The 44816-nt window shown below is 64.3% G+C and carries 37 protein-coding genes and 1 pseudogene; 24 read left to right on the plus strand and 14 right to left on the minus strand.

Translation table 11 applies throughout. From position 1 onward, the window contains the following. Positions 1–275: 275 nt before the first annotated feature. The 3 genes from IQ782_RS26535 to IQ782_RS26545 all read right to left on the minus strand — a co-directional run bounded on the left by IQ782_RS26535 (position 276) and on the right by IQ782_RS26545 (position 3326). Positions 276–833: a PEP-CTERM sorting domain-containing protein gene (locus IQ782_RS26535; RefSeq protein ID WP_194137698.1), complete on the minus strand. Its 558-nt coding sequence runs from the start codon at positions 831–833 to the stop codon at positions 276–278. A 352-nt stretch (positions 834–1185) separates the two neighbouring features. Next, a complete protein-coding gene (locus IQ782_RS26540) occupies positions 1186–1803 on the minus strand; it encodes a hypothetical protein (protein WP_194137699.1) in 618 nt (205 codons plus the stop codon). A 494-nt stretch (positions 1804–2297) separates the two neighbouring features. Continuing rightward, entirely contained in the window at positions 2298–3326 is a 1029-nt protein-coding gene (locus IQ782_RS26545) for a replication initiator protein A (protein WP_194137700.1), read from the minus strand. A gap of 1762 nt (positions 3327–5088) precedes the next feature. On the opposite strand from IQ782_RS26545, the gene IQ782_RS26550 reads away from it, so the two are divergent. From IQ782_RS26550 to IQ782_RS26560, 3 genes are all read left to right on the plus strand, one after another. Then, a complete protein-coding gene (locus tag IQ782_RS26550) occupies positions 5089–5691 on the plus strand; it encodes a sugar transferase (protein WP_240989592.1) in 603 nt (200 codons plus the stop codon). A 276-nt stretch (positions 5692–5967) separates the two neighbouring features. Then, a complete protein-coding gene (locus tag IQ782_RS26555; RefSeq protein WP_194137702.1) occupies positions 5968–6234 on the plus strand; it encodes a hypothetical protein in 267 nt (88 codons plus the stop codon). 435 nt (positions 6235–6669) lie between these two features. Then, entirely contained in the window at positions 6670–9897 is a 3228-nt protein-coding gene (locus IQ782_RS26560) for a PKD domain-containing protein (protein ID WP_194137703.1), read from the plus strand. A 111-nt stretch (positions 9898–10008) separates the two neighbouring features. On the opposite strand, the gene IQ782_RS26565 is transcribed toward IQ782_RS26560, so the two are convergent. Together IQ782_RS26565 and IQ782_RS26570 are read right to left on the minus strand one after the other, a co-directional pair. Further along, positions 10009–10476, minus strand: coding sequence for a VPLPA-CTERM sorting domain-containing protein (locus IQ782_RS26565; RefSeq protein WP_194137704.1), 468 nt, complete (start codon positions 10474–10476; stop codon positions 10009–10011). A gap of 291 nt (positions 10477–10767) precedes the next feature. Beyond that, on the minus strand, positions 10768–11028 hold the full coding sequence (locus IQ782_RS26570) for a spike base protein, RCAP_Rcc01079 family (protein WP_194137705.1): 261 nt from the start codon (positions 11026–11028) through the stop codon (positions 10768–10770). An 802-nt stretch (positions 11029–11830) separates the two neighbouring features. On the opposite strand from IQ782_RS26570, the gene IQ782_RS26575 reads away from it, so the two are divergent. The 3 genes from IQ782_RS26575 to IQ782_RS26585 all read left to right on the plus strand — a co-directional run bounded on the left by IQ782_RS26575 (position 11831) and on the right by IQ782_RS26585 (position 14335). Continuing rightward, a complete protein-coding gene (locus tag IQ782_RS26575; RefSeq protein WP_194137706.1) occupies positions 11831–12868 on the plus strand; it encodes a replication initiator protein A in 1038 nt (345 codons plus the stop codon). Between the two features lie 376 nt (positions 12869–13244). Next, the gene (locus tag IQ782_RS26580; protein ID WP_194137707.1) at positions 13245–13931 is read left to right on the plus strand and encodes a ParA family protein; all 687 of its coding nucleotides are present in this window, start codon (positions 13245–13247) and stop codon (positions 13929–13931) included. Continuing rightward, positions 13931–14335 carry a stability/partitioning determinant gene (locus IQ782_RS26585; RefSeq protein WP_194137708.1) on the plus strand — a complete coding sequence of 135 codons (405 nt, stop codon included), beginning with the start codon at positions 13931–13933 and terminating at the stop codon, positions 14333–14335. Before IQ782_RS26580 ends, IQ782_RS26585 begins: the two co-directional genes overlap by 1 nt. 29 nt (positions 14336–14364) lie before the next feature. On the opposite strand, the gene IQ782_RS26590 is transcribed toward IQ782_RS26585, so the two are convergent. Genes IQ782_RS26590 through IQ782_RS26600 form a run of 3 tightly spaced genes read right to left on the minus strand, consistent with a single transcriptional unit; the run spans position 14365 to position 17723 of the window. Then, the gene (locus IQ782_RS26590) at positions 14365–15198 is read right to left on the minus strand and encodes a CpsD/CapB family tyrosine-protein kinase (RefSeq protein WP_194137709.1); all 834 of its coding nucleotides are present in this window, start codon (positions 15196–15198) and stop codon (positions 14365–14367) included. A gap of 14 nt (positions 15199–15212) precedes the next feature. Next, complete coding sequence (locus IQ782_RS26595; RefSeq protein WP_194137710.1) at positions 15213–16802, minus strand: GumC family protein; 1590 nt, start codon at positions 16800–16802, stop codon at positions 15213–15215. Between the two features lie 12 nt (positions 16803–16814). Continuing rightward, positions 16815–17723, minus strand: a complete 909-nt coding sequence (locus IQ782_RS26600) for an ExeA family protein (RefSeq protein ID WP_194137711.1) — start codon at positions 17721–17723, stop codon at positions 16815–16817. 536 nt (positions 17724–18259) lie between these two features. On the opposite strand from IQ782_RS26600, the pseudogene IQ782_RS30455 reads away from it, so the two are divergent. The 6 genes and pseudogenes from IQ782_RS30455 to IQ782_RS26625 form a co-directional block, all read left to right on the plus strand. Beyond that, positions 18260–18475, plus strand: a pseudogene (locus IQ782_RS30455) (tetratricopeptide repeat protein); the annotation flags it as partial. A 45-nt stretch (positions 18476–18520) separates the two neighbouring features. Continuing rightward, the gene (locus tag IQ782_RS26605) at positions 18521–20563 is read left to right on the plus strand and encodes a tetratricopeptide repeat protein (protein ID WP_240989594.1); all 2043 of its coding nucleotides are present in this window, start codon (positions 18521–18523) and stop codon (positions 20561–20563) included. A 67-nt stretch (positions 20564–20630) separates the two neighbouring features. Continuing rightward, positions 20631–21227 carry a polysaccharide biosynthesis/export family protein gene (locus tag IQ782_RS26610; RefSeq protein WP_194137713.1) on the plus strand — a complete coding sequence of 199 codons (597 nt, stop codon included), beginning with the start codon at positions 20631–20633 and terminating at the stop codon, positions 21225–21227. Positions 21228–21247: 20 nt separating this feature from the next. Then, positions 21248–22510 carry a hypothetical protein gene (locus tag IQ782_RS26615; RefSeq protein ID WP_194137714.1) on the plus strand — a complete coding sequence of 421 codons (1263 nt, stop codon included), beginning with the start codon at positions 21248–21250 and terminating at the stop codon, positions 22508–22510. A 50-nt stretch (positions 22511–22560) separates the two neighbouring features. Beyond that, complete coding sequence (gene xrtD / locus IQ782_RS26620) at positions 22561–24159, plus strand: VPLPA-CTERM-specific exosortase XrtD (RefSeq protein WP_194137715.1); 1599 nt, start codon at positions 22561–22563, stop codon at positions 24157–24159. 160 nt (positions 24160–24319) lie between these two features. Beyond that, positions 24320–26311: a hypothetical protein gene (locus tag IQ782_RS26625; RefSeq protein ID WP_194137716.1), complete on the plus strand. Its 1992-nt coding sequence runs from the start codon at positions 24320–24322 to the stop codon at positions 26309–26311. A gap of 11 nt (positions 26312–26322) precedes the next feature. Here IQ782_RS26625 and IQ782_RS26630 read toward each other — a convergent pair whose 3' ends face one another. Both IQ782_RS26630 and IQ782_RS26635 read right to left on the minus strand, forming a co-directional pair. Continuing rightward, positions 26323–27738: an oligosaccharide flippase family protein gene (locus tag IQ782_RS26630; protein ID WP_194137717.1), complete on the minus strand. Its 1416-nt coding sequence runs from the start codon at positions 27736–27738 to the stop codon at positions 26323–26325. A gap of 31 nt (positions 27739–27769) precedes the next feature. Next, entirely contained in the window at positions 27770–29014 is a 1245-nt protein-coding gene (locus IQ782_RS26635; RefSeq protein ID WP_194137718.1) for a Coenzyme F420 hydrogenase/dehydrogenase, beta subunit C-terminal domain, read from the minus strand. Between the two features lie 137 nt (positions 29015–29151). Between IQ782_RS26635 and IQ782_RS26640 the strand changes: the two genes are divergently transcribed. The 6 genes from IQ782_RS26640 to IQ782_RS26665 all read left to right on the plus strand — a co-directional run bounded on the left by IQ782_RS26640 (position 29152) and on the right by IQ782_RS26665 (position 34805). Beyond that, positions 29152–30354 carry a polysaccharide pyruvyl transferase family protein gene (locus IQ782_RS26640; protein WP_194137719.1) on the plus strand — a complete coding sequence of 401 codons (1203 nt, stop codon included), beginning with the start codon at positions 29152–29154 and terminating at the stop codon, positions 30352–30354. Positions 30355–30361: 7 nt separating this feature from the next. Next, positions 30362–31234, plus strand: a complete 873-nt coding sequence (locus IQ782_RS26645; RefSeq protein WP_194137720.1) for a glycosyltransferase family 2 protein — start codon at positions 30362–30364, stop codon at positions 31232–31234. Positions 31235–31318: 84 nt separating this feature from the next. Next, positions 31319–32422, plus strand: coding sequence for an acyltransferase family protein (locus IQ782_RS26650; protein WP_194137721.1), 1104 nt, complete (start codon positions 31319–31321; stop codon positions 32420–32422). A 109-nt stretch (positions 32423–32531) separates the two neighbouring features. Further along, a complete protein-coding gene (locus tag IQ782_RS26655; protein ID WP_194137722.1) occupies positions 32532–33524 on the plus strand; it encodes an acyltransferase family protein in 993 nt (330 codons plus the stop codon). Positions 33525–33888: 364 nt separating this feature from the next. Continuing rightward, positions 33889–34326: a UDP-N-acetylglucosamine--LPS N-acetylglucosamine transferase gene (locus IQ782_RS26660; protein ID WP_338092654.1), complete on the plus strand. Its 438-nt coding sequence runs from the start codon at positions 33889–33891 to the stop codon at positions 34324–34326. After that, complete coding sequence (locus IQ782_RS26665) at positions 34323–34805, plus strand: glycosyltransferase (RefSeq protein WP_194137724.1); 483 nt, start codon at positions 34323–34325, stop codon at positions 34803–34805. The genes IQ782_RS26660 and IQ782_RS26665 overlap by 4 nt, the downstream gene beginning before the upstream one ends. A 19-nt stretch (positions 34806–34824) precedes the next feature. On the opposite strand, the gene IQ782_RS30245 is transcribed toward IQ782_RS26665, so the two are convergent. Further along, positions 34825–35331 (minus strand): acyltransferase, encoded by a 507-nt coding sequence (locus IQ782_RS30245; RefSeq protein ID WP_277347907.1) that lies wholly within the window; start codon positions 35329–35331, stop codon positions 34825–34827. 327 nt (positions 35332–35658) lie between these two features. Here IQ782_RS30245 and IQ782_RS26675 point away from each other — a divergent pair, with 327 nt between their 5' ends. From IQ782_RS26675 to IQ782_RS26695, 5 genes are all read left to right on the plus strand, one after another. Continuing rightward, positions 35659–36360, plus strand: a complete 702-nt coding sequence (locus IQ782_RS26675) for a VPLPA-CTERM sorting domain-containing protein (RefSeq protein WP_194137726.1) — start codon at positions 35659–35661, stop codon at positions 36358–36360. A 561-nt stretch (positions 36361–36921) separates the two neighbouring features. Next, positions 36922–38073 carry a right-handed parallel beta-helix repeat-containing protein gene (locus IQ782_RS26680; protein ID WP_194137727.1) on the plus strand — a complete coding sequence of 384 codons (1152 nt, stop codon included), beginning with the start codon at positions 36922–36924 and terminating at the stop codon, positions 38071–38073. 9 nt (positions 38074–38082) lie between these two features. Then, entirely contained in the window at positions 38083–39555 is a 1473-nt protein-coding gene (locus IQ782_RS26685; protein ID WP_194137728.1) for an O-antigen ligase family protein, read from the plus strand. Beyond that, entirely contained in the window at positions 39552–40526 is a 975-nt protein-coding gene (locus tag IQ782_RS26690) for a glycosyltransferase family 2 protein (protein ID WP_194137729.1), read from the plus strand. Before IQ782_RS26685 ends, IQ782_RS26690 begins: the two co-directional genes overlap by 4 nt. Position 40527: 1 nt before the next feature. Further along, complete coding sequence (locus tag IQ782_RS26695; protein ID WP_240989595.1) at positions 40528–41151, plus strand: acyltransferase; 624 nt, start codon at positions 40528–40530, stop codon at positions 41149–41151. 155 nt (positions 41152–41306) lie between these two features. Here IQ782_RS26695 and IQ782_RS26700 read toward each other — a convergent pair whose 3' ends face one another. Together IQ782_RS26700 and IQ782_RS26705 are read right to left on the minus strand one after the other, a co-directional pair. Further along, positions 41307–42209, minus strand: a complete 903-nt coding sequence (locus IQ782_RS26700; RefSeq protein ID WP_338092655.1) for a sialate O-acetylesterase — start codon at positions 42207–42209, stop codon at positions 41307–41309. A gap of 70 nt (positions 42210–42279) precedes the next feature. Continuing rightward, positions 42280–43164, minus strand: coding sequence for an acyltransferase family protein (locus IQ782_RS26705; RefSeq protein ID WP_277347908.1), 885 nt, complete (start codon positions 43162–43164; stop codon positions 42280–42282). A 962-nt stretch (positions 43165–44126) separates the two neighbouring features. On the opposite strand from IQ782_RS26705, the gene IQ782_RS26710 reads away from it, so the two are divergent. Beyond that, positions 44127–44318 (plus strand): hypothetical protein, encoded by a 192-nt coding sequence (locus IQ782_RS26710; RefSeq protein ID WP_194137732.1) that lies wholly within the window; start codon positions 44127–44129, stop codon positions 44316–44318. A 250-nt stretch (positions 44319–44568) separates the two neighbouring features. Here IQ782_RS26710 and IQ782_RS30020 read toward each other — a convergent pair. Beyond that, positions 44569–44816 (minus strand): hypothetical protein (locus tag IQ782_RS30020; protein WP_240989596.1); only part of this gene is annotated, 248 nt, incomplete at its 5' end.

Genomic DNA, 44816 nt, shown 5'->3' on the forward strand with positions numbered 1-44816 from the left:
GGCGCAACCCTCGAACGGAGAATGCCGCGGGAGAGGCCGCCAGCCCAGTCAGGCTCACACCGCGATCATGGGGTCTAGAAGGAAGGTCGCGCCGAGCAGTTCTACCGGCACCTAGCCGAGCGTCGCAGACGCCGTAGCGTCCCGCCACCGTCCATCGACTTCGAGCAGCAGTTGCACGAAGGTCTCTGAAACGTGGGGTTATCTACACGATATCGTTCCAAAGAAGGGACCGCCGATAGCGGTCCCCTTTCGTTTACCCATCAACTCCAGTTGCTTCAGCCCGCGCTGCGGCGGCGCGCCCAACCAGCCCCCATGAGAGCCATACCGAGCAACAGCCCCGTCGCCGGCAGCGGGACGGGTGCCGGACCTTCTTCGAAGCTGATGGATCCATACAGGGTCTTGACGGCGGGGATGCCAAATATTCCGTCATCGACGAAGTGCGAGAAATCAAAGACGACATCAAGAAGACCGTCAGAGATCAAAGGCGCGAAATCTGCCATGCCAATCGTGGCGGTGCCTGTCAACGTGTAGAAATCGGCGCCGATATCCCAGAAGAAATCAAACACGTCGTCGAAAATATTGTTGTTGAGGGCAGTCCCGAGAGAGAAGTTGTCTACCGTGACATCAACGTTCTCGTACCACGCACCAAGATCGCCCATTACCGTAAAGGTGAAGGTTGCGTCGCTCAAGGTGGTCGTCGGGGTGACGAGGTCGTTAAACTCGATCAGCGGACCATGTCCGTAGGCACTTGCAGGACCAAAGTCGATTGTTGTTGAGGCGTGGGCTGCAGGTGCCGAAAGCAGCACTGCACCAAGTAGGAGGGTACGAAGCATTGAACATTCCTTACTAAGATGATCACAGATGAAAGTCGAAGTCTTCTCATGTGAAGACTTCGAGTGTGCTTCTTAATTTCAAGTAAATCACGCAGATCAAGAAACACTTCGCCGGCCACATAATTTCTAATGAAAGCTCCAAGTTAACCAGCTGACGTAATTAATACACAAATTATCACGGAAAAGAAATCACAAAATCAAAACGCTTCCTGAATTAATATCACCATTCATCAAAATTTACAACATACTCAATGAATTATTCATAGAAGGCTCTATGACATTGCGTAGAAAGAAATAAATCCATGCTGGATCTTCTTTCGATGATGGTTTCAGATTTAGTGAATCCCTTACTCTAGTCCCTAGGGATCCTGCGTCGAGTCCCATAGACAGCACAAAGGCTGATCAGCATCAATAATCCCGCGGCTGGAAGCGGAACGGCAGAAACTGATCCGAAACCATCAATCCCGCTAAGACCAGACCCCTTGTCATCCGTATTCCAACTAAATACGTTGTTCGCTGAGTTGTTCTTGATCAGCACAAAGCGAGGGTCGAAACCTCCCCACGCGAGGTAGTATTGAGCAGATCCTGTCCATCCACCAACTTTCCCTCCTTGATAACCCAGAAGGCTGCTGACTCCGTCGATCACATCCGATGAGGCGGATTGCAATTCAAAGGTGGTACCCAGAACATTCTCGACGAACGTGCGTCTCTCGAAGTTACTGTTGCTCCCATTACCATTTTCATTGCCCGTGAGACCACCGTAGCTGCGGTAAAGCCAATCTCCGCTGAGGTCGCTGAAACCATGAGGCTCAAGCCCTAGGTCCCAGAACTCGCAAGAGCCCGTGCAGGTAATTTCGACACTTTTTGTTGTTTTCTCATTTACGACGGTGCTGATGGTTGCCGCAAACGAAGCTTCCGTCTGGTAGGCCACGGCGAGCAAGATAATAGAAAAAACAGTTTTTGCCTTCATCGTCCGCTCCATCAGGGAGACAAGATAAAATACACTGAATCTTCAGTACTCCCTCGACGTGTGGAATCAAGATATTTTCGAACGCATATGTGATATTCAACTTGAAGTTGATAAATTTCGAAGCGCTTGGAAAATTTCACGCATTAGTTGCGCGAATCTTGTCATACAACACAAAAATACGGGCGTGTGTGTTTCCCGAAATATCTTTCACTGTACTGAGGAATTCTCGGAAAATATGAAGTTCGCCGCATCTTCAGCTTAGTATCTCTCCGGATATCGACGCTCATCCCTATCCCCGGCATCAATCAACGAATCTGATGTTTCAATTCCATACGACTTGTGTATGATTTTGCGGCCGGTTTGGCTAATTCCGGCGAGCTCTGCAGGGCATTTCCGTCACGGAGGGGGCTTCGGTTTTGACATAGGGCCGAAGCCTCTTTCGGTCCGAGCTCCATATGTGCCGAAATTGTTTGGCTCACCGCCCCCACGCGTTTCTAGGGTCGGCCGCGACGCTCAAACCATTTGCGGCAGAAACCGAGGAAGGCCATCTCGGGATTGCGCGGCGTCTCGCTCGCCCAGCCGCGCCATTCCTGCTCGATCATCCGCACGTCCCAGCCCGGAGCCGCCGCGCGCGCCAGGTCGTAGACCTCCGGATCGAGAGCCGGAATCGAGGGCTCTGGCGCTGCGAACTCGAGCACGGTACCGCGGCTGCGCACCAGCAGCTGGTCCTTTTCCGGGTCGAGACGGACTTCGTAGTCGGGCATGTGGCCGTATTTTTCGTCTTCCTGGGCAATCGCCGAGACCAGGCGGCGGAACTCGCGCAGACTTGAACCGGAGCCGCATTTCTTCTGCAGCGTGGTCAACCCGATGCGCCATTCTGATTGCCGGCCGCAGTGCTTGCGTGCCAATTCGTAGATGCGCCGCTCGAGAGGCTTGCGCAGGCGAAAATACTCGCGGCTCAGCGTCAGAACCTCCTGGGCGCGGATGGCATTGAAGACCCAGTCGCTGAGCTTGATCTCCACCTCCTGCATGCGCCCGTCGCGGCTCTCGCGCACGATCCGCGCGCGTTCGATCAGCCCGAAGGTCTCGAAGACCTCTTGCCCGCCGGTGGAGATATTGGTCGAGATCCGTGTGCCCGCAAGCCGCTCCATCGCCGCCTTCAGCAGGTCGTAGCCGCGACCCGTCGTCATGCGGTTGGTCGCCTTGAGAAGGTCGGAGGCGTGGAAGCGCACCACTTGCTGCGGCTCTTTTCCTTCGTTCATCCCCTTGATAAGGTTGGAGATACAGTAAATCAGGATGTCGCGGTCATGTACCGTGGCGAGTCCGTCGATCGAGGGCTTGATCTCGACGGTGATGCCATTGTGCTCATATTTGCGCGGACGCGTGTCCGGCTTGGTCGACAGCGAGAAGATCGGGTGTTCCATCGAGGCAATGTCGCCCTTCGGCGCGGCATCGAAAATGTCGCAGACGAAGAAGTCCCCCTGGGGATGTCGATCTGGAAGGAGCGGATAGTCGCTGGCCATGGGGTTCTTTCGACACTTCACACACGGACAGCCTTACAACGACACTTCACACACACCAAGCGAAAAACGACACTTCACACACACCTGTCGCCAATCTCTAAGCCTCGGCCTCCTCTCGACCGCCATCAGGTGTCTCCGACACGGCAAAGTGCCTCGCCCAGCCCGGTCCGGAAGAATCACCACTTTGCACACGCAGAATCACCACTCTGCACACAGAGAAACGACACTTTACACACAGAGCGATTCCATAAGACTCTGATATTCCTTTAGAAATGGCCGTTCTTAGAGGCCGTAACACTATATTTAACACCTAAATAACACCCACCGGCCCAGGATCTCCCCTCACCGCCGCGCCTAAACGCGGCTCATGTGGAACCGCCGAGGGCAGCAACCCCCATTCCCTCAAATGCACTTCATCGGCCACCCGTGCGCAGAGGCCTCACTTGCCCCTGAAGACCGTCTCCCTTCACGGCCATGTAGATGATGGTGACACCTCGGTCAGTCCCGCCCTCTTCCCGACACGTCCAGCATCGCCGAATGACTGTTTCGCACGCAGATACTCCCGGTAACGAATCAATAACCACGGATATGTAGATTTATAATTGTTGCCGAATACGAAAAATGTCATTTACAGGTTGTATCCAGATCTTGATCGCCATGGGACAACCGTGAAGCCCGGGAGAGAAACGTGAGCTTTCAGATGATCTTCCTCATCATCTATGCCGTTACGACGGTTCTGGCCATTGTCATGACCTACCGAGAGCAGAAGAGGAAGCAACTGAAGTCTCCGCTTTTCATTCTGATCGGATACGTGCTTTGCTCGATCTGGCCCATCGTGATTGCGTTCATCCTGATCTTTTACAGGACGCGGTCCGCGGCACCGTCGAGATAGATGCGCAGCACCCAGGATTGCCTTCACCTGTTTTCATAGAATGCCCGAGAAAGACCTCGGCGCATGACCTCAAACGGTGCTCCAAGGAGGTTCCTGCGTCGGGTCGGATTGTCTCCAGTATTTCCAACTCTCCATCCCATGCAGCCGCCGTATTCTGAGGCTGCTTCTTTCCGCTGCGACCCCGCGCAGAGGGCTTGCAGAGAAAATGTTCGGCAGGTGGTGGCGAAACTCCCATTAGGCGCTTTCCGCGCGCAGCAGTTAACCAATTCTTAACCATTTCGCGCGAAGCCTTATTTCCGTCATATTCGAAAGATTGCTCGGCCTGGCGCCGAGATCCGGACATCGCTTTCCACAGAGAATTGCGATCCCCGTGAAACCGTCCGTGACCGGGGCTGGGCGACGTACGGATTGATTGATCGACGCGACGGAAAAATAGGCTGGCGTCCATGCCAACCTCTTGGCCAGGAAGTGACGCCAAGTATAACGCCGATATTCAGGCGACAAATCCTGATGTCTTCTCGAAATTTTATTGACCGGAAGCGTTCATTGAATTTACGGAAACAGTCCTGAAATGCTGAAATTTTTATACGCATTATCCAAGATAATCAGTGTTTGATGTGCGGAATGATTTGCGTCCTCGAATATAGATGTTACGCCTGAGGAGAAAAATGTGTCTTTAATTGGGCGCCTTGTTTGAAGTGTCGGGGAGGACCTGAATGTCCGTCCCGACCGCTGTGAAGTCCGATACGAGTAACTGGTATGACATTTCTGGAGTTCGACGATAAGTCGACTGTAACGAGATCCCCGCGATATGCCGGCGAGCGATTTGGCGAGGTTCTGTTCGATCCTGGTCCCGCCCAAGCGCAGGGCATGTACAAGCGGATCGGAAAGCGGATCTTCGACATCACGCTTGTTCTTGTCGCGGCACCGATGGTGCTCGTATTCCTGCTGCCGCTGGTTGCGCTTGTCGCCGCAGACGGCGGTCGGCCCTTCTATTGCCAGATGCGGGTCGGCATGAATGGCCGCTCTTACCGGATGTGGAAACTGCGCTCGATGGTGCCCGGAGCCGAAGCGCTGCTCCAGACGCATCTCGACAGTTGCAAGGACGCTCGTGACGAATGGCTCCGCGACCAGAAGCTGAAATGCGATCCACGGGTCACCGGCGTTGGTAAGTTCCTGCGCAAGGTCTCGCTCGACGAATTGCCACAGCTCTGGAACGTGCTGCGTGGCGACATGAGCTTGGTCGGCCCCCGGCCGATGATGGTCGAGCAGCGCGCGCTCTATCCCGGACACGACTATTACACGCTCCGCCCAGGCATCACCGGCCCCTGGCAGGTGTCAGCGCGCAACGAGAGCAGTTTTGCTGACCGGGCTGCCTACGACAGTAGGTACTGCCGCGATCTCTCGCTGAAGACCGACCTGCGACTGCTCGTCGCGACGGTGCGGGTGGTCCTGGGGGGCACCGGGCACTAGCCCGGTACGCATCTTGCGGTGAGGCATAGCTGCGGCGGCGCTGGACGGGACAGGTGCCTTAGACAATGATTTGAGAACCCCTCATCCCTTTCTCATTGCCCAAAAAAATGCCATTGCAAAGCTTGTCAAAAACAATTCCCGCATGGGGCGCCTAAATTCTCTTTGGGATATCGTTTCGGGGCAGCGTATACTGATCCGGCCGATCCGCGATGGAGGTTGTATTTGAGCCGAGATGATAGATATCAATCCCCCGAACCACGGCGCGGGTCAACGGGATTGGGTTTCGCCATCGTCACGGTTTTTGGCATATTCACCTATGCCTCGGCATTCGTGCTCTGGAAGCTCAACCTTAGCGGGATAATAATCCTAATATTTCTCCTCGTTGCTCCTGCCCTCATGGTGATCGGTCTCTTCGTTGCATTCCTTCTGCCCACGAGGTTTCCCCACCCCCATAGCCTGGACTTGGAGCAGAGCGAAGACACACGGGCGGTCGCGGGTATGACGGGAGACAAGGCGCAGGCGCCTGAAAAGAACGGGAACTGAGCGGAAATCCGCGCCGCATGACGACAAGCCGCGACGCAGATGGAACTTGCCCGATGGACATCGGGGGGGCTGGGAAGCCGACACCCTTGATGATTGGTGGAGGAGCAGCGCTAGAAAATCCCGAATCTCCCTTTGTTGCGTTGATAAATCATGAGTTGTTTAATTTTACGATATTCCACCTGGGGTTTATTTCGTGATAGCTGGTATGCGAAGTGTCTTCTTTCGAATGTTGTATTTCACCCTGCCTTCCGGGAGCGCGTCGCTCTTGTAAGGTTATATTAACTATGGGTAATTTCCGTAAATTTGCGAATTTATTTTTGGAGAAATTGTCAAAAGCGAGATTGGTTTTGCCTCTTAAACTTCAAATTCCGGCCATCAGAAGGTACTGATCCGCCCCGAAGGTCTCACTGGGATTTCGAACCGTGAGGACTGGCAATGGCGACCACCGAGGGTGTTTCCGGGACGATGATCGTCTCGTCGCAGGCAGAATTCGAAGCAGCCTATCGGGCTTTGTCCACCGGCGTCGGCGGGCAGATCCTGCTCAGATCAGGAGAAGAGTATTCCCTGAGTATCCGTGACGTCGGAGATGTCGTGGAGAGTGCCGCGGTGACCATTGGCTCACTCGATCCATCCGACCCGGCGCTGATCAAGAGCGTCCAGATGTCCGGTGCCGAGAACATCACTTTCGAGAACCTCCGGTTCAATGTGAGCGGGCAGGAGGTTTCGGGAAGCGGATATCTAGTCAACATCAGCAACTCTCAGAACATCACGTTTCGGAATTCGGTTCTGAGTTCAGATGCGGAAGGGCCGCTCGGCACCACAGACGACTTCGCCGAAGGTGCCATGCTTGCGCTCGTCAGAAATTGCGATGGGATCGCCTTTGAAGATAATGAGGTCTACGGGTTCGACCACGGGTTTGCCTTCCTAGACAGCTACAATGTATCGCTCGTGGGAAACGACATCCATTCGCTTCAGGGTGACGGGATCCGGATCGGCGGCGTTTCTGGAATGCTGATCGAGGGCAACCACCTGCATGATTTCCTTGGCGCGACACAGAGTGCGAACCACTCCGACATGATTCAGCTCTGGGGTACCCGGATCAATGTCAACAACGAGGACATCGTCATAAGGGAGAACTTCCTGGATACCGGAAACGGTGCCAACTACCAGATGATTTTCGGCCGGAATGAAGCCTTCGACGACAACGGGTTTCTCTACAAGGGCATCGTTGTCGAACACAATCTGCTCTACGGGGCAAATTTCCACAGCATCTCGATTGTGGATACCTCGGGCATGATCGTGCGCAACAATACGGTGCTCTACAATCCCGACGCCTACAACATCTTCGCCGATGGCTCCGAAACCCAGTCGCTCGCAACCGGGATGATACGGGTCGGCGGGGAGGGCGCGATCATAGAGGACAACGTTGCCCATGCGATCACCGGCGGCGGTGTCAATTATGTGCTTGGCGCGGCCTCAACGCTACAAGACAACGACTACCGCGCTCACTTCGTCAATGTCGAGGCAGGCGGAGACGGCGACCTGCGCGACCTCATGCTGCGTCCGGACAGCCCGCTGAACGGGGTGGCGGGCAGCCGGCTGACCTGGGCGACCGACACCGCCGAGGAGCTGACCGCGGTCGCCGACGTGACAGTGTCGCAGGCGGACAAGTCATTGGTCACGCTCGATGCGGGCTGGTCGCGCGGTCCGGACGGCTACGTGGCACCGCTCGGCGCCAGCTTCTCGTGGAGCTTTGACGATGGCAGCAAGGCCGAGGGGGTGAGCGTCACCCATGATTTCGGAGGCTCCGGTCGGCATGGCTATACCCTCACCGTCACCGCAGCGGACGGCAGCCAGGACGTGATTGCCAGGTCGATTGAGATCGAGGAGGTGGCGGTTTTCGACCTCAGCTTCGCCGAGGGGGCCGTCCAGGACGATGCGGGTACGGGGGCGCTGATCCAGCTCAAGGATGCCGTCGTTCTGGACGATGGTTGGTTGGAGGTGGGAGGCCGCGAGAGGCTCGAAGTCACGCGCAGCACCGAGGGGCTGTTCAACCTTTCCAGCTTCAATTTCGGGCTTACCGTGGATCGTGCCGAGGGCGCGAGCGGTGTGCTGGTGGATTTCCCGGGGACGTTCGAGGCGCGGATCGACGCGATGGGCCGCGTAGAGTTCTGTCTCGAGACCGATGAAGGCAGCTTCCTCATCACCAGCGCCGCAGAGATCTTTGCCGACAATGCACCCCACCGCCTGAACTTCGTCTTCGACGGCGCGGCAGGCACGCTCTCGATCGAGGTCGATGGTGAGCTCGACTCTCAGATCGAGGCGCATGGGATCACCGCGCCCAAGCAGTCCTGGGGCCTGACCATCGGCAATACGTGGCACGATGGCGTTGATGCGCGGGTTCAGACTATCGCGCTCTATACCGAGGCGGAACCGGATGCGCTGAATCCCGAGCCGGATCCTGCCGTGGAGCTGGTGCCGGAACCCGGCATTCCCGACGTGATCGGCAGCTTGGCCTTCGAAGGGGGCGAGGCGCAGGGCGAGGGGATTTTCTATTCGCTCGACGAGCCGGGGGCGATCACCGATGCAGGCGTCGATCTCGCGCTGGGAACGCTGACGTTGACGCGCAAGAACGCGGTGCTCTACGAGGCCGAGAGCTTCGGGCTGTCCTTCGATCTGACGCTCAAGCCCGGCGACAGCGCGGGCACGGTGGCCTATCTGCACAACACCCTCGAAGTCGATCTGGACACGGCGGGCCAGCTTGTTCTGCGGCTCAATACCGAGAACGGCTGGAAACAAATCGGCAGTGTCGGGCTCGAGCTCGACGACGGGGCGGCGCACAACGTGTCGATCCAATACGACTCCGATGCCGGGCTCATGCAGCTGGTCGTCGATGGGGAGGTTGCGGCGAGCGGCAGTCAGACCGGGGCGACGCCCCAGGTGAAATACTGGGGACTGAGCTTCGGACATCCCTGGCAGGAGCAGGACGCCGGCGTTTACGTCGACAATATTTCGATATCGGATCAAGGACATACCGTGCAATTCGCCGCCGTCGAGGCACTGCAGGCCGAGACGGCTGACACAGTCGCGCTGCTTCTGGATTTCGAGGGGTCGATCATCGCCGACAAATCCGGGTCCGGTGCCACCGTGTCGACGACGGACGACCTGATCAGCATCGAGGAACATGCGGATGGATCGCAGTTCGTCGACATCTCCAGGGGCGGCGCAGTGCATGTGGCGCGGACCTACGACGCGCTGTTCGGGCAGGACAGCTTTGTCTTCGATTTCACGATGCGCAGCGATACCGCCTCGGGGCGCAACGTTTTCGGAATCCGGAATTCCTTCCAGCTCGACGTCGATCAGGATGACCTGGTGTTCAAGATCACCACGAACCAGGGAAATTTCTCGGTTGCCACCGAGGGAGATATCCTGGCCGATCATGACTGGCATCGAGTGGAGATTGCCTATTCCGAGGCGGTGGGGTTGCTGCAGATGCGGGTCGATGGCGAAGTTGCGGCACAGGCCGAGGTCTCCGGGACGACGCTTGAGCGGCAGTATTGGGGGCTTGATCTGGGCAATATCTGGAGCGGTGGGTTTGACGGAGCGATTGATGACTTCGCCTATGCCACGGATGTGGACAGGCAGCTTTTCCACCTCGGTTGACGGCGTTTGCGGGGCGGCCCTGGCGAAAGGACCGGTCGGCAAAAAAGCAGCCGTGGCTTCACGGCTGCTTGTGTTTTCTTGTGCAGGACCGTCGGATGCGCCGACCAGCGCTCAGGCGGCCGGCTTCTCAGCGGCTCCTGTGCGGCGGCGCGAGACGGCCAGCCCGCCGAGGGCGGTCAACATCAGAAGCGCGGCGGCTGGAAGCGGCACCGCTTCGAGGGTGAAATAGATGCCCCTCAGCGCATCGTCTGCAGTGTAGTTGACGGTCAGGATGGACCACGCGCCCTTGAGCGGTGATGCACCCTCGGTGATGGACAGATGCTCAAACGTGGTTTTCAGGACGGCGACCTGATAGCGGAGCGTATCGGCAAGATCATTATAGATATTGACGATGTATTGCCCACCCTCGGTCCCGTGCTTGGGGGCGAACTGGAACGCTTTCGAGGTTCCGTCAGAGAAATTCCATACTGAGCCGCTCAGTGGGTCCTGGAATGCGTAGTCGGTTGTGGTGGCCGACGCGGAAATCGGTGCCAGCGCAAGTGCGGCTGCGGCAGCGATATATCGTAGTTTACTCATCATGAGCTTTATTCCTCGGCAAGAAGGCGTCCTAAGTAAGTTTCGAAATACCTATATTGAGGTCGCCTTCAAAACAACATATTTAAGACAAATTACTGAAATCAGTCTTATATTCGCCTTGATCGATGCAAATTTCCGGGCATCTATGGAAAATAGTTAATTTCCGTTAACTGTTGTCGGAAACAGTATTGGACGGTTTGGCGAACTGAATGCCAAGTGGAAAGAATGTGGCAAGGGGCGTTGTGCGATGCCCCCTGCCCTACTCCGGGCTTTCCGTGCCGGGCAACGCGTGTATCAGGCCAGACCGACAATGCCGGTGGCCGTTGTGCCGCTGGCCCAGACCCGGCTCACCCGCACCGGGAAGGGGACTCCGGCCGCGAGGTAGAGCGTGGCGGTGCTGCCGCCGAGAGTGGTGACCTGAACGGTTCCGTTTCCGGCGACGCAAAGCGCGCGGGTGGCGGTGGCGAGATCGGCGGCATCGTCCGGGGTGATCGCGAAGGCCTGCTCGGCGGGGCTGCTCAAACCGGCGGCATGATTGGCAAATGTGTCCGACACGACCGTGTCCTCCTGTGGCTGGATTGATCCCCAGCACTAGAGCGCGCAGCGATTAGCAACGTCTTGCGGCAGCGGTCGCTGCCGGGTTGGGCCGCGGGCCAAATGGTCGGAACGATCGGCTCGTCGGGCCGGGGTGTTTATAGGGTGTTTATCTGGTGTTTAGGGGATTCCGGTGTGAATTTATTACAGTTATTACAATAGCTTGCGCGCCTTTTTTTTAAGGTTCGCGTGTGTATTTCCCGAACTCGCCGTGTGCATATCCCGATATCGCGCGTGTGTTTCCCGAGTCATCGCCTTTTGCAACCTGATGCGAGGGCCTCCCGCGCGGGAGGTCCGCGCAGCTGTGTCTGATCTCCGAAATCGGCGGTCTGCCGGCCCCCGAGACCGGCTTTGGAGGGGAGAAAAGCAATGCGAAATACGCTTTGTCTGGCGCCGGGGGGCCGACACCGGCCGGAGAATGGCGCGCCGGGGGACGGATCCTGCGCGATGCGTGTGTGTTTCCCGACAGCTTGACCACGCTTTTGCGAAAGGGTTGCGGCTTTCCGGGGGGACATCGATCCAGCCGGCGTTTCCGGGCTCGGGGCGTTGTAAACCATTTATTAACCTCCTCGTGCGTGTGTGTTTCCCGAACCTTTGCCCACGCCCCCTGCCCTTCCGGGCTTTGGCGGCTGTCCCCTTCCCGTGGTGCCCTATCGTGTCGATGTCCTTCCGCTGCCAGTTGCCTCCCAGCACCTTCCCAAATCGCCTGGGGGCCGCCCATGAGCCCCCCTGCCCTGTCCGGGCGCACGGGAGCTGATGTCTCATGGCGGATCAGCTCAAGCCGTTGAGGCATCCCGATGGCGATCTCTTCGTCTGCGACATCACCGATGCGATCCTCAAGGATGACCTCGCCTCGATGGAGCACCCGTTCTACGCGCTCTCGAAGAAGCCGGACCGCGAGCCGCGGCGCTACGAGCACAACGGCCAGTGGATCGAGTTCCGTCCGTCGATCAAGGGACTGCCGACGATCTACGACAAGGACCTGATCATCTACGCGATCTCGCAGCTGATCGCCGGGATGAAAGAAGGCCGGCCGCTCTCGAAGCGCGTGCAGATCGATCCCTATGCCTTCCTGGTCTTCACCCAGCGCGGCACCGGCGGGCGCGACTATGACGCGCTTTGCGACAGTCTCGACCGCATCGACGGCACGCGCTTCCGCACCAATGTGCTGTTCGGCGGCACGCGCACCGACGAGTGGATGGGCATCATCGACGGGGCCCGCATGGAGACCGACGAGGCGAGCGGCAAGATCCGCAGTCTCGAGCTGCGGCTGTCCGACGTGGTGATGCACTCGATCGAGGAGATGGACGTGCTGACGCTGCACCGCGATTACTTCCGGCTGACCCGCCCGGTCGAGCGCCGCATCTACGAGATCGCGCGCAAGTCGGTGGGCCATGACGAGAGCTGGTCGTTCCGCATGCACACCCTGCACCACAAGTCCGGATCCAAGGGCTCCCTGCGCGAGTTCCGCCGGCAGCTGAAGCCGCTGCTCGACGGGGACCACCTGCCCGACTACCGGGTGCTCTACGATGCCGAGCGCGATCTGGTGACCTTCGTCAATCGCAATACCATGCCGGCAAGGGGCGGTCGCGAGGCGGGCACCGTCGGCGCGCTGCTGGCGCGGCTGAGCGGCGAGGTGTTCGGGCGCGCCCGCGCCGTGGCACCGGGATGGGACGTACACATGCTGTCGGAGAAATTCGCGCTGTGGTGGCTGCGCACCGGCAAGCCCGCGCCAGCGGATGCGGATGCGCTGTTTCTGTCCTTCTGCAGCAGCTGGGCCGAGAAGAACCAGCTGCCCTAGCCGGCGTTGGCTGCCCCCCCCTGCCCTGCCTGGTCCGCAGCTCCTGCCGGAGCGCAGAGGGTAGAAGGGTATCGGATAGCTAGACGATAGGTAACCGATAGCTAGGGGTTATCATCGAGGATGCTATCGGGAAGCTAGCGGAGAGCTATCGGGAAGATATCCATAGGATAGCTGTTACAGGTCAGGCCATATTTAGTGGATAGCTATGATCTAGCGCAGAATATCTGCCACCGTGTTGCCCCTGCGCCCGTTCCGTCGCGGCGCGCAAGCCGATAGCTAGCGAGAAGCTACCAGGCTGTGCTAGTCTCGTCGCACGGCAAGAAAACCAGACAAGAACAACAGAACAACAGAACAACAGAGCAGCAGGAGGCAGTACATGCCCGTGATTTCCTTTGCGAACCCGAAGGGGGGCGCCGGCAAGACCACCGCCGCGCTTCTCCTTGCCTCGGCGCTGGCCAGCCGCAAGGCGCGGGTCACCATCCTTGACGCCGACCCCGAGCGCTGGATCACCCAGTGGTCGCAGCTGGGCGACCTGCCCGAAACCGTCGAGATCGTCAGCGACATCACCGAGGACAGCATCGTCGACCAGATCGATGCGGCGGCGCGCCGCGCCAGCTTCGTGATCGTCGACCTCGAAGGCACGGCGAGCCTGATGGTGGCCAATGCCGTGGGCATGTCCGACCTCGTGGTGATCCCCAGCCAGGGCGGCTCGATGGATGCCAAGGGCGCAGCCAAGACCATCAAGCTGGTGCGCAACCAGGAGCGGATGATGCGCCGCCAGATCGCCCACGCGGTGCTGATGACCCGGACCTCGGCGGCGGTCACCAGCCGGTCGCTGAAAAACGTCATCGGTCAACTCGAGCGGGCGCAGATCCCGGTCTTCCATACCCCGATTGTCGAGCGCGCAGCCTATCGCGACATCTTCGACTACGGCGGGCTGCTCACCGATCTGCCCGACGACAAGGTCAGCAACCTTGGCCGCGCGATCGAGAATGCCGAGGCCTTCTCGGGCGAAGTGCTGGCGCGGCTCAAGGATGCGCGCGCGGCGCAGGAGGTGGCGTGATGGACGGCCGCGAGCGCGCCGACCTGGGCTTCGGTTCCGAGCTCGACGACTTCGATCCCGAGAACTGGCAACCGCAGCCGCGGCCCGCGCCGCAGTCTGATCCGAACCTCAGGAAGCTGGCCGAGGCCTCGGGCTTCCGCAGCCGCGAGGCGGCGGTGCCAGTGTCCGCGGGGCAGGGGGCTCCGGTCGCGGGACCGGCAGCGGTGCCGTCCCGCGCCGAGGTGGCCGAAGCGCCCGCACCGCTGCGCCGCCGTCGCACCGGACGCAACCAGCAGTTCAACCTCAAGGCGCGCCCCGAGACGATCGAGGCCTACTGCCGCATCGCGGACGCGCAGGGCTGGGGCTTGGGCGAGACGCTCGAGCAAGCGGTGGCGCTGCTCGAGGAGAGGTTCGGGCGCGGCTGAGGCGGTGGCGACCGGGGCAGGGGGGCGGATCAGTCGGGCCCGTAGCCGTAGCCATACCCGTCGCCGCTCTGCCCGCCCTCGCTGAGCCGGCACTTGTTGAGCACCACGCCGAGCACATTGGTCTGCGAGGCGAGCTCGCGCTCGCAGCGGTCGATCTCGGCGATGGTGCTGCGTTCGGCCGCGGCAACGATGAGCACGCAATCCACGTGGCGCATGAAGGCCATCGTGTCATCGGTCGAAAAGACCGGAGGCATGTCGAACAGCATGATCTGCGGCTGGTAAGTGGTTTCTATGGCCTGCAGCGCGCGCGCGACCGACTCCCCCAGCAGGATGTCCGAGGCATTGCGCACCGGGGTGCTGCTGGTGGCCAGCGCGAGCCCCTGGCCGACGCGGCGACCGGCCTCGGCAAAGGCGAGTTCGCCGGTCAGAAGCTTCTCGACGGACTGGCCGCCGGCCTCGCGGCCCGGGCGTTGGCCCAGCAGCGCGTCCTGGCTCGGGCGGCGCATGTCCATCTCGATCTCGACCGTCCGCGTGGCGGACTGCCGGGCGATCGACAGCGCAAGATTCAACGCCACCGTGCTCTTGCCGCAGGAGGGCGTCGGCGAGGTGATGGCAAGGCGGCGCCAGCCGTTGTCGAGCATGGTGCGCAGCGTGCGTGTGCGCAGCATGTCGAAGGGCGTCGCCTCGGGGGTGGCATGCAGGGTGACGATGCGGTTGCGCTTCAAGCTTCGGGAATCGAGGCGCAGTTCGGGCAGCGTGCGCCAGGCGGTCTCGACCTGGCCCCCGGCCGCTGGCTGGGGGGCGCTTCGGGCGACTTGCTGGTGGCGGCGGGCTTTGTTGATGGCTGCCTGCAGGCGTTCCATGGTGATCTACCTGTTCAGATGAGGTGGCCGAGATTGACCTTGTCGAGAACGCGTTCGACGACGGATTGCAGCGGGGTCACATGCTGGTCGATGTACCAGAGCCCGCCGGGTATACCGACCATCAGCACCAGTGCGGCGCTGAGCGTGATCGTGCGTCGGCGCAGGTGCTCGCGCTGCGTGACCATGTAGGGAATGGTGGCAAAGGTCTCGATGCCGAGCCCGGCGCGGATATCCTTCGGGCGCCGCACCGCGGAATTGGTGACCTCCATGAGTGCCACGAGCAGCAGCCCGAGCGTAAGCCCTCCGGTCAGCCCCACGGCAGAGATCAGCGGACGGTTGGGGCTGGTCGGTCGGCTCGGCGGCACCGCCTGCTCCACCACCGAGATGCGCTGTCCACGCGACATCGACTCGATCATGCTGCCGGTCTCCGCGCGCGCCTTATTGGCCACGGCGGTGTTGTACTGCTGCTGGAGGTTGGCATGGGTGCGCTCCAGCGAGGCAAGGGTGATGGCATTGGCCGGTGTCTGCTCGATGGTCTGGCGGATCTCCTCCATCCGCGTTTCGGCCGAGCTTTGCTGGGTCTCGATATAGGCGATCTGGGCGTCGAGATCGGCCATCTGTATGTCGAAGAGCGACGTCTCGAGCTGCGGGAGGGCCGAGCCCTCCTGACTGTCAGGGGGCGGTGAGGCGGGACGCCGCGCGAGCGCCTCCTCGGCGGCGGCGATCTGCGAGCGCAGCACCGCCATGCGCGGGTTGTTGTCGCTCAGCACCGCCGACAGCTGGGTGTGCTGCGCGCGCAGATCGGCAAGCCGGGCCTCCTCGGGGCTGCGGGGCGCGGCGGCGGCAATGCCGGAGGCGGACATATTGGTGCGCCCGGTTGCCTGGAACAGGGTCACCAAGCGCTCGCGCCGCTCCTGCAAGGCGGTCTTCTCGCGTTCGAGCTGCACCTGACGCTCCTGCAGCGCCGCCTGTTGGCCGCGCCGGAAGTCGAGGCTTTCCGGCAGGGATTCCAGGTTGTTCTCCTGGAATTCGAGGATCTGCGCACTGACGCGGGACAGCTCGGCCTCGAGCCGTTTGACCTCTTGGGTGAAGAAGTCGAGCGTCTGGCGCGCGACCGCGGTGCGCATCTCCACGTTCTGTTGCAGGATCAGGGTGACGATCTCATTGGCGGTCTCGGCCGCAAGCCGTGCGCTGTTGGCGCTGAAGCTGACGGTCACGATGGTCGCGTCGCGCGGTCCACGCGTGTTCTGGCCGCCAACGGTCACGATGCCGATGCGTGCGCGCATGTCGGTGACCTTCTCGTCGGGGCTCATGGCGTCGGCGGCGCTGTAGATGTTCAGCCGGTTGGACAGCTCCAGAAGCACCTCACGGCTGAGGATGCGCTGGCGGATGATCTGCAGCGCCTCCATCTCCCCGGTCTGCACGGTGGTCGCGGCGAGATTGCCGGGGATCTGCTCGGATTCGACGATCAGCGTCGCCTTGGATTCATAGACCGGACGCAGCGTCAGCGCCACGGCCACCCCAAGCGCCGCTCCGAAGGCCGCCAGGATGACGAGATAGGGCAGGCGGCGCCGAAAGATTTTCCAGTAATAGCCGAAATCCATTGGGGAGCGATCCTAGTTGATATCGTCAGTGCCGCGTGTTGCGGCGAGGCCGGCGGGGCGCACGAGCCGCAGCGGCTGGCCGCGGTCGGCGCAGAGGAACAGCTCGTCCTCGAGGATGCGGCGGATCGTGGCGGGTGTGACGGTGGGGGTTTCGTCGACGAAGGCATAGAGCAGTGCGAAGTCGCACAGCTGGTTGACCAGACGCGGCGTGCCGCCGGTGATCTCGAAGATCAGCGGCATGGTGTCGAGGTCGAAGAGCCGGCGTTTCGCCCCGGCGACGCCCAGGCGGTGCTCGATATAGGCCCGCACGTCGGCCTCTGACAAGCTGGGCAGGAAGACATTGGCCGAGATGCGCTGCGCCAGCTGGCGCATGTCGGGGCGCATGACCATGTCGCGCAGCTCGGGCTGCCCGAACAGCACCATCTGCACCAGCTCATGGTCGGCGAAGTTGATGTTGGTGAGCATGCGCAGGTGTTCAAGCGCGTCGCGATCGAGATTCTGCGCCTCGTCGAAGATCAGCACCACGCGGCGGCCCTGACCATATTCCTCGACCAGCAGCGCCTCGAGCTGGTGGTAGAGCGCGGCATAGGAAACCACCGTCTCCCCGACCGGCTGGCCAAGGGCATGCAGCACCAGGCGCATCAGGTCGGCCCGATCGCTGGCCGCGGCATTGGCGATCAGCCCGATTGTCAGCTCGTCGCTGGATTTGCTCAGCATGTGGCGCAGCAGGGTGGTCTTTCCGGAGCCGATCTCGCCGGTGACCATGGTGATCGGCGAGCGGTTCACCAGCCCGTATTCGAGGATCGCCTTGGCCTTGAGATGCGCCCTCGACCAGAAGACGAAGTCCGGGTCTGGAACCAGGGTAAAAGGCTTCTTCGTAAGGCCGAAATGGCCCGTGTAGATGTCGAAGTTGAAACTCATACCGTACCCAAGTGCCGGGAAAGATGGGGCATCATGAAAAGCGTTTCCGCACCATATGGATCAGTTTTCCAGTTTTGCGCCAAAGTGCCTCAATAGAACCCCACGCCGACTGTCGTAAACGTCTGCTCTTGCGTGACGCAAGGGGAGCGAATTTTCCGGCAGTCTGACCGATGTCCGGAGAAAATGGCTCAAGCCCAATGTCGAGTAAACGGAAAACAGGAACAGCGGCATTAACTTCCCTGACGGAGTTGCGAAGTGTGGCATATTCTCCTACTGCGGGAATTTGTATTCCATCTCCGTATAAGTTTCGCAAATTTCCGAGCGTTTGTGTATTAGGTGGGGGCGGAGGGGCTGTCGTGTGGAATGTCTTGTGTGACCGTGGTGCGGAATAAAGATAGATGTTAATATTTCGTAAACTTTCCCCCCTATTTCTCGCTGTATCCCTCGTAGCGGGCTGCGAAAGCCGTGAAGAGAGAGGGGAGCGCTTTTTCCAATCCGCGCTTCTGCTGCTTGAGGAGGGTGACACCGAGCGCGCAATGCTCGAGCTGCGCAACGTCTTCGACAACGATGGGATGCATCTCGAGGCGCGCCGGCTCTATGCCAGACTGCTGCTCGAACACGGCAGGGCCCAGGAGGCCTATGGCCAGTACCTTCGTCTCGTCGAGCAATATCCGGATCTCGTCGATGTGCGACGGCAGCTCGCCGAGCTCGCGGTTGACGCCGGGAATTGGGAAGAAGCCAGGCGCCACGGCGAAGCCGCGATCGCGCTCGATCCGGAGCATCCGGCGCACCGAGCCTTGAAGGCACTCCTCGACTACCAGGCCGCACGCCAGGCCGGAGACGACGTGACGGCGGGCGAGGCGGCGGAGCGCGCACGCGCGCTGCTCGACGATCATCCGGACCTCGATGTCGCACTGCGGGTGCTGGTTGACTGGCATGGATCGGGCCCCGAACCGGCCCGCGCGCTGCCCCATCTGGAGCGGCTGCTGGCGTTGCATCCGGACTCCCTGGGTTTGCAGATGGCGCGGGTGCAGATGCTCTTCACGCTCGACCGCCAGGACGAGCTGGGGCAGCAGCTGCACGCGATGCACGCGCAGTTTCCCGAAAACCCCGAGGTTGTGGCGATGGTGATCCGCTGGCACCTGCTGCGGGACGACATGGCCGGGGCCGAGGCCTTCCTGCGCATGCGGGCGGGGGCCGATGATGCCGACCCCGAGCGCCACCTCGAGGTTGTCGAACTGCTGCGCCGCAGCGGCGGCCCCGCTGCGGCGCAGGCCGAGCTCGAGCGACTGGCGGCGGCCAATGAGGCAACGGACCGCGCCCGGATCTACGCGCTGCGCGCTGCGCAGCTTCGTTTCGACGCGGGGCAGCGGCACCCGGCGATGGAGGCCGTGGCCGACGTCGTGGCACATGCGCAGGAGGACGACCTGGCCAACGAAGCGCGCATTTCTTTGGCGCGCATGTATTCGGCCGAAGGCGACGTGCCCGCAGCCCAGGCATTGGTCGATGACGTGCTGGCCAGTGACGAAACCAATGTCGAGGGGCTGATCCTTCGTGCCGCCTGGCAGATCCGCGCAGACGCGTTTGGCCCGGCGATCACCGACCTGCGCCTGGCGCTGGACCAGGCGCCGCGCCGCACCGACATCCTGCGGCTGCTCGCCGAGGCCCAGAAGATGCTGGGCAATATCGAACTGGCCGAACAGCGGCTTGCCCAGGCGGTGGAAATTTCCAATAGCGCGCCGCGCGAGGCGCTGGCCTACGCGCGCTTCCAGATCGAGCGTGGCGCGCATGAGGCGGCCATGCGGGTGCTGACCGAGGCGCTGCGGACCAGCGGCGACCTGCAGGTCGCGACGCTGCTGGCTCAGACCCTGCTGGTGACCGGAGACACCGTCGCGGCAGGAGACCTGCTGGAGCGCCTGGCGCAGAGCGGACAGCCGGAGGCGGAGAAGCTGGCTCGGGCGATGCAGGCGGAGTTGCTGCTGCGCGAGAACCGGGTCGATGAAAGCCTTGCCTTGGTTGCGGCGGAGGCGGCGCAGGCGGAGGATGGGCAGGGCGCGGCCGAACTCAGCACCGAGGTGCAGCTGCTGCGCATCCTGATGAGCGCCGGTCGCTTCGAGCAGGCATCGGACAAGCTGGCGCAGATGCGCGAGGCCTTCCCCGAGGCCACGTTCTTGCGCCTGCTCGAGGCCAACCTGAAGGCGATCGAGGGCAAGAACGAGGAGGCGGTCACCATCTATCGCGCTCTTCTCGAGGATGCGCCGGATGAGGTGATCCCGGTGCAGCGCCTGCACGCCCTGCTGACCGAACTGGGCCGCCGCGACGAGGCCGCGGAGACGCTGGCCGCCACGCTGGAGCGGCACCCCGAAGCCAGAAGCCTGCGGGTCCTGCATGCGCTCGACCTCGAGCACGACGGACAGGCGGAGGCGGCTATCGAAATCTACCAAGCGCTCTACGCCGAAGAGCCGGGCGATATCGTCATCGCCAACAACCTGGCCAGCATGCTTTCGACCCATAGCGATGAGGCCGCAGATCTCGAGCGTGCCTACATGATTGCGCAGCGGCTGAACGGCAGCCAGGTGCCGGCCTATCTCGACACGCTGGGCTGGGTACAGCTGCGCAAGGGCGAGGTCGACTCCGCGGTGCTCAATCTCCAGGCGGCGGCGAGGGGCCTGCCGCGGGTGGCCAGCATCGCTTTCAACCTGGCCCTTGCCTATGCCGAGGCCGGCCGCACCGCGGAGGCGCGCGCCGAGCTGGCGCGCGGCTTCGAGCTTGCCGGGGACGATCAGGCGGTGCCGCAGTTTGCCCGCGCGCAGGCGCTCCGCGATGAGCTGGGCGGCTGATTGCCCTGGCCAAGGCCCCGGCGCGGCGCGCCGGGGCGTTCAGAAACCCTGATATGAGACCGAAGACATGAAACTTCTCGCTCCGTTTCTTGCGATTGCCGCCCTGGTGCTGACGCTGCTGCCGGGCTCGGCCGGTGCCTATGACTATCGAATTCGCCCCGGCGATCTGCTGCGCATCGAGGTGGTCGAGGACAGCTCGATCGACCGCGAGGTGCTGGTGGCGCCGGACGGCCGCATCTCGGTGCCGCTGGCGGGCGTGCTGCGGGTCGGCGGCGGCACGGTGGAGCAGGCGCGCAGCCTGATCACCGCCGGTCTTGCGGATGACTTCTCAACCACGCCGACGGTGACGGTCTCGCTGCTCTCCGTGCCCGAGGTGCGTGGCCCGGCGGCGGCGCAGCCGCTGAAGATCTACGTCATCGGTGAGGTCAACCGGCCCGGCGTGATGGAGGTCGAGCCCGAGACCACGCTGCTGCAGGCGCTGGCGATGGCCGGCGGCTTCACCGATTTCGCGGCCGTCAAGCGTGTCCAGCTGCGCCGCAAGGGCGCGGCGCAAATCTACATGCTGAACTACCAGAAGGTGCTGGACGGCGAGATCGGCGTCGGGGCCGCGCCGATCGCCGCGGGTGACACCATCGTGGTCCCGGCGCGCCGCCTGTTCGAGTGAGACGGGCAGGGGACGCCGCGATGCGCCGTGTGATTGGTCTGCTTGCGCTGACCGCCCTGTTGGTCGGGTCGCTGTCGCCCGTTGCGGCACAGGAAACCGGCGGTCGGATGGCGCAGGTCGAGGTGCAGCAATCCCTGCGGGTGACCCGCAACCCCGACCTGGTCGCCGGCGCCTCCGACACCGAGACCCTGGCGACCACCGACCTCGGCTACCACCTGTCGTCGGTGACCCGCGACGCGGTGCTCTCGCTGCGTTTCGGGGCGCAGCTGCTGGGGGATATCGGGGAGGGTACGTTTGAAGTCGACCACCCGTCGGCCGCGCTGCGCTACGACCGCAGCGGCACGCCGGTCGCGCTTTCCGCGCGCGCCAGCCTGTCGCGGCGCGACATCGGTTACCTGCGGCCGCTGGAGCTGATCGAGCTCGAGGATGGCAGCCTGGTGGTGCCGGAGGATATCGATGCGTTGAACGGAACCGGCAGGCGCAGCAGCAGCAGCCTCAGCCTGACGGCGAAAAGCGGCCGCGATGGGCCCACCGGCTGGTCGGTGGCGCTGCGTGGCGGCAGCCTGAGCTATCAGGACGTCGAGTCGGAGGGGCTGCGTGACAGCCGCCGCGCAAGCGTTGAGCTTGGCAGCCATGTCGACCTGAGCCGCACGCTGCAGCTGCGCGGCCTCCTGGGCTACGAGCTGCAGGACGAGGAGGGCAGCGCGCAGATCGCGACGCGCAGCCTCTCGCTCGACCTGTTTCTGCGCCGGCCCGCGGGCGAGCTGCGCGCCGGGCTGGAGGTCGCCCGGCCAGATGCCGCGCCGGACCGGGTGTCACTGACCACCGGGCTGCGCCGCGAACTGGGCCGCACCGGTTGGATTGACCTCGATATCGGCCTTACCGCCCTCGAGGACGATGATACCCGCGTCGTCGCCGCGTTCGGCCTCGAGCGCCAGCTCTCGGCCACCAGCCGGGTGAGCGCGCATCTCGACCGGCAGGTGGCGCTGCAATCCGGGGGCGAGACCGTGCTCAGCACCGCGGCGCGGGCCGGTTGGAGCCGCGAGCTCGACCGGCAGACGGCCTTCGATCTCACGGCGTCCTATTCGGCCACCGACGCCCTCGGTGTGGGCGGGCGCAGCGGGCAGGTCGGGCTCACCGCCGGTCTGCACCGGCGCCTGGCGCAGGAGTGGCGGCTGTCGATCGGGGCCGAGGCGACCCGGCGTGACGCCCAGGGCGAGGACAGCGCCACGTCGGGCGCGCTCTTCGTCACGCTGGGGCGCGACTGGAGCAGCAGGTTCTGATGCCGGCGCGCCGTCGCCATTTCGAAAGACCGCCTTTTGGGAGACCTGACATGACCACAGCGCCCTCGGCCCGTCTCGATCAGACCGGCGGCCTTTCCCGCTTCCGCGGCGTTGCCTGGTTGCTGCTGCTCACCGCCGCCGCGGTGCCGGTCTACTGGACAGGGTTCCTGTCCCTCGGCCGGGCGTGGATCACGCCGGAATACAGCCACGGCCCGCTGATCCCGCTGATCTCGCTCTACCTGTTCCTGCGCGAGCTGCGCGACAAGACACCGCGGCCGGCGGGCACGCCGGTCGACCGGCGGCCCGGCGTGGCGGTGATCGTCGCGGCGCTGGCGCTCGGCATCCTGGGCAACCTGGCGGCCATCCCCGACGTGGTGACCTATGCCTTCATCCTCTGGGTGGGCGGCGTGGTGCTGACCTGCTTCGGCTGGGCCGAGGGGCGGCGGCACCAGTTGCCGGTGCTGCACCTGGTGTTCATGCTGCCGCTGCCGCAGTTCCTCTACTGGCACCTGACGATCTTCCTGCAGGGGGTCAGCTCGGAGCTGGGCGTCTGGTTCATCCGGCTGATGGACATCCCGGTCTATCTCGACGGCAACGTGATCGACCTGGGAGCTTTCAAGCTGCAGGTCGCCGAGGCCTGCTCGGGGCTGCGCTACCTCTTCCCGATCCTCAGCTTCTCCTATCTCACGGCGATCCTCTACCGCGGTCCTTACTGGCACAAGGTGGTGCTCTTCGTCATGGCGGCACCGCTGACCGTGCTGATGAACTCCTTCCGGATCGGCATGATCGGCGCGCTGGTCAATTCCTACGGCATCGGCCAGGCGACCGGCTTCCTGCATTTCTTCGAGGGTTGGGTGATCTTCGGGGCCTGCGTGGCGATCCTGTTCCTCACCGCGCTGGGGCTGCAGCGGTTGACGCGCGCGCCGAAATCCCTGTCCGAGACGATCGATCTGGATTTCCAGGGGCTCGGGGCGCAGGCGCTGCAGGTCCTCGGCCTGCGGGCCTCGCGGGGGCTGGCGCTCGCCGCGCTGCTCTCCGCGACGGTCGCGGCCGCCTTCGTGCTCGCGCCGCGGCCCGAGCCCTCGGCGCCGCCCCGCGAAAGCTTTGCCAGCTTCCCCAGCCGGCTCGGTGCCTGGTCCGGCGTGGTCCGGCCGCTGTCGCCGGAGATCGAGCAGGTGCTCGGCGCGACGGACTACATCAGCGCGATCTACGGCGCCCCGGACGAAGCCGCCCCGGTCGAATTCTTCTCTGCCTGGTACCACAGCCAGACCGAGGGCGAGGGGCTGCATTCACCGGAAGTCTGCCTGCCTTCGGGGGGCTGGGAGATCTCCTCGCTCGGACCTCACGAGGTGCAGATGCCCGGGACGGTCTACGGCAGCTTCACCCTCAACCGGGCGGTGATCGAGCGCCAGCTCGACCGCCAGCTGGTCTACTACTGGTTCGAGCAGCGCGGTCAGCGCATGACCAATGATTTCGCCACCAAGCTGCTGGTGCTGCGCGACAGCCTGCTGCGCGGCCGCACCGATGGCGCGCTGGTGCGTTTCGTCACCCCGATCGGACGGAACGAGACCGAGGCCGAGGCCGATGCGCGGCTGCAGGCCATCATGGCGCGGGCCCTCGAGAAGCTGCCGCGCTACGTGCCGGAGTAGGGGCACCGTACGCTGCGGCACCGCGCCGTTAACCTTGATCCCGGCATTTCTGTCAGCGGGGCCCACGGGGCAGCTTGCGGGAGATATCGGCGATGACGGACGGTCTGCGATTTGACGGAACGGGGTGCGCTGCGGCGCAGGCGGGCGGGGAGGCGGCGAGATGATCGGTCTCGGCATCTCGCTCTGGTCCGCGGGGCAGGAAGGGCCGGGGGCACCGGCCCCCGAAACCGCCCCCTTCAAGGTGGCGGTCTGGGGCCAGTCGGAGGATGAGCGCATCCTCTCCCAGTTCTACGACGAGCTGACCCCCGAGCCCCTGGTGGCGCAGGACATGGTGACCTTCTGGTGGCACGACAACGATTCCTCCGGCGCGGCGGGGGTCAACAGCGTGACGCTCAACGACGCAACGGTCGCCGGCAGCGGTGTGGTGACGGCGGCGATGGTGGCCATGGGCAACACCTTCATGCGGCAGCTGCCCGGGCGCGAGGTTGTCATCGTGATGCAGGTCATGGCGGGCACCGACCCGCGCACGCTCATGGGCACGGCCGCGGATCCGGCGCGCGACTGGCAGGACGACTGGGCGCTGCACGCCGCCGCCACGGCGGACGGGGTGCCGGTGCACTACCTGTGGCAGTCCTGGTACGCCGCCCCCGGCAGCCTCGGGGCCGACTACGGCGAAAGCTTCGCCGCCTTCCTCTTCGGCAAGGCGCTCGACGGCTCGGACCTGGTCTACTCCGAGGCAAGCCCGCTCGATTTCGTCGCCGAGAATGGCATCGGGTTCCCCATCGCCCGGACGCTCAGGGATCTCTACGGCAGCGTGCCCATGGTGATCGCCAACAACGGTGCGCATCGCTTCGAGATCCAGGAGGACCACCTGTCCGCGGTGATCGTCGCCGCGGATCAGAGCCAGCAGGCGAACCTGGTAAACAAGGAGCGCTGTACCAAGAGCTGGCGGGCGCTGCTGGACAACGCGGCCTTCGCCGCGCATTTCACCGCCCCGGTGCTGCAGCTCAACGCCTACGCCAACGGCATCGATGACGGCGACGGCAGCTGGTCCGACAGTGCGCACCCGAGCGCCTGGACCGACGAGGGGCTGAACTTCCGCGCGCGGCAGATCGCCCATGCGATCCTGCGCGGCGCGGCGGTGACCAGCTGGGCGCCGCCGGTCTTCGACATGTGTGCATGGCAGGCGGACGGCAGCTATGTCGAGGTCTGGTCCTCGGCAGGAGACGTGACCACGCTGCGCGCCGCCGCAGGCGATCCGGCGCTGGACGACAGCTTCCCGCACTGGACCGACGTCGCGGGATGGCAGATCGACGGCGATCCGGCGCAGCGCGCCGAGCTGGTCTCGGGACGGGTGCGGCTTTACCCCAACGACGGCGGCAGCTTCAACGACGCGACCTCGATCACCTTCGGCGAGGGCGGCGCCACGGGGATGCTGGAGCGCCCCGAGGATTTCGACGCGGCGCTCTACCGCGACTACCCGATCATCGACCTGGGGCTGCCGGACGTGCCCGGCCTGCCGGTCTGCACGCTGCCGGATGCTGCCGCGCTGGCCAGCACCATCCCCGGCGATCCCAGCTTCGCCACCACGAACGCCGGGCCCTATTTCGAGGATGCCGCAGGGGCGATCGGCAGCGGCGTGACCGCGGTCACCGCGCGGATCAGGGGCACGGCGGATTTCTCCTCCGCGAGCGGCACCCCGGATTTCTTCGGGATCAACTCCAACGTCGCCAAGGTCGAGCTGATCAAGACCAGCGGCACGCTGCGGGTCTACGGCGAAGATTCCTCTGGCAGCACCGTGGTCAACGGAGTCCTGTCCGCCGCGGGGGTGATCGCCGATGGCGTGGAATTCGACATGGTGTTCAGCCACGACATCGCGAGCGGCTTCCTGAGGGTCTGGGTCGATGGCGCACTGGTGATCGACGCCTCCTTCCCGGCGGACACCGGCGAGCTGTCCTCGATCCGGATCATGAGTTTCCTCGCGACCGCGGGCGGCACGGAGCAGCTGGCGGGCAGCTGGAAGATCCTGCAGGCCTGGAAGCAGGGCAGCAGCGACGGCAGCCTGCCGGTCACGCCGCCGCATGTCGAGATCACCGGGCCGGCCCCTGCCGCCAATGCCCATGCCTGGAAGCAGGGGGCTGATGCAAGCTGAGCCCGCCGCGTTCAGCCGCGGCGCAGCACCTGCCGGCGCAGCGCCACCATCGACAGCGGCAGGCAGGCCAGGACTGCCGCGGCGGCCCAGGGTGCGGCGGCGGCAACACCCGCCAGCAGGCCCGCCGCGGGCACGGGTGTCACCGTGCCCATCCAGATCGATGCCAGGAACAGGCCGAGCAGGGCGATGGCGGGCAGGCTCGGGCGGCAGGACACACCGAGGTGGCGCGCCAGGTGCACCAGCGCCAGCGCGAAGCCCAGGGCTTCGGCGAGCGTGCCGATAGCCAGAAGCACCGCGAGGTCCTGGTCCCGTTGCGCCGCCCACCAGATCAGCGGCAGGCTCGCCGCGCGCACAGCGTTTGAGACCATGGAATTGGACGTCAGCCCGGCTGCCAGCGCCACGATGTTCGGCCCGGCCTTGGCCATGCGCAGCCCCTGCTGCGCGGCGAACCAGCACAGCAGCGGCAGCAGCGCGGCGTATTTCCCGCCGAGCACTGCCTCGATCAGCATGGGCCCCAGCAGCATCACCCCCAGCACCAGAAGCGCGCCACCCAGCAGCGCCGCCTGCAGCGCCGCCTGGGCCAGTTCGTCGAAGCGCTCGGGCCGGGTCGCGCGGGCATGGGCGGCGGTGCTGAGCTGGGGCAGAAAGAAGCTCTGCGTGGATTTGACCATCACCAGCATCGGCGTCAGCGTCAGCGTCACCCCCATGGAGAAGATCGCCAGAGAGGCGATGCCGAATGCGCGCGCGACGATCAGACGGTCGCCCTGGAAGACGGCGAAGAGCAGCAGCCCGTTGAGCAGCAGCGGCCAGCCGAAGTGCAGCGACCGGCGCATCACCTGTCGGTCGAGCACCAGCCGGTAGCGGCGCTCGGCAACGAGATGCGAGATCGCCGTGCCGAGCACCGCCTGCAGCAGCATGGCATAGAGCATCACCCTGTAGTCGCCGAACATCCGCGCCAGCGGCCAGAGCGCCAGCAGCGAGACGAGCGCGGGCAGCGCCCCGGTCAGGATCTGCGGCCAGAAGCGCAGCTCGCGGCCAAGCCGGTGGATGTCGAAATGCTGCAGCGCGTTGAGCACCGGGATCAGCGCCATGAGCTGGTAGGCCCAGGCAACCTGGGGAACGCGCAGCAGATCGGCGATCAGCCCGGCAGCGAAAAAGAGCGCCCCGCCCGAGAGCAGGCCGCGCAGGAGCTGGAACCCCTGCAGCGCGGCCTGGAAGCGCGGGTCGTTGCCGTCGCGCGCCTGGACGATCTGCTGCTGCAGCCCGAGCTGCGAGGCCATTTCGACCACGGCCATGGCGATGGCGAAGGTCGCCGCGATGCCGTAGTCCTCGACCGGCAGCATCCGGGCCACCAGCAGGTTGCGCGCGAAAAGCAGCAAGGATGCCGCGGCGTTCCCCGACACGACGAGCAGGATCTTTCTCAGCATGCCGGCGGTCCCGGGCGGAAGCCCCGCGCGCTCACCGGAACAGCCCGCGCCGCAGGGTGCCGAGGAAATTGCGCAGCAGGAAGCCGGGGCGGGCCTGGCGGGCGGCTGCCCCGAGGCGCAGCCCGCGGTAACGCGGCACGGGTCGTCCGAGCAAGCGGCGGGCGGTGAGGCGGGCGAGCAGGGCGTGCCGGCGGTTGCGCTGACCCGGCTGGATCGCCACGAGCTTGCGGCTGTCGAAGCCCGAGAGCGTCAGCGCCCCCTCGGCTTCGGCGCGCGCCAGCAGCGCGGCGCCCTCGGCGCTGCGCGCCACGAAGAGGCTGCTGCCCTCGGCCTCCGCGAAGACCGGGTAGCCGGCGGCATCGCTTTCCCAGGCATCGGCGCAGACGATATCCGCCGCGGCGCCGGTGCCGTCGGCGCAGAGCTTGCAACGCATCTGCACGTGCCTGGAGAGGATGCCGCCCCAGCTGTCGTGGTAGCTCATCGACCGTGCCGACCCGTCGCGCCGGGTCACCGTGGCCCGGCCGGGCCAGCCGTTGCCGCGGTAGCGGAAGGCGACCGCGGCTTCGGGTGCCGTGTCCAGCGCCTCGAGCACGGCCTCGGCGCCCTTCAGCGAAGGCGTGCCGGCACAGAAGAACGAGAGGATCACCGGCACCCGCGCCGCGGCCTCCGGATCCTGGGCGCGCAGCGCGCGCAGCGCCGCCGCGTCGCAGGGCTTGCCGATGAAGGCGAAACGCTCCGCGCCGGCCAGCGCCTGGGGCAGCAGCGACAGCGGCGCGGCGGGCGCGTATCGCGAGCCGGCCGCCTCCAGCACCTCGGCGCGCGAGCGGCTGATCGTCACCACGTTGCCCACCGGCCTCTCGGGGTCGGCGCGCACCTGCAGGATCGCGTCCACCGTACCGCTCTCAAGCAGCCAGGCCGCGAGCCCCGAGAGGCCGCCGCCCGAGGCGCCGGCAAAACGCAGGTCGCGGTCGGTGGCGTGGCCGGTCTGCATCGACAGGTAAGGCCCCCAGAGCGCATCGTCCGTGCGCGCGCCCGCCGCAACGCTCTGGCCCATGCCGGGGCAGAGCGCGGAAATCCGGCGCTCCTCATCGGCGCTGAGCTTGGCGCTCTGCCGCGGGCGCAGGAAGCCTTCGGCGCTCTCGGTCATCTTCAGGGCCTGCGGCGCGATCGCGGCGCAGCCGCCGCATCCGGCGCAGAGATCTCCGCGGGCAATTCGGGACAGGGTGGGCGAGGAATAAAGATATTCCTCTTGATGGGACTGTCGTATTAAAGCCATTCACCTATCCGTATTTCACCCGACAGCCTGCCTGTCTTTACCGTGTACCACGAATCCCGTTATCGATAGAGTTAATTGATTCGGAAAGGCATTCCGCCGTGGTACGCGCTGTAACGATCGCACTTTTGTGGCACTCGATGAACTCCGACAATCTCGGGGTCGGGGCATTGACGCTGAGTAATGCGCAACTCCTGCGCGAGGCGGCACGCCGGGCCGGAGTTTCCGCGCAATTCCTGGCCATGAGCTGGGTTGACCGGCGTGAAGATTACGGGTCATGGCCGGATATAGAGAACCTGCCATTTCGCACGCGGCATCTGCCGGGGCCGAGCGGACCGCTGGCCGAGGGGCTGAAGCGGGCCGATATTGTTTTCGATATCGGCGGCGGTGACAGTTTCACCGACATTTACGGCTCGAAGCGGTTTCTCACGGTTTGGGGGACGAAATTCCACGCGCTACGCATGGGCAAACCGCTCGTTCTTTCGCCGCAGACCCTGGGCCCCTTCGAAAGCCGCTGGGCCCGCCTGCTGGCGCGCTGGAGCATGAATCGTGCGCGGCTGGTGGTGACCCGCGACGGGCCTTCCACCGCCTTTGCACGGCAGCTGGGGGTCCTCGGCCCGCTGCTGGAGGCGACCGACGTGGCCATGCGCCTGCCCTACGCGGCGCCGCCGGCGCGCACGGCCGATGGTAAGGTCCGCGTCGGGCTGAATGTTTCGGGGCTGCTGTTCAACGGCGGCTACACCCAGTCCAACCAGTTCGGTCTGAAGGCCGACTACCCGGCGCTGGTGCGCCGCATCGTGCAGATGTTCCGCGACCGTCCCGAGGTCGAGCTGCACCTCGTCGGCCACGTGCAGTCGCGCGAGATCGAGGTCGAGGACGACCAACGCGTCGGCGAGCGGCTGGCGGCGGAATTCCCCGGCACCCTCGTGGCGCCGGTCTTCGCCTCGCCGAGCGCGGCCAAGAGCTACATCGCCGGCATGGATTTCTTCGTCGGGGCGCGCATGCATGCCACGATCGCTGCCTTCTCGGCGCGGGTGCCGGTGATCCCCATGGCCTACAGCCGCAAATTCGCCGGCGTCTTCGGCACGCTTGGCTACACGCATGTGGCCGACTGCAAGAGCGACGGCGCAGAGGACATCCTCGCGCGGATCGAGCGGGGCTACACCGAGCGCGCCGCGCTCTCGACCGAGATCGACGCGGCCCTGACCCGGGTCGACGAGCGGCTCGAGCGCTACATCGACCTGGCGGCCGAGGAGCTGGCGCGGCTGTGCCCGGAGGCTTCGGAGCGGCAAGCGGCCGCGGCGCGACCGGAGGCGGCGACCGACCGTGCGCAGGAGGCCTAGGCACGTCATGCCGGAGGCCGCGATCATCATCCCGCACTACAACGACCTGGCGCGCCTGATGCGTTGCCTGCGGGCGCTGGTCCCGCAACTCGGGGCGGCGGGCCTGCCCGGGACCGAGCTGGTCGTGGTGGACAATGCGTCGACAGAGGATCTCGCGCCGCTGTCGGCGGTCTTCCCGAGCGTGCGGCTGGTGCGGGAGACGCGCCCGGGCGCGGCGGCGGCGCGCAACCGCGGCGTGGCGGAAACGTCGGCACCGCGGCTGTTCTTTCTCGACTGCGACTGCGTGCCCGACGCGGGCTGGCTGGCCTCTGCCCATGCGCTGGCCGGCAGCGGTGACGTGGTCGGCGGCGCGATCACCCTCTTTGACGAGACGCCGGCGCCGCGGTCCGGTGCCGAGGCTTTCGAGACCGTCTTCGCCTTCGACAACCGGCGCTATATCGAGATGGCGGGGTTTTCCGTCACGGCCAACCTGCTGACCCGCCGCGACGTTTTCGAGACAACGGGTCCCTTCGTGCCGGGCCTGTCGGAGGATCTCGACTGGTGCCGCCGGGCGGTGATTGCCGGCTACCGGCTGCACTATGCTGACGGGCTGCGCGTGGCGCATCCCTCGCGCGGGGATTGGCCGGCGCTGCGCCGCAAGTGGCGGCGGTTGACCGACGAAAGCTTCGCGCTGAACGGCGGCTCGCCTGCGGCGCGGCTCCGCTGGGCGGGCAAGGGTCTGCTGATGCCGCTGAGCGTGCTGGCCCATGCGCCGCGCGTGCTGCGCCACCCGGCGCTGCGCGACGGCAGCGAGCGCCGGGCGGCGCTCGCGACCCTGGCGCGGCTGCGGTTGCTGCGCATGGTCTGGATGCTGGGGCAGGGGGGGCGCGGCCATGGCTGAGCGCGGCACGGGCCCGCGCCTGCGCGGAGCGGAGAGCGTCGGCCCGGCAGATGCCCCCTGCGCGGCCCGCGGAAAGGCAACGTCATGAGACGGTTGTCTGAGGTCGAGCCGGGGACGGACAACAATTTCAACCTGTTGCGTCTCGTGGCGGCAAGCGGGGTCCTGGTGTCCCATGCCTACCCGATCGCACTGGGACCGGAGGCGCAGCAGCCACTGGAGCGGATGCTCGGAATGACGCTGGGCCATCTCTGCGTTCTGATCTTCTTCTGCGTCTCCGGCTTCTTCATCACCCGGTCGTTCGATCGCTGCCGCTCGCTGCCGCGCTTTCTCGAGGCCCGCGCGCTGCGGGTGTTTCCGGCGCTGGCGGCGATGCTCGTGGCAACGGTGGCGGTCTGCGGGCTCTGGCTGACCCGGGCCCCCGCCGCCAGCTTCTGGGAAGCAGCCCCGCCCTACGTGCTGCGCAATATCAGCCTTTTCAGCCCCGAGTACGAGCTTCCGGGCGTCTTCGGTGACGCAGCTTACGGCCCGGCGATCAATGGCTCGCTTTGGACATTGTTCTACGAGGTCCTGTGCTACCTGGGGGTCGCGCTCCTTGGCGTCACGGGACTGCTCGCGCCGGGCCGCCGGGGGCGGATCTGCGGCGTGGTCATCGTGCTCGGCTGCGCCGCCGCCGTGGTCCTGGCCGGCCTGCGGCCCGGCCTGCTGCCAATGCGGCTGGAGCGGCTGGCGGATCTGGGCCTTCCCTTCGCGATCGGCGGCCTCTTCTACCTGGCGCGGCAGAGCGTGGTCCTGCACCTGGGCGTGGCCGCGCTCGGGCTCGCGGCGAGCCTCGCAATGCTTGCGGGACCCTGGGGCACGCCCCTCTTCGCACCCGTCTTCGCGGCGGCGCTCTGTTACGCGGTGCTGACATTGGGATATGCGCCCATTCCCCTTCTGCGGGCCTACACCCGGGTCGGGGACTATTCCTACGGCATCTACATCTTTGCCTTTCCGCTCCAGCAGCTCGGGGCAGAGCTCGGCTATCGGCTGCCGCTCGCGAACATGCTCTTCGCAGCGCCCGTCACGCTGATCTGCGCCATCCTGTCCTGGCACTTGATCGAAAAGCCCGCACTGTCGCTCAAGCAGGGGCGCCCCGCTTTGCCGCCCTCGCCCGGACATGCGGCGCGCGCAGAAGCCTCGCGGGAATGAGGGCTTCCCACCGTTCTCCGCCGGTTCCGCAGGCAGGCCCCTGGGGCGCAACAGCCCGCTGCCGCTGGAGAGGCGGCACGCCGGGCGATCGCCCGGGAGGATCCCCGGGATGCTAGGTGTCTTCGGCAGATTGGCGACCGCCAAGGCTGCAGGAGAGCGGCGCGGTGGCGTGACGGAGGCGGCGGCATCCTCCATCCGGACCCCCTTGCACAATGCCCTCCTGGATTACCTGCGGTTCGCCGCGTCCCTGGTGATCGTGCTGTTCCACACCGGAAGCCTGTTCAAGTCCGCGGACCAGGCCGCCGTCGGGTTTTTTGCCATGGTCATGACCTACTTCACCCTGTCGGGGTTCCAAGCGCGAAAGACCAGCCTGCCCAGCTATCTGAAGACCCGCGCCCGTCGCCTCCTCTATCCCTGCCTGCTGTGGGCGGCCCTGCACATCATCGGAAAAGCCGCGGCCGCGCGCTTCGAGATCGCTCCGCTGCGCGCCGATCTCGTCGGCTGGCTGCCGCCCCATGGCACGATGGCGCAGCTCTGGTTCCTGCCCTGTGCCTTTGCATGCACGGCGCTTCTGGCCATGGCATTCCATGGCAGGCCGCCGGTCAGCGGGGGGGGCCGCCACGGGGCCGCCATGACGCTGGTCACGCTGATCGCCTGTTTTGCCATGGTATCTGTCTGGAGCAGGCAAATCCTGCCGTTGTTCTGGTCGATCTGGGCGCTCTATTGCACCTCGGTCGCAATCGGCATCCTCCTCTTTGCGCTGCGAGACAAGCCTGCGCATCTGATCCTTGCGAGCCTTTGTCTGGTGCTGACGGGCATCGCCATGAAGGGTCTTGGCCTGAGCGGAACCACTCAAATGACGATCGCCTGCCCGCTCTTCGTGTCGGCACTGCTGTGCCAGCTCCGCGACCGTCCCTTTGCCCGAACGCTGGGCGCGATGTCGTTCGACATCTACCTGTGCCATGTCGTGATGACCGCGCTGGCAAAATCTCTCCTCGGCGTGGATCTGGCCACCCCCTCGGGAGCGCTCATTGCCTGCCTCCTTTCGGTGCTCTTCGCGACCGCCATGCGGATCACGCGGCCGGGGTCCTGGCTCAGATAGCCCGTATGGCCCGCCCTTCGGGTTGGATCCCGGCAGAGCCGGACGCGAGGCCGTCTCTGTGCCCAAGGGAGGCCCCGGGGCCATCCCGCGGCAGTCCCGCCGAGATCGTCTTCGAGCCGATCCGGCGCGGCAGGCTTCGCGAAAATATGGAGGCGGGAGTCAGTGAATGTCTTCGGCAATGGTTTTTCGCAATTTTCTGAATGCGTGTTTGGCCTGGCGCGCCGGAAATAATCCCTGTCATTTCTTGAAGCAATTTATCGGCGGTCCGAAATGGTTAAGGTTTTGTTAACCGGAGCTCCGATACTTATTTCTGGCAATGGGAATTCCTGGGGAAAATATGAAGACGCCGCCAAGACGAAAACCTGTGCTCGCGGTTGCCTCGGCCGGAGGCCATTGGCAGCAGCTGCAAAGGCTGCGGGGTGCCCTCGACGCGGAAGAGGTGTTCTTCCTGACCACGCTGCCGGGCCTGCCCGAGGAGTTCGGCGCGCTGCCCGCCGCCATCGTGCCCGACTGCAACCAGAGCCGGCCTGTGTCGGTGATCCGCTCTGCGGTGGTGATCTTCGGGCACGTGCTGCGTCTGCGTCCCAAGGTGGTGGTCACCACCGGCGCGCTGCCGGGGCTGATTGCCCTGGCAGCCGGCCGCGTGGTGGGCGCGCGCGGCATCTGGATCGACAGCGTCGCCAATGCCGAGCGCATGTCCGCCTCGGGCCGCATGGCGCGCCACGTGGCGCATCTGCGGTTGAGCCAATGGGAGCACGTGGCGCGCGAGACCCAGGCTGACTACGCCGGGTCGGTGCTATGATCTTCGCCACCGTCGGCACCCAACTGCCCTTTCCGAGACTGATCGATGCGCTCGAGGCGCTGGCCCCGGAGCTGGGCGAGGCGGTGATCGCCCAGACCGGCCTCGCCGCCGGCAGCTGGCCGCATCTCGACGTCCGTCCGAGGCTCGCGCCCAAGGACTTCGCGGCCATCTTCGAGGCCGCTCGGGTGGTCGTCTCGCACGCCGGTGTCGGCAGCATCCTCTCCGCCAGAAGGTACCGCAAGCCCTTGATTGTCATGCCCCGCCGCCTTGCCCTCGGGGAGCATCGCAACGATCATCAGATGGCCACGGCGCGCCATGTGGAGGGTCTGCACGGCGTGCATGTGGCCTGGGAAGCCGAGGAGTTGCGGGAGCTGTTGCGGCGGCCTGGGCTGGAGGCCGCTGCCGAGAAGACCGATCTCAGCCCGTCGCATTCCGCGCTCATCCAGAGAGTGCAGGCGTTCATCCGCGAGGCGGGCTGAGGCCCGGCCCTGGCGCGTCTCAGGTCAGCCCGGCCTCCGCCAGCCTGCTCTCGGTGAGGTCGGCATCGACGAACCGGCCGTAGCGGCCGACCTCGATGTCCGAGCGGATGATCCGCGCCGGATTGCCCGCCACGAGGCTGCGCGGCGGCACCGACCGGGTCACCACCGCGCCGGCCGCGACCACGCTGTTGTCCCCGATCTCGACCCCCGGCAGGATCATCGCGCGCCCGCCGATGAAGCAGTTCCGCCCGACCCGCGTGTGCAGGTAGAGCCCGCGGGTCATGTCATGGGTCAGGATGCGCGCCTCGAAGGCGACGTAGGAATGCGCCCCGACGTGCACGCCGATCGGGAAGGTGCGGTCGAACTTCGACGAGAGCGAGACCTCCGCCGTGGGGTGCAGCTCCATCCCCCAGAGGCGCACCAGACCCCAGCGCCGGAGCCCGACCAGGGCCTTGCGCAGGCCCGACAGCTTGTTCAATCCTCTGCGGCGCGCCTTTTTCACGGCGGGGGCGGGAATATCGCTCATGATGTGGCGGATCCTCCATGGCGCCGCGCCGTGCATTGCCGCACCGACCGGGGCCCGTCTCAATGGGTCAGGGGCATCATAATTGCGCGCGCCGCCATGTCTTCAGGAAAGTGTCTTTTCGAGGCGGGCTGTGGCATTTCGGAGTGCCGGCCTTGGACAGCCCGCGTCCGGTCCGCTGATCAGGGCAATAGAATGGGCAGAACTTGCGCGCCTATCTGGATATTCCCAGATTTTCGCCCTCTCCAGAGTCTAGTTAACCTTTGGTCAACCATTTTGGCGGCAAGCGGAATATACCCCGCGTGGGGGCTGATTTTTGTGAGGATTGAAATGATCGACAATTTGACAAGACGCGCTGCCTTACTTTTGGCCTCTCTGGCGATGCTGGCTTCGGTTGCGCCTGCCTCGGCGGCAACCGTAGAAATTCTGGCGGTTGACAACGGATGGTACCGGAGCGACGGGGTTCATTTCCCTTCAAATACAAATATTGCCGAGGGAAATATAGGCGCCTTCGACTATAACAATTGGTTCTTGTTCGACCTTTCGAACCTTATGGGAGAAGTTGTCTCGGCCACGCTGACGATTTTCGGTGGAAACAGCGATTACACCAGTCCCGAAAGTTCCACCACCTACAGCGCCTATGACGTCACAACGGATCTCGGATTACTGCCATCAGGTTTGGGAGGCGTTTCCGCCTACGCCGACCTGGGGACAGGCGTGCAGTACGGATCGACCGTCATCGCCACTCCAGGAACAGAGTGGACCCCCATGCCCGAGGTCGTGCTGAACCTTGCTGGCGCGTTGCCCGATCTGAACGCGGCGAGTGGTGGCCGTTTCGCCGTTGGCGGGACCAGTACCCTGCAATATGGAACCCTTTGGGGGTCATCCTACCTTCTTCCCGCCGCGAAGTTGACGCTTGAAACCGTGGTCTCGCCGGTGCCGCTGCCCGCGGGCGGGGTGCTGCTGATCTCGGCCTTTGCCGGGGCAGGGCTGCTGCGCCGCCGCCGCGCGGGCCAGGCCGCGGGTCTCTAGCCGGCCAAGGAAGGTGCGGGCAGGCAAGTGTCGGCACCTTCTTCCCGGGCCTGGACGACCTTCTTCGCGGCAGCCCGGTCACCCCGGGCAAATCCCGTGACCGGGGCCGCGATATTTCCTCCGCGCCGGGCCGCCGATTTGCCCTCACAGGACGCGGGCATAGGCCTTAATACGACCGAACACTTCTCCACGTTTTCTCCACGGATTGGGTAGAATCCGCTTTTCGTGCACATGAAATACGCTGCCGAGAGCCGATCGAATTGCCTGATCCAGGCAACAACACCCGCCGCGCTATTTCGAGAATCAGTCACTATCATGTGGAATTTCAGAAGCAGGTCTCCTATTGGAAGAGGGGGTAACATGTGAATTCTCCGGCAGCGCCGACCCGCGCGCCGAGAGAAATCTTGCGGGGTGGAAGTGCCGGCGACAGTACGAAACGGTTTTTCGCGGCTCCTGCGGTTCCTTGGGCTCGCGCTTTTGCTTTCCACGCTCTGCGCGCCCGCAACGGCCAAGGATCATCTCGTCCGCAGCAACGCGGAGCTCACGAAGGCGCTTCTCGAAGTGTCCACGACCTCGGCGGGTGACACGCCCCAGGAGCAGGTCCTGCGGCTGGCGCCCGGCCGATACGCGCCGCTGATGCTGCGCGGCATCACCGGCCCGCTGCGCCTCGTGGCCGCAGATCCTGCCAACCCGCCCGAGCTGAGCGGCCTCAGCCTGCGCGACAGCACCGACATCCGGTTCGAGAACCTGGTGTTCAGGTACCGGCCGCAGGCCGAGGGCGAGCCGGTCTGGACCGCGGTGGCGCAGATTGTCGGCTCCCGCGACATCGTCTTCGAGAGGGTTCTGTTCGAGGGCGCCCCGGCACGCGGGCTTGGACCGGCGCAGGATGGTTTCCCGGCGGGCGTCGGGCTGCGTGCAACGGGCGTCGACGGCCTCTCGATACAAGCGAGCGAGCTGCGCGGTTTCTACATCGGGGCGCAGGTCACGAAGTCGCGTAGATATGTGCTGTCGGGCACCGAGCTGCACGGCATGCGCAAGGATGGGATCAACCTTGCGCAAGTCGAGGACGTGCTGATCGAGCGCAACCATTTCCATGACTTCTTCCGGTCTCTGGCCACTGGCGATCACGCCGACATGATCCAGATGTGGACCACCCGCACCGACCGGCCCTCGGTGAACATCGTGATCCGGGACAATATCCTGAACTCGGGTCACGGCAGCTGGACGCAATCGATCTTCATCCGCAATGAGCTGGTCGACCAGGGGCGCGCGGGGCCCGAAATGCTCTATCGAAACATCCGGATCGAACGCAATGTCATCGTGAACGCCCATCTTCATGGCATCGCCGTCGGCGAGAGTGACGGGGTCATCATCCGGAACAATACGCTGGTCAGAAACCGGCTCTCCGAAGGAGACCTGGGCTCGGACGAAGGCCTGGCCTCACCTCGTATCCGCGTGGCCCCCCAGAGTCGGAACGTCAGCGTGGAGCGCAATGTCGCCTTCGCCTTTCCAGAGCCGGCGGGACCCGGCTGGACGGTCCGGGACAATTTCCTCGTTCAGGCCGAAAGTCGATTGAAGCCCGGTTTCTACGACAAGGTTTTCGTCGACGCTCTGAGGGGGGATCCCCGGAACCTGCGGAATTTCCGCTACCGACAGGACAGTCCCCTGGCCGGACGCGGGATCGGTGCGCCGCTGCTGTCGGTTGGAGAGTGAGCCCCGAGCATGCAGGACGTTCGATCCACCGGGCAGGCAGATTTGTCCCAGGGTGCCGGGTTCAGACCGAAGACAAGAAGAGCGCTGCTCTGGCTTGTGGTCATCGCCCTGGCGATTCCGATTTCCTACGAGATCTTCGGCTTTCGCGTGACCCCCGCGCTGCTGAGCATGATATGCCTGTCTCCGTTCATCGTGCCGCAATTTCTGCAGCGGGTCGTGGTCTGGCGATTGCCCGACCTGCTGTTCATGATGTTCGTGTTGTGGCAGTCGCTGACGATCCTGCTCAACAACCCCGAACGTTTGGTCGCCTTCACCGGGCAACAGACATTGCTGACCATGATCGGCTACCTGAGCGGCAGGTTGCTGGTGCGCGACAGCCAGGACTTCGTCACCCTGATCATGGCCTGGGCGACGGTCTCGATGGTCAGCGTGCCCTTCGCCCTCTACGAGGCGCTTACGGACGATCCGGTCATCCTGCGGATCATCCGGGACCACACGATCTTCAACACCTTCGAGTTCAACGACTACGAACCGCGACTGGGCTTCTACAGGGCGCAGTTCGTCTTCACCCATCCGATCCACTACGGCCTCATGAGCGCGATGATCATTGCGCCGTTCTTCTTCGGCCTGAAGACGCGTATCTCGGCCCTGGGGCGATGGGCAGGGGCGGCGCTGATCGGCTTTGCCGCCTTCCTGTCAGTGTCCAGCGGCGCGGTGCTCTCGATCGTCCTGCAACTGCTGGTCTTCGTCTGGCACCAGATCGCCGCGCGCATCGGCAATGCCTGGAGAATAGTCGGCGTCTCGGGCGCCGTCTTCTACGCGATCCTCGAGCTGGCCTCCGACCGAAGCGCGCTGACGGCGCTCAGCACGCGTCTCGCGTTCAGCTCGGAGAACGCCTATTTCCGGACGTTGATCTGGGAATTCGGCAGTGCGCAGGTGCGCCGGACACCGATCTTCGGCAATGGCTACCACTACTGGCCACGTCCCTGGTACATGCGCGCCGACAGTGTCGACAACCACTGGCTGTTGATGGCGATGGTCCACGGCATTCCGGCCGTCGTGCTGCTGATCGGGTCGATCCTCTTCGCCTTTCACAAGGTCAACCAGCGCAATCAGCCTGGCGATCCCGAGCTCGACCGGTTCCGCCTGGGCTGGACGCTGTCGCTGATCGGCACCTGCATGAGCGCCTCGACCGTGGCGCTCTGGGGCGAGATCCAGATGTTCTTCATGCTGATCTTGGGCGCCGGCTTCTGGATGATCGGGGCCGGCGCCGCGCCGGTGCGTTCCGAGCAGCCCGAGCAGCAGGTGCCCGACGAGACGCAGGGCCGGGCGCGGCTCGCCTACTCGCGCTTCCCGTACGGAAGCCACGCCGCCGCGGCCCAGCACAGCCGTGCAACTGCCGGGCAAGGCCCGCGGCCGCGCTCCGAGCCGCCGGGGCCACTGCGCGCGAAACCGGTGCGCTTCAACAGGAGAGAGCCATGATCCCGACCGCCGCGCGGCCCTCGGACGAGGCAGCCGGGCGCGCCCCGGAGCTGACCGTCATCATCGTCAGCTACAACACCCGCGCGCTGACCCTGAAGGCGCTCGAGACCCTCTACGCGACGACCCGCCTGACCCGCTTTCACACGGTGGTGCTCGACAATGCTTCGAGCGACGGCTCCGCGGAGGCCATCGCAGAGGCCTATCCCCAGGTCGAGCTGATCGCGTCGCGGGAGAACCTCGGCTTTGCCCGCGCCAACAATCTGGTGGCCGAGGCCGCGCGCAGCGACTGGCTGCTGCTGCTCAATCCCGACACCGAGTGCCACGAGAACGCGGTCGATGCGCTGATGGCATTTTCCAAGGCGCATCCCGAGGCGGGCATCACCGGCGGGCGCACGGTGTTTCCGGACGGGTCGCTGAACATCGCCTCCTGCTGGATGCGCATCACCCCTTGGTCGGCTTTTTGCAAGGCGGCAGGGCTGTCCTCGCTCTTCTCGCACAGCATGGTCTTCAATCCAGAGGCGATGGGGGGCTGGCAGCGCGACAGCGTGCGCGAGGTGGATATTGTCGTCGGCTGCTTCATGATGGTGCGCCGCAGCCTCTGGCAGGAGTTGGGCGGCTTCGATCTCAAGTATTTCATGTACGGCGAGGAGGCCGACCTCTGTCTGCGGGCGCGGGCGCTGGGATACCGGCCGATGATCACCCCGGACGCGCAGATCATGCATCTGGTCGGCGCCGCCTCGAAGAGCCAGGCACGCAAGTACGCGCTGCTCGCGAAGGCGCGGCTGACGCTGATGCAGGACCACTGGCCGGGCTGGCAGCTGCCTTTCGGCCGCGCGACGCTGGCTTTCTGGGTGGGCAGTCGGGCGTTGCTGACCGGGCTTGTCGCACGGCTCAGCGGCCGCGGTCAGGAGGCTGCGCGCAAATGGGCCGACATCTGGTCCGATCGCCATGACTGGCTGAAGGGATACTGAGATGATGGACGGCAATGCCGCGCAGGTCGCAGACGGAGTTCATAAGGTGCGGCGCAGCCGCGGTCGCCGGCTGCTGCGGCTGCTTGGCTCGGCCTGCGATCCGCGGGCCTGGGCGCATCTGGTGAAGATCGTCAACTTCTACAACTACACCCACCTGCAGGAGCTGCGGAAGGCGCGGCTGGCACCGGGCGTCAACATCTCGCCCACCGCCAGCTTTGCCAACGGCCAGAACATCGAGATCGGGCCGCGGGTGACGCTGGGCGCGCATTGCCAGATCTGGGCCGGGCCGGGACGGGCACGCGTGGTGATCGGGGCCGATGCGCTGTTTGCCCCCGACGTGATGGTGACCGCATCTGGCTATCGCTATAACGACGGAGCCCCGGTGACCGCCCAGGCGATGGACGAGGCCGATGTGGTGATCGGCGCCGATTGCTGGATCGGCCGCGGCGCGATCCTCCTCGCCGGCAGCCGGCTTGGTCGCGGGGTGGTTGTCGGGGCCCATTCCGTCGTGCGCGGCGAGTTTCCTGCCTACAGCGTCATCGCCGGGTCACCGGCGCGGATTGTCTCCGAACGTCTTGTCCCCGAGTGCGGCAGAGCGGAGTGGGACGCAACGCGGCCTGTGTGACCCTACACCTGCAAGGGCTGGCGACGCCACGCGAGGCCGCCCGGACGTGCCGATCCGCGGCGCGGGCAACTGCACCTTTCCGCAGCGTTGGAACCGCCCAACTCTGGCGTGACCTGCATGGCGCCTTGGCGATGGTCACGAGCGCGCGCGGCGCGTCACGACGCCTCGCGGTCGTCGAGCAGCTGCATCAAATCGGGCACGACCCTTTTCGCGATCTCCGCGCGCCCGAGCGCATTGAAGTGACAGGTGTCCCATCTGTATTCACGGTCCAGAAGATCGGTATCGAGCCCGAGGTGGACCGTCGCGAGCGACTCGGCCACGCGTTTCTGGGCCGCATTCACTTCGGGCACGCCATCAACCCGGCCGGGGCCGATGCAGCGGGTTGCCCGAAACATATACACCTCGGCTCCGCCCATATCGCGGCTTAGGTTCTGAAACAGGACCGTCATGTCGCGCTGCAACTCGGCCATATCCTTGAGCACCGCTGCATCCGTCTCACCCTGATGCCGCAAAATCAGACTCGGCACATAGCCCGCCGCGCCTGCCTCCGTCACGCGGGCTTGCAACGCAGCGTAATAACCGGATCTCGCATCAATCCAGTCGGAGAACTGCGTTCCGCCGACCGCCCCATTGATCAGCAAGACCGGGCGGCTTATTCGCTCGTGGAGGCGGTCGGCGAGCAGAGACCACAGGCTGCCATCATATCCGCCGGTGCCGAGCAACGGATCGGACCCCGGGTAGCAGCGACCGGCAAACCACGTGAAGACGCCGCCCGAAGACCGATGCCGCGACGGCACGACATTGGTCGCATTGGATTGGCCGCCCGTGATGAGCACCACCGTCCGCGCAGGATCCGGGCAAGTGGCACGCTTGCGCCCCGCCGCCTGTTCCGGTCCCGGGAGCGCCTTCCATGACTTCTCAAGCCCCAGACCGCCGCGAACAGCGTAGCTCACCTCGCCGAGGATTGTTCTGGGAATCTCGGTCTTCAAAGCCAGCACTGCGCCGCTGGTTGCCGAGAGCGCGAATACCGCCGCCGTCCAGGTTATCAAACGAAACACTCTCAACAGACACCTCCAAATGTCCCGAAGCGCTGGTGGCCGGCACTGGCGCGAAATCCGCGAAGCCGCCTCATCTTGCTTCGTTGCGCAGTCGAAGGCTCTTTCCGAGATGCGTCTTTGAAAGCGCCCCCAGAATGTCCCGGCTCTTGCTCAGGTCGAAAAGTGCGGCAAAGATAGCGTAGCGTGTGCGCACGACCTGCAGCAACGCCCCTCCGCACAGTGACACCAGCAGCACCGCTGCCAAGACGCTGTTGACGTTCGCGATCCCCAGGTCTTGCGCATGCCTCGCGACGAGCAGCTGGATCGGAAAGTGTGAGACATAAAAGACAATTGAATTCCGTCCGACCCATTCGATGCTACGCCACAGCGCACCCCCGTTGCAGCGGGGCGCGGCCCAGAGCACGAAGGCAATCATTCCCAGCGGCACCCAGACGAAGCGCGGGTCATAAAGAACGTTCCCTTGAAGGATGCTGATGATCGCCCCGGTCAGCGCGCAGGTCAGGCCAGCAAGCCCAAAGAGGACACGTCCCTCCATTGATAGGTTTCGCGTGGCAACCAAGTGCCCAAGCAAGAAGAAGGACAGCAGATACGCGAAGCGCGACATCCGCAGAAGATCAGGCAGTACGCTTGAGGCCGCTATTGCCACGACGATCACCGGAAGAATAGGAATGGACCACCGGTCAAGCGCCAGTGACATTACGTAATAGGCCGAAAGAAACCACAGATACCAAAGCAACGACGGCGCACTGATTGGTGTTTTAAGGATGAATTCTAGTGTCATCCGTCCCTCGGCCGCATATATGATCACGCTCCAGAGCAGGAACGGCCAGAATATCTTTGCGAATTTTCCTAGCAGAAATGCCTTGTTAGATTTTGCCAGGCCCCGGTGCAAGAGCATGCCAGACAGGAACATGAGAAGTGGCATTCTGAATGGCTGAAATGCGTCATTTATCAACGAGAACGCTTATGGAGTCAGCCAGTTCCCGTCCTGCATGGCCGCCTCGCTGTGCGCACAGAGAACGAGAAAAATGCATAGTCCGCGCGTGACGTCCATCCATCTGCATCTATTGACCGACTTAGGGAACTCGCCAACCATGAAAGCCAAAACTCTCCCGTAAAGCCAGGGATGCCAATTCAATGCATCCCGGTCATCGTTTATTAAACTGATATTTCATGAGAAGACTGACATGTTCTTACATTGATGTATATTATATAGGTGCGCGCAATTGAATTTATTCTCGACGCGGTGCGGCGGTTCCGTCGCACAAATCCGATGGGGGATTCATCTCGTGAATCCAGCATGGTAGCTGGGCTGCAGGAGCAGACCCACACCTACGACCTACGAGACCAGGCGCCGGCTGGGCGCGCCCCGACAACAGCATCGAGACCTGGGTAACGCTGGTCTAACTCCGGACCTCTCGCTGGGTGTTCAGCGGTCTGCGCGGCATCACCAATTCCATGGTGTAGGGCGCGCCGACCATCGGCGCGGTGATTGACGGCTCGACGGGACCCTGGAGGGGTGCACCGTCTACCGGCACTCGGGCGTCGACTGGATCGCGATTCGCGCCGCCTGCGCGGGGCTTGGCCGCCCGGAGCCCTCCAGGGCTTGGCAGAACAGCGTCAGCCTCGCCAATTTGGCCGGGCCGGAGCTGAAGGGCGACGGCGCGCATGAACTGGCCTCGCTCACGGCACATCTCGGACTGCGGTTCCAATATCACGACGCCGGCGAAAATGCCCGCACGGCGGCGGAGGTGGCGCTTCTGACCGAACGCGGGACGCGGATCGCGGCCAAGCCGCGACCCAAGGTCCCGGACGACGACCTGCTCGATGAGAGTGACATCGGACCCGTTTCCATGCCCGACGCCATCCCTCAGCGCAGCGTGCCGCACGCAGCGGTGCCCCCGGGGAGATCCGTCCATGCCCTCGGGCGAAACCGCCGAGCCCAAACCATCCATCGGCACCGGTGTCACCCAAGACATGATCCGTGTTCCCGTCGCCGCGGATGGCAGCACCTTCGGTCCCGATCTGGGCCGCGAGAGACGCTACACCGTGGGGGCAAAGGGGCTGATAAGCAGTATGACACTTTCGATGCGGCCTCGGCGGCACTGAACGAGATGAGACCGCCGCGGGTAACTAGGGCATCGTTTCCGGCTGCTCTCGGAAGGAGATTGCGGAAAGGTAGGCCTGGACGATAGCTGCGGACGTCGAGGGCCTCCGCTGGCGAAAAGCCCCCTTCCAATGTGCCTTCCGTGACACTGAGACATTCCTCTTCGCCCGGTCGGGGCACGCGAGCCTCCGGTTTTGCAATGGTCGCTGGGTCAGGATTCGTAGGCAGTAGAAGACGGTTGCCGCGAGAGCTTCAATGCGCGGCTCCGAGGTGAGCAGGTGAATGACGAAGCCTTCGTTGCGCTGGAGAAGCGCGCAAATCCTCATCAAAAGCTGGCGCAAACATTCCAAAAGAAAGCGATCGTATAGCGCGCTTGGATATCGGATGTCGGCGCCGCAGGTTTTCGTCCATATCGACGGGCGACCGATAGTGCCCCGCGGCGTGGTGTAGGAAGCCGCGAGCGTCGCTGATCGCGAGGCTGGCGGTCATCGTCGATCTTC

The organism is Salipiger mangrovisoli (assembly GCF_015223355.1).
GTDB lineage: Bacteria > Pseudomonadota > Alphaproteobacteria > Rhodobacterales > Rhodobacteraceae > Salipiger > Salipiger mangrovisoli.

Coding starts and splice junctions, on each gene's coding strand:
- IQ782_RS26535 (WP_194137698.1), bottom strand. CDS start 833: ATGCTTCGTACCCTCCTACTTGGTGCAGTGCTGCTTTCGGCACCTGCA.
- IQ782_RS26540 (WP_194137699.1), bottom strand. CDS start 1,803: ATGAAGGCAAAAACTGTTTTTTCTATTATCTTGCTCGCCGTGGCCTAC.
- IQ782_RS26545 (WP_194137700.1), bottom strand. CDS start 3,326: ATGGCCAGCGACTATCCGCTCCTTCCAGATCGACATCCCCAGGGGGAC.
- IQ782_RS26550 (WP_240989592.1), top strand. CDS start 5,089: ATGTACAAGCGGATCGGAAAGCGGATCTTCGACATCACGCTTGTTCTT.
- IQ782_RS26560 (WP_194137703.1), top strand. CDS start 6,670: ATGGCGACCACCGAGGGTGTTTCCGGGACGATGATCGTCTCGTCGCAG.
- IQ782_RS26565 (WP_194137704.1), bottom strand. CDS start 10,476: ATGATGAGTAAACTACGATATATCGCTGCCGCAGCCGCACTTGCGCTG.
- IQ782_RS26575 (WP_194137706.1), top strand. CDS start 11,831: ATGGCGGATCAGCTCAAGCCGTTGAGGCATCCCGATGGCGATCTCTTC.
- IQ782_RS26580 (WP_194137707.1), top strand. CDS start 13,245: ATGCCCGTGATTTCCTTTGCGAACCCGAAGGGGGGCGCCGGCAAGACC.
- IQ782_RS26585 (WP_194137708.1), top strand. CDS start 13,931: ATGGACGGCCGCGAGCGCGCCGACCTGGGCTTCGGTTCCGAGCTCGAC.
- IQ782_RS26590 (WP_194137709.1), bottom strand. CDS start 15,198: ATGGAACGCCTGCAGGCAGCCATCAACAAAGCCCGCCGCCACCAGCAA.
- IQ782_RS26595 (WP_194137710.1), bottom strand. CDS start 16,802: ATGGATTTCGGCTATTACTGGAAAATCTTTCGGCGCCGCCTGCCCTAT.
- IQ782_RS26600 (WP_194137711.1), bottom strand. CDS start 17,723: ATGAGTTTCAACTTCGACATCTACACGGGCCATTTCGGCCTTACGAAG.
- IQ782_RS26610 (WP_194137713.1), top strand. CDS start 20,631: ATGAAACTTCTCGCTCCGTTTCTTGCGATTGCCGCCCTGGTGCTGACG.
- IQ782_RS26615 (WP_194137714.1), top strand. CDS start 21,248: ATGCGCCGTGTGATTGGTCTGCTTGCGCTGACCGCCCTGTTGGTCGGG.
- xrtD (WP_194137715.1), top strand. CDS start 22,561: ATGACCACAGCGCCCTCGGCCCGTCTCGATCAGACCGGCGGCCTTTCC.
- IQ782_RS26625 (WP_194137716.1), top strand. CDS start 24,320: ATGATCGGTCTCGGCATCTCGCTCTGGTCCGCGGGGCAGGAAGGGCCG.
- IQ782_RS26630 (WP_194137717.1), bottom strand. CDS start 27,738: ATGCTGAGAAAGATCCTGCTCGTCGTGTCGGGGAACGCCGCGGCATCC.
- IQ782_RS26635 (WP_194137718.1), bottom strand. CDS start 29,014: ATGGCTTTAATACGACAGTCCCATCAAGAGGAATATCTTTATTCCTCG.
- IQ782_RS26640 (WP_194137719.1), top strand. CDS start 29,152: ATGAACTCCGACAATCTCGGGGTCGGGGCATTGACGCTGAGTAATGCG.
- IQ782_RS26645 (WP_194137720.1), top strand. CDS start 30,362: ATGCCGGAGGCCGCGATCATCATCCCGCACTACAACGACCTGGCGCGC.
- IQ782_RS26650 (WP_194137721.1), top strand. CDS start 31,319: ATGAGACGGTTGTCTGAGGTCGAGCCGGGGACGGACAACAATTTCAAC.
- IQ782_RS26655 (WP_194137722.1), top strand. CDS start 32,532: ATGCTAGGTGTCTTCGGCAGATTGGCGACCGCCAAGGCTGCAGGAGAG.
- IQ782_RS26665 (WP_194137724.1), top strand. CDS start 34,323: ATGATCTTCGCCACCGTCGGCACCCAACTGCCCTTTCCGAGACTGATC.
- IQ782_RS30245 (WP_277347907.1), bottom strand. CDS start 35,331: ATGAGCGATATTCCCGCCCCCGCCGTGAAAAAGGCGCGCCGCAGAGGA.
- IQ782_RS26675 (WP_194137726.1), top strand. CDS start 35,659: ATGATCGACAATTTGACAAGACGCGCTGCCTTACTTTTGGCCTCTCTG.
- IQ782_RS26685 (WP_194137728.1), top strand. CDS start 38,083: ATGCAGGACGTTCGATCCACCGGGCAGGCAGATTTGTCCCAGGGTGCC.
- IQ782_RS26690 (WP_194137729.1), top strand. CDS start 39,552: ATGATCCCGACCGCCGCGCGGCCCTCGGACGAGGCAGCCGGGCGCGCC.
- IQ782_RS26695 (WP_240989595.1), top strand. CDS start 40,528: ATGATGGACGGCAATGCCGCGCAGGTCGCAGACGGAGTTCATAAGGTG.
- IQ782_RS26710 (WP_194137732.1), top strand. CDS start 44,127: ATGCCCTCGGGCGAAACCGCCGAGCCCAAACCATCCATCGGCACCGGT.